Origin of the sequence: Tahibacter soli (assembly GCF_025717065.2) — a bacterium.
Classification (GTDB): Bacteria; Pseudomonadota; Gammaproteobacteria; order Xanthomonadales; family Rhodanobacteraceae; genus Tahibacter; species Tahibacter soli.
The window spans coordinates 399,091-455,973 of the sequence record NZ_JAOVZO020000020.1 but is presented as its reverse complement, the minus strand read 5'-3'; the positions used below and the strand labels follow the sequence as shown (position 1 = coordinate 455,973).

Annotated in this window: 47 protein-coding genes and 10 tRNA genes (2 of these 57 cut by a window edge); 37 read left to right on the top strand and 20 right to left on the bottom strand. The window is 67.5% G+C overall.

Going from position 1 to position 56,883, the window contains the following annotated elements:
- The 4 genes from rplS to OD750_RS22995 all read left to right on the top strand — a co-directional run.
- On the top strand, positions 1-45 hold the final stretch of the coding sequence (rplS, locus tag OD750_RS23010; protein WP_263540597.1) for a 50S ribosomal protein L19. Its footprint begins 324 nt before the window's first position; the window shows 45 of its 369 coding nt (coding positions 325-369); its start codon lies off the left edge, out of view; the stop codon is at positions 43-45.
- A gap of 130 nt (positions 46-175) precedes the next feature.
- On the top strand, positions 176-2,059 hold the full coding sequence (gene htpG, locus OD750_RS23005; protein WP_263540596.1) for a molecular chaperone HtpG: 1,884 nt from the start codon (positions 176-178) through the stop codon (positions 2,057-2,059).
- 69 nt (positions 2,060-2,128) lie between these two features.
- Positions 2,129-2,545 carry an RNA-binding S4 domain-containing protein gene (locus OD750_RS23000; RefSeq protein WP_263540595.1) on the top strand — a complete coding sequence of 139 codons (417 nt, stop codon included), beginning with the start codon at positions 2,129-2,131 and terminating at the stop codon, positions 2,543-2,545.
- Positions 2,545-4,767 carry a tetratricopeptide repeat protein gene (locus tag OD750_RS22995; protein WP_263540594.1) on the top strand — a complete coding sequence of 741 codons (2,223 nt, stop codon included), beginning with the start codon at positions 2,545-2,547 and terminating at the stop codon, positions 4,765-4,767. The genes OD750_RS23000 and OD750_RS22995 overlap by 1 nt, the downstream gene beginning before the upstream one ends.
- Here the strand turns inward: OD750_RS22995 and OD750_RS22990 are convergent.
- The 11 genes from OD750_RS22990 to mutS all read right to left on the bottom strand — a co-directional run bounded on the left by OD750_RS22990 (position 4,757) and on the right by mutS (position 18,274).
- Entirely contained in the window at positions 4,757-5,185 is a 429-nt protein-coding gene (locus tag OD750_RS22990; protein ID WP_263540593.1) for a VOC family protein, read from the bottom strand. The two genes, OD750_RS22995 and OD750_RS22990, sit on opposite strands and share 11 nt — an antisense overlap.
- Before the next feature lie 98 nt (positions 5,186-5,283).
- Positions 5,284-7,200 (bottom strand): caspase family protein, encoded by a 1,917-nt coding sequence (locus tag OD750_RS22985; protein ID WP_263540592.1) that lies wholly within the window; start codon positions 7,198-7,200, stop codon positions 5,284-5,286.
- Between the two features lie 10 nt (positions 7,201-7,210).
- Entirely contained in the window at positions 7,211-10,528 is a 3,318-nt protein-coding gene (locus OD750_RS22980) for an autotransporter domain-containing protein (RefSeq protein WP_263540591.1), read from the bottom strand.
- Between the two features lie 114 nt (positions 10,529-10,642).
- Positions 10,643-11,323, bottom strand: coding sequence for an OmpA family protein (locus OD750_RS22975; protein ID WP_263540590.1), 681 nt, complete (start codon positions 11,321-11,323; stop codon positions 10,643-10,645).
- A gap of 96 nt (positions 11,324-11,419) precedes the next feature.
- Positions 11,420-12,064, bottom strand: coding sequence for a hypothetical protein (locus OD750_RS22970; protein ID WP_263540589.1), 645 nt, complete (start codon positions 12,062-12,064; stop codon positions 11,420-11,422).
- Positions 12,057-12,641: an RNA polymerase sigma factor gene (locus OD750_RS22965; protein ID WP_263540588.1), complete on the bottom strand. Its 585-nt coding sequence runs from the start codon at positions 12,639-12,641 to the stop codon at positions 12,057-12,059. Before OD750_RS22965 ends, OD750_RS22970 begins: the two co-directional genes overlap by 8 nt.
- 122 nt (positions 12,642-12,763) lie before the next feature.
- Positions 12,764-13,084 carry a hypothetical protein gene (locus OD750_RS22960; protein ID WP_263540587.1) on the bottom strand — a complete coding sequence of 107 codons (321 nt, stop codon included), beginning with the start codon at positions 13,082-13,084 and terminating at the stop codon, positions 12,764-12,766.
- Positions 13,085-13,086: 2 nt separating this feature from the next.
- Entirely contained in the window at positions 13,087-14,631 is a 1,545-nt protein-coding gene (locus OD750_RS22955) for a DUF4384 domain-containing protein (protein WP_263540586.1), read from the bottom strand.
- Between the two features lie 5 nt (positions 14,632-14,636).
- A complete protein-coding gene (locus OD750_RS22950) occupies positions 14,637-14,945 on the bottom strand; it encodes a hypothetical protein (RefSeq protein ID WP_263540585.1) in 309 nt (102 codons plus the stop codon).
- 141 nt (positions 14,946-15,086) lie between these two features.
- Positions 15,087-15,560, bottom strand: coding sequence for a hypothetical protein (locus OD750_RS22945; protein WP_263540584.1), 474 nt, complete (start codon positions 15,558-15,560; stop codon positions 15,087-15,089).
- A gap of 173 nt (positions 15,561-15,733) precedes the next feature.
- Entirely contained in the window at positions 15,734-18,274 is a 2,541-nt protein-coding gene (mutS, locus tag OD750_RS22940; RefSeq protein WP_263540734.1) for a DNA mismatch repair protein MutS, read from the bottom strand.
- 569 nt (positions 18,275-18,843) lie between these two features.
- Between mutS and OD750_RS22935 the strand changes: the two genes are divergently transcribed.
- The 3 genes from OD750_RS22935 (at position 18,844) to OD750_RS22925 (ending at position 25,343) form a co-directional block, all read left to right on the top strand.
- Positions 18,844-20,253 carry a trypsin-like serine protease gene (locus OD750_RS22935; protein ID WP_263540583.1) on the top strand — a complete coding sequence of 470 codons (1,410 nt, stop codon included), beginning with the start codon at positions 18,844-18,846 and terminating at the stop codon, positions 20,251-20,253.
- 36 nt (positions 20,254-20,289) lie between these two features.
- The gene (locus OD750_RS22930) at positions 20,290-23,391 is read left to right on the top strand and encodes a CHAT domain-containing protein (protein ID WP_263540582.1); all 3,102 of its coding nucleotides are present in this window, start codon (positions 20,290-20,292) and stop codon (positions 23,389-23,391) included.
- 152 nt (positions 23,392-23,543) lie between these two features.
- Positions 23,544-25,343 (top strand): SLC13 family permease, encoded by a 1,800-nt coding sequence (locus OD750_RS22925; RefSeq protein ID WP_263540581.1) that lies wholly within the window; start codon positions 23,544-23,546, stop codon positions 25,341-25,343.
- A 9-nt stretch (positions 25,344-25,352) separates the two neighbouring features.
- Here OD750_RS22925 and OD750_RS22920 read toward each other — a convergent pair whose 3' ends face one another.
- A complete protein-coding gene (locus OD750_RS22920) occupies positions 25,353-26,177 on the bottom strand; it encodes a hypothetical protein (RefSeq protein WP_263540580.1) in 825 nt (274 codons plus the stop codon).
- Positions 26,178-26,279: 102 nt separating this feature from the next.
- Positions 26,280-26,942 (bottom strand): DUF5329 domain-containing protein, encoded by a 663-nt coding sequence (locus OD750_RS22915; protein ID WP_263540579.1) that lies wholly within the window; start codon positions 26,940-26,942, stop codon positions 26,280-26,282.
- Positions 26,943-27,091: 149 nt separating this feature from the next.
- On the opposite strand from OD750_RS22915, the gene OD750_RS22910 reads away from it, so the two are divergent.
- The 6 genes from OD750_RS22910 (at position 27,092) to OD750_RS22885 (ending at position 32,885) form a co-directional block, all read left to right on the top strand.
- Complete coding sequence (locus OD750_RS22910) at positions 27,092-27,601, top strand: CinA family protein (RefSeq protein ID WP_263540578.1); 510 nt, start codon at positions 27,092-27,094, stop codon at positions 27,599-27,601.
- Positions 27,602-27,755: 154 nt separating this feature from the next.
- Positions 27,756-28,796: a recombinase RecA gene (gene recA / locus OD750_RS22905; RefSeq protein WP_263540577.1), complete on the top strand. Its 1,041-nt coding sequence runs from the start codon at positions 27,756-27,758 to the stop codon at positions 28,794-28,796.
- Positions 28,797-28,813: 17 nt separating this feature from the next.
- On the top strand, positions 28,814-29,320 hold the full coding sequence (locus tag OD750_RS22900) for a regulatory protein RecX (RefSeq protein WP_263540576.1): 507 nt from the start codon (positions 28,814-28,816) through the stop codon (positions 29,318-29,320).
- Positions 29,321-29,394: 74 nt separating this feature from the next.
- Complete coding sequence (alaS, locus tag OD750_RS22895) at positions 29,395-32,028, top strand: alanine--tRNA ligase (protein ID WP_263540575.1); 2,634 nt, start codon at positions 29,395-29,397, stop codon at positions 32,026-32,028.
- 466 nt (positions 32,029-32,494) lie between these two features.
- Positions 32,495-32,695 (top strand): carbon storage regulator CsrA, encoded by a 201-nt coding sequence (gene csrA, locus OD750_RS22890; RefSeq protein ID WP_263540574.1) that lies wholly within the window; start codon positions 32,495-32,497, stop codon positions 32,693-32,695.
- 97 nt (positions 32,696-32,792) lie between these two features.
- Positions 32,793-32,885 (top strand) — tRNA-Ser (locus OD750_RS22885).
- A gap of 318 nt (positions 32,886-33,203) precedes the next feature.
- On the opposite strand, the gene OD750_RS22880 is transcribed toward OD750_RS22885, so the two are convergent.
- The gene (locus tag OD750_RS22880) at positions 33,204-33,713 is read right to left on the bottom strand and encodes a DUF1993 domain-containing protein (protein WP_263540573.1); all 510 of its coding nucleotides are present in this window, start codon (positions 33,711-33,713) and stop codon (positions 33,204-33,206) included.
- 88 nt (positions 33,714-33,801) lie between these two features.
- Positions 33,802-34,134, bottom strand: coding sequence for an SMR family transporter (locus tag OD750_RS22875; RefSeq protein WP_263540572.1), 333 nt, complete (start codon positions 34,132-34,134; stop codon positions 33,802-33,804).
- A gap of 87 nt (positions 34,135-34,221) precedes the next feature.
- On the opposite strand from OD750_RS22875, the gene OD750_RS22870 reads away from it, so the two are divergent.
- From OD750_RS22870 to OD750_RS22800, 15 genes are all read left to right on the top strand, one after another.
- On the top strand, positions 34,222-34,698 hold the full coding sequence (locus tag OD750_RS22870; RefSeq protein WP_263540571.1) for an SRPBCC family protein: 477 nt from the start codon (positions 34,222-34,224) through the stop codon (positions 34,696-34,698).
- Between the two features lie 216 nt (positions 34,699-34,914).
- Positions 34,915-34,991 (top strand) — tRNA-Arg (locus OD750_RS22865).
- Positions 34,992-35,185: 194 nt separating this feature from the next.
- A tRNA-Pro gene (locus tag OD750_RS22860) sits at positions 35,186-35,262 on the top strand.
- A gap of 18 nt (positions 35,263-35,280) precedes the next feature.
- Positions 35,281-35,357 (top strand) — tRNA-Arg (locus tag OD750_RS22855).
- Between the two features lie 19 nt (positions 35,358-35,376).
- A tRNA-His gene (locus OD750_RS22850) sits at positions 35,377-35,453 on the top strand.
- Between the two features lie 10 nt (positions 35,454-35,463).
- A tRNA-Lys gene (locus OD750_RS22845) sits at positions 35,464-35,539 on the top strand.
- A gap of 72 nt (positions 35,540-35,611) precedes the next feature.
- Positions 35,612-35,696 (top strand) — tRNA-Leu (locus OD750_RS22840).
- Between the two features lie 68 nt (positions 35,697-35,764).
- Positions 35,765-37,063, top strand: a complete 1,299-nt coding sequence (tig, locus tag OD750_RS22835; RefSeq protein WP_263540570.1) for a trigger factor — start codon at positions 35,765-35,767, stop codon at positions 37,061-37,063.
- Between the two features lie 129 nt (positions 37,064-37,192).
- The gene (gene clpP, locus OD750_RS22830) at positions 37,193-37,819 is read left to right on the top strand and encodes an ATP-dependent Clp endopeptidase proteolytic subunit ClpP (protein WP_263540569.1); all 627 of its coding nucleotides are present in this window, start codon (positions 37,193-37,195) and stop codon (positions 37,817-37,819) included.
- Between the two features lie 126 nt (positions 37,820-37,945).
- Positions 37,946-39,229, top strand: coding sequence for an ATP-dependent Clp protease ATP-binding subunit ClpX (clpX, locus tag OD750_RS22825; RefSeq protein WP_272842124.1), 1,284 nt, complete (start codon positions 37,946-37,948; stop codon positions 39,227-39,229).
- 160 nt (positions 39,230-39,389) lie between these two features.
- Positions 39,390-41,858: an endopeptidase La gene (gene lon / locus OD750_RS22820; RefSeq protein ID WP_263540567.1), complete on the top strand. Its 2,469-nt coding sequence runs from the start codon at positions 39,390-39,392 to the stop codon at positions 41,856-41,858.
- A 367-nt stretch (positions 41,859-42,225) separates the two neighbouring features.
- Positions 42,226-42,498 (top strand): HU family DNA-binding protein, encoded by a 273-nt coding sequence (locus tag OD750_RS22815; RefSeq protein ID WP_263540566.1) that lies wholly within the window; start codon positions 42,226-42,228, stop codon positions 42,496-42,498.
- A 53-nt stretch (positions 42,499-42,551) separates the two neighbouring features.
- Positions 42,552-42,626: transfer RNA gene (locus OD750_RS22810), tRNA-Val, on the top strand.
- Positions 42,627-42,633: 7 nt separating this feature from the next.
- Positions 42,634-42,710 (top strand) — tRNA-Asp (locus tag OD750_RS22805).
- A gap of 232 nt (positions 42,711-42,942) precedes the next feature.
- Positions 42,943-44,856 carry a SurA N-terminal domain-containing protein gene (locus tag OD750_RS22800; RefSeq protein WP_263540565.1) on the top strand — a complete coding sequence of 638 codons (1,914 nt, stop codon included), beginning with the start codon at positions 42,943-42,945 and terminating at the stop codon, positions 44,854-44,856.
- A gap of 123 nt (positions 44,857-44,979) precedes the next feature.
- Here OD750_RS22800 and OD750_RS22795 read toward each other — a convergent pair whose 3' ends face one another.
- The 3 genes from OD750_RS22795 to gloB all read right to left on the bottom strand — a co-directional run bounded on the left by OD750_RS22795 (position 44,980) and on the right by gloB (position 48,046).
- On the bottom strand, positions 44,980-45,762 hold the full coding sequence (locus tag OD750_RS22795; RefSeq protein ID WP_263544381.1) for an enoyl-ACP reductase FabI: 783 nt from the start codon (positions 45,760-45,762) through the stop codon (positions 44,980-44,982).
- A gap of 89 nt (positions 45,763-45,851) precedes the next feature.
- Positions 45,852-47,270: a transglycosylase SLT domain-containing protein gene (locus OD750_RS22790; protein WP_263544380.1), complete on the bottom strand. Its 1,419-nt coding sequence runs from the start codon at positions 47,268-47,270 to the stop codon at positions 45,852-45,854.
- A complete protein-coding gene (gene gloB / locus OD750_RS22785; protein ID WP_263544379.1) occupies positions 47,264-48,046 on the bottom strand; it encodes a hydroxyacylglutathione hydrolase in 783 nt (260 codons plus the stop codon). Before gloB ends, OD750_RS22790 begins: the two co-directional genes overlap by 7 nt.
- Positions 48,047-48,188: 142 nt before the next feature.
- On the opposite strand from gloB, the gene OD750_RS22780 reads away from it, so the two are divergent.
- The 4 genes from OD750_RS22780 (at position 48,189) to OD750_RS22765 (ending at position 51,521) form a co-directional block, all read left to right on the top strand.
- Positions 48,189-48,899 carry a class I SAM-dependent methyltransferase gene (locus tag OD750_RS22780; protein WP_263544378.1) on the top strand — a complete coding sequence of 237 codons (711 nt, stop codon included), beginning with the start codon at positions 48,189-48,191 and terminating at the stop codon, positions 48,897-48,899.
- On the top strand, positions 48,896-49,363 hold the full coding sequence (rnhA, locus tag OD750_RS22775; RefSeq protein WP_263544377.1) for a ribonuclease HI: 468 nt from the start codon (positions 48,896-48,898) through the stop codon (positions 49,361-49,363). Before OD750_RS22780 ends, rnhA begins: the two co-directional genes overlap by 4 nt.
- The gene (dnaQ, locus tag OD750_RS22770) at positions 49,363-50,091 is read left to right on the top strand and encodes a DNA polymerase III subunit epsilon (protein ID WP_263544376.1); all 729 of its coding nucleotides are present in this window, start codon (positions 49,363-49,365) and stop codon (positions 50,089-50,091) included. Before rnhA ends, dnaQ begins: the two co-directional genes overlap by 1 nt.
- 146 nt (positions 50,092-50,237) lie before the next feature.
- A complete protein-coding gene (locus OD750_RS22765) occupies positions 50,238-51,521 on the top strand; it encodes a cytochrome c family protein (protein WP_263544375.1) in 1,284 nt (427 codons plus the stop codon).
- 153 nt (positions 51,522-51,674) lie between these two features.
- On the opposite strand, the gene OD750_RS22760 is transcribed toward OD750_RS22765, so the two are convergent.
- A complete protein-coding gene (locus OD750_RS22760) occupies positions 51,675-52,376 on the bottom strand; it encodes a PP2C family protein-serine/threonine phosphatase (protein ID WP_263544374.1) in 702 nt (233 codons plus the stop codon).
- Between the two features lie 319 nt (positions 52,377-52,695).
- On the opposite strand from OD750_RS22760, the gene OD750_RS22755 reads away from it, so the two are divergent.
- Positions 52,696-52,785 (top strand) — tRNA-Ser (locus OD750_RS22755).
- Positions 52,786-52,875: 90 nt separating this feature from the next.
- Entirely contained in the window at positions 52,876-53,271 is a 396-nt protein-coding gene (locus OD750_RS22750) for a DUF6165 family protein (protein WP_263544373.1), read from the top strand.
- A gap of 3 nt (positions 53,272-53,274) precedes the next feature.
- On the opposite strand, the gene OD750_RS22745 is transcribed toward OD750_RS22750, so the two are convergent.
- Complete coding sequence (locus OD750_RS22745; RefSeq protein WP_263544372.1) at positions 53,275-54,333, bottom strand: glycosyltransferase family 9 protein; 1,059 nt, start codon at positions 54,331-54,333, stop codon at positions 53,275-53,277.
- A gap of 55 nt (positions 54,334-54,388) precedes the next feature.
- Between OD750_RS22745 and OD750_RS22740 the strand changes: the two genes are divergently transcribed.
- The 3 genes in view from OD750_RS22740 to moaA are tightly spaced (at most 20 nt apart) and all read left to right on the top strand, a layout consistent with a single transcriptional unit that may run on beyond the window.
- Positions 54,389-55,138 carry a 3-deoxy-D-manno-octulosonic acid kinase gene (locus OD750_RS22740; protein ID WP_263544371.1) on the top strand — a complete coding sequence of 250 codons (750 nt, stop codon included), beginning with the start codon at positions 54,389-54,391 and terminating at the stop codon, positions 55,136-55,138.
- A complete protein-coding gene (locus OD750_RS22735) occupies positions 55,135-55,905 on the top strand; it encodes an MBL fold metallo-hydrolase (RefSeq protein ID WP_263544370.1) in 771 nt (256 codons plus the stop codon). Before OD750_RS22740 ends, OD750_RS22735 begins: the two co-directional genes overlap by 4 nt.
- Before the next feature lie 20 nt (positions 55,906-55,925).
- Positions 55,926-56,883: the 5' portion of a GTP 3',8-cyclase MoaA gene (moaA, locus tag OD750_RS22730; RefSeq protein WP_263544393.1), read on the top strand. It continues 65 nt past the right edge of the window; 958 of the gene's 1,023 nt are visible here — the first part of the coding sequence; it begins with the start codon at positions 55,926-55,928; its stop codon lies beyond the right edge, outside the window.

The following is a 56,883-nucleotide window of genomic DNA, read 5'->3' as shown; positions in this document are numbered from 1 at the left end:
CGCATCCAGGAAGATCTGTCGAAGAGCGCCAAGTCGGCCGACTAATCGACTTTTCAGCGTTTTCCAAAACGGCTGCCGCGAGGCGGCCGTTTTGCGTTGCGGACGCCGCGTTGAAAGCGCAACCGGCGGCCCGCATGAACAGGACCGTTCACAACACTTGCCGAGGGCATCGACCATGACCGAAACCGCAGCGCAGACGCGCAAGTTCGAAGCCGAAGTCGCCCAGGTGCTGCACCTGGTGACGCATTCGCTGTACTCGCACAAGGAAATCTTCCTGCGCGAGCTCGTTTCCAACGCCTCCGACGCCTGCGACAAGCTGCGCTTCGAAGCGCTGGCGAATCCATCGCTCGTCGAGGGCGACGCCGAACTGCGCATCGAAATCAGCATCGACGCCGACGCGCGCACGCTCACCCTGCGCGACAACGGCGTCGGCATGAGTCGCGACGAAGTCATCGAGAACATCGGCACGATCGCACGCTCGGGCACGCGCAAGTTTCTCGAAGCGCTGTCCGGCGACGCGCGCAAGGACACGCAGCTGATCGGCCAGTTCGGCGTGGGCTTCTATTCCGCGTTCATCGTCGCCGACAAGGTGACGCTGACGACGCGCCGCGCCGGCTCGGCCGCCGACGCCGGCGTGCGCTGGGAATCGGATGGCACCGGCGAATACACGATCGCCGACGCGGCCGACCTGCCGCGCGGCACCAGCGTCACGCTGCACCTGAAGGAAGAGGAAAGCGAATTCCTGAACGCGTGGCAGCTGCGCTCGCTAATCGGCAAATACTCCGACCACATCGCGTTCCCGATCCGCATGCCGAAGGAAGCGGAAGACGGCAAGCCGGGCGGCGAATGGGAAACCGTCAACCACGCGGCGGCGCTGTGGACGCGGCCGAAGTCGGAACTGAAAGACGACGACTACCAGGGTTTCTACAAATCGCTCGCGCACGACTACAACGACGCGGCGAGCTGGACGCACAATCGCGTCGAAGGCAGCCAGAGCTATACGCTGCTGTTGTTCCTGCCGTCCAAGCCGCCGTTCGACGCGATGTGGAGCGGTCGCGACGAGCGCAAGGGCCTGAAGCTCTACATCCGCCGCGTGTTCATCATGGACGCGAGCGAACAGCTGCTGCCGTCGTACCTGCGCTTCATGCGCGGCGTCGTCGACTCCGACGACCTGCCGTTGAACGTCAGCCGCGAAATTCTGCAGGACAATCGCCTGGTGCAGCAGATCCGTTCGGCCTGCGTCAAGCGCAGCCTCGACCTGCTCGAAAAGCTCGCGAACGACGACAAGGAAAAGTTCCAGGCGTTCGTCGACAACTTCGGCAACGTGCTCAAGGAAGGCATCGCCGAGGACACCGCGAACCGCGAGCGCATCGCCAAGCTCCTGCGCTTCGCGTCGACGAAGTCCGACGGCGCCGGCCGCACGGTGTCGCTCGACGACTACATCGGCCGCATGGCCGTGGGCCAGGACGCCATCTACTACGTCAGCGCCGACGGCTACGCCGCGGCGGCCGGCAGTCCGCAGATCGAAGCGCTGCGCGCGCGCGGCGTCGAAGTGCTGCTGATGTTCGACCGCATCGACGAATGGATGCTCGGCTACCTGCACGAATACGCGGGCAAGAAGCTGCGCAACGCCGCGAAGGGCGAACTCGACCTCGACGCGCTCGGCGGCGCGGCCGACAAGGAAGCGCGCGAAGCGGCGAACAAGGCGGCCGAGCCGCTGGTCGCCAAGCTCAAGGAACTGCTCGGCGAGCGCGTGCGCGACGTGCGCGTGGGCCAGCGCCTGACCGACTCGCCGTCGTGCCTCGTGCTCGACGAATACGACATGGCGCTGCACCTGCAGCGGCTGATGCGCGAGGCGGGGCAGGACGTTCCCGCGTCCAAGCCGATTCTCGAGATCAATCCGCAGCATCCGCTGGTCAGGCGCATCGAGAGCGAAGCCGACGCGGCGCGTGCGGGCGACCTCGGCCTCCTGCTGTTCGAACAGGCGCAGTTGCTCGAAGGCGCGCGCCTGGACGATCCGGCGGCGTTCGTGCGGCGGATGAATGCGCTGGTGGGTTGATTCTCTTTGGCTCGTCATCCCGGCGCAGGCCGGGGTGACGAGCCAAAGCACAAGCGTCATCATTCGCCCATGACCCACGCAGTCCCTGAAAAACCCGCCCTCGACGCAGTTCGCCTCGACGTCTGGCTCTGGGCCGCGCGCTTCTTCAAGACGCGCACGCTCGCCAAGCACGCGATCGACGGCGGCAAGATCGACGTCAACGCGCAGCCGTGCAAACCCGGCAAGGCCGTGCGCGTCGGCGACGTATTGCACATTTCGCGCGGCGAGGAACGTTTCGAAGTCGCCGTGCTGGGTCTCGCCGAACTGCGCGGTCCCGCGCCGGTCGCGCAGGCGCTGTATCGCGAAAGCGACGCGAGCCGGCAGGCGCGCGCGCAGGCCGCCGAGCAGCGCCGTCTCGAAGCGACCGGCTACGCCAGGCCGCCGACGAAGCCGGACAAGCGCGCGCGCCGCCTGATCAAGGCGCTCGGCGACATCGATTCGCTCTGATGTCCGCGAACCCGCAAGCGCTCGCGCTGTTCGCGAAAGGCCAGAAGCATCACCAGGCCGGCGAGCTGGGCCTCGCCGAAAGCCACTACCAGCGCGTGACGAAGCTCGACGCCGCGAACGCCGACGCGTGGCATCTGCTCGGCATCGTCGCGTATCAGCAGGGCAAGGTCGACAAGGCGATACGCCACTATCGCCGCGCCGTCGAACTGCGCCCGCGCGCCGCGGAAATGCTCAACAACCTCGCGCTCGCCCTGCGCGCGCACGGCGAATTCGACGCGGCCGCCGAGGCATTTGCGCAAGCCATTAAAATACGCCCGGAATATTCGACGGCTGCGTACAACCTCGGCCTGCTGCACGAGCAGCGCGGCGACGCCGCGGCGGCCGAGCGCGCGTATCGCCAGGCGCTCGCGACGCAGCCGAACGCCGCGAACACGCTGACGAATCTCGGCAATCTGCTGCGCCGCCTCGGCCGACTCGACGAAGCCGAAAAGTTTCTGTACCGCGCGCATGCGGCGAGTCCACGGGACGCCGCCGCGAACGGCAACCTCGCGATGCTGCGTGTCGACCAGCAGCGCTACGCCGATGCGCGCGCGCTTGCCGAAACCGCGACGCGCGCGGACCCTGACAACGCCGCGTGGTGGGAAACGCTCGGCGCCGCCGCGCGCATGGCGAACGACGCCGACGCGGCTGTCGGCGCGCTGCGACGCGCCTGCGAACTCGCGCCCGACGTCGCCGCGAACCATCTGCAGTTCGGCCTCGCGTGCGACGAGACCGGCGACCGCGCGGCGGCCGCCGACGCGCTGCGCCGCGCGTGCGAACTCGCGCCGGCGTGGACGCGCGCGCGTTGGAACGCGGCGCTCGCCTTGCCGTGGCTGCCGCACGACTACGCCGAAGCGAATGCGGCGGTCGCGCGCGTCGCGGCAAATCTCGATGCGCTGCACGCCGAACTCGATCGCGCCGACGCCGCCGACGCGGCAGGCTGGTTCGAAGCGGCCGAAGCGGTCGGCCTGTTCCAGCTCGCGTACCTGCCCGGCGATCACACGGCGACGCTCGCGCGCTACGGCGATCTCGTCGAGCGCGTCGTGCGCCTGGCGCATCCGACGCTCGCGATGCCGATCGAACCGCGTGTGCGCGAAGGGCGCGTGCGCGTCGGCTTCGTCAGCGCGTATCTGCATGCGCACGTCGTCGAACGGTATTTCGGCGGCTGGATACGCGAACTCGATCCGGCGCGATTCGAACGCCACGTCTGGTACACCGGCGCGACGCCGGACGACAGGCTCGCCGCGATCGTCGCGTCCGCCGATCACAGCGAAGCGCCGCCGGCGGAGCTGCCGGCGCTGGCCGAGCGCATCCGCACCGCGCAGCTCGACGTGCTGATCTATCTCGACGTCGGCATGGACGTGCGCCAAGCGGTGCTCGCGGCGATGCGGCTCGCGCCGGTGCAATGCGCGGCCTACGGCCATCCCGCGACGACCGGGCTCGCGAGCGTCGACTACTACTTGAGCGCCGATGCGCTCGAACCGCCCGGCGGCGAGGCGCACTACCGCGAACGACTCGTGCGATTGCCGGGCCTCGGCTGCGCGCCGCGCGCGCCGGTCGCGCCCGGCGACGGCGCGTGGTTCGACGCGCTGCGCGACGGCGCGCGACCGCTCGTTGCGTGCTTGCAGAATCTCACGAAGCTCCCGCCGGCGTTCGACGCGACGCTCGCGCGCGTGCTCGCCGCGAGCGACGGCAGGCTCGTCGTGTTCCATCGCGGCGAGGCGCTCGCGCGCCGTTTCCGCGCACGCATCGAGCCGGTGCTGCGCGCGCACGGGCTCGATCCCGCACGACATCTGGTCATCGAATCGCCGCGGCCGTACGCCGAGTTTCTCGGCGGCGTCGCGCGCGCCGACCTCGTGCTCGACACGCCGGGCTTTTCCGGCGGCGGCACGAGCCTCGACGCGCTCGCGATGGCGGCGCCGGTCGTCTGCTACGACGGACGCTTTGCGCGCGGCCGGCAGACGGCGGGCATGCTGCGGATGCTCGGTGTCGACGCGACGATCGCGCGCGACGACGATCACTACGTGACGCTCGCCACGACGCTGCTGGCCGACGCGGCGCGGCGCGATGCGTTGCGCGCGACGCTGCGCGAGCGCGCACAGCGGCTGTTCGCGGCGCCCGACGCCGTGAAAGCGCTCGAATCGTTCCTGCTCGAAGCGACGCGAGCGCCGCTCAGAACGTGATGCGCACCGACGGCGCGCTGCGTTTCGCCTCGCCGTGGTACACCGCTTCGATGTTGTTGCCGTCCGGGTCGAGCACGAACGCGGCGTAGTAGCCCGGGTGGTACGCGCGCTCGCCGGGCGAGCCGTTGTCCTCGCCGCCGTTGGCGAGCGCGGCCCGGTGGAACGCGTCGACCGTTGCGCGGTCCTTCGCCTGGAACGCCAGATGGTGCCGGCCGGTCAGCTGGCCCTGGGCGGCTTTGCTGCCGGGCGTCGAGACGAACAACTCGTCGGCCCAGAAGAAGTCGCCGCCCTTGCCGCCGATCGGAATGTCCAGGACTGCAAAAATGGCGGTGTAGAATTTTTGCGAAGCGGGCAGATCGGCGACGACGAGCTGGACGTGATCGATCAGCCGCCCGCGATGCAGTTCGTGCGTTTCCATGTGCGTTTCCTCCGGCGCGTTGCGTGGATCGCAAGCGACTGTAATCGCTCGCGACCCGCGCCCGCCTGAACGCACCGGTCGCGTCCGGTCGCTCGCGCCTACGGCCCGCGCGCACCCTTCGGCACGAACAGAAAATCGCCGCCGACGTGCCCCGCGTGCCGCAGCTGTCCGTATTGCGGCTCCTGCTGCTCGCCGAATCCGCGCGCGGCGTCTTCGACGCGCGGTGCGATTTCGCGGTAGATCTCCTGCGCCTCGAACGGCTCGCCGCGCTTCTCCAGCGCCGCGATGAACGCCGCGGCGAAGATCGAATGCCGCCCCGCGCCGCCGTCGAGCACTTCGCGGATATTGCCCGAGCTCATCACCTTGCGGCTCGTTACCCCCGCGCGCTGCTTGAGCCACTGCGTGCGCGCGTTCGCCGGCGGCCCGGTCAGCGAATCGGCGACCGAGCGCACCATGACGCCCGCGTAGCACGCGTCGGCGACGACGAGCACCTGCGTCGCGCGCATCACGCCGATCTGGTCGGTGATGTCGCTCGACGAGATGTGGTTGGCGATCGAATCCTTTTCGCCGTCCACGGGCACCCAGTACGCCTGCAGGTTCGCCTTGTCCCACGTGCCGTGGCCGGAGTAGTAGACGAGCAGGTTGTCGTTGTCGCCGAGCTTTTCGCGCAACGCGGACAATGCGCGCAGCGTGTCGGCGCGCGTCGCGTCTTTGAGCAGGGTCACGTCGAAACCGTAGCGTTCGCGCAGCACCGTCGCTACGCGCGTGGCGTCCTCGTGCGGCGTCGCCAGAGAGTCCCAGTGCCGGTAGGCGGCGTTGCCGATCACCAGCGCGAAGTAGCGGCCGGGCTTCTTCGCCGCATCGGACGCCTGCGTCGCCTGCGGCAGCGCGTTTTCGCGCAGCACGAGAAACGGCATCCTGCCGTTGCGGCCGTTCTTGTCGACCACGACGATCTCGACGGGCGTCGTCGGCCCGGTCAGCGCGAGATCGAGCCGCACGTAGCCGTCGGCGTCGGCGGCGACGGGCGTCGCGTTGATCGTCGCCGACGCGATCGGCGACGACGCGCGGATGCGCGCGACGATCGTCTGGTGTGCGTCGTCGCCGCGCACGCGAACCGTCATCAGGCCGCGCACCGCGATCGGCGCGGGCTCGACGAGCTCGATGCTCGGCTGCGCGCCTTCGGCAACCGGCGGCGTCGCCGCCGCGAGATTGTCGATGCCGAGCGCGTAGCGTTCGAGCTGCGCCTGATTCGCGGCGAGTTCCTGCGCGCTCGCGTCGCGCTGCGCCGCGTTCGCGTCGAGCGCGGCTTGCGCGGCGGCCACCGCGGCGGCGTCCGAGCGCGCACGCGCGGCGTCGAGCTCGCCCTGCAGCGTCTCGATACGACGATCGAACGAGCGATGCTGCAGCTGCAATCGTTCGCGTTCGCGACGCAACTCGTCGCGCGCCTGTTCGAGTTCGGCGCGCAGCCGCGCGATTTCGCGCTCGCGCCGTTCCACTTCGCTCGCGTAGACCAGCGGCTGCTCGAGTCCGCCCGCCTTGCGATACAGCGCGAGCGCCGCCGCCGGATCGGCCGGTTTCGCGCCGTAGCCGCGTTCGGTCAGCATCGCGAGCGCCGCCTGCGCCGCTTTGTAGTCCTGCGCCGCCGCGCGCTCGTACCAGCTCGCGGCCTTCGCGCCGTCGGGCTGGCGGCCAAGGCCTTTCTCGTAGATCTGCCCGACGAAGAACTGCGCCTGCGCGTCGCCGTCTTCGGCCGGCGGCAGCCACACGCGCAGCGCGGTCTCGTAGTTCGCGCGATTGGCTTCTTCGTAGTAGCCGCCGCGCAACGCGCAGTCGTGCGCGCTCGTGCGCAGCGCGCGCGCGCGGCCGGTGGTTGCGTATTCGCGGCCGATGCGGATGACCGCGCCGGGCAGTTCGCAGTCGACGACGTCGTAGGCGTCGAGCCGTCCGCCGCCGGCCGGCTGCGTCGCGCAGCCGGCCAGGAACACGAGTAACGCGGTCGCGAGAATGCGCATCATGGCGTTTTCTTCAGAAAGGAATTTTTACGCCGAGCGTGTACCGCGTCGCCCGGTAGTCGGCGCGGCCGAAACTGCGCTCGATGCCGATGAAGCTCGAGATCGGCTGTCCGCGCGTGCCGGTGAGCCACTGCAGGTTGAAGCCGACGCTGCCGTAGCGCTCGTCCGCGTCGTCCTCGGGCACGGCGAACGCGCCGGCGTCGCCCGCGAGGAGGCGTGCGACCATTTCTTCCTGGTCGCGGTCTTCGCCGAAGAATTCGACGCGCAGGCTCGGTATCCACACGCCGCTCCGGCCGCTGAACGCGTATTCGAAGTACGCACCGGTGCTCAGCGTGTCGCTCGAAACGCCGGTGTCGCTCAGGTACAGCGCGTCGATACTGTCGCCGCGTTCGCGGATCGCGTCGATGTCGGCGCGCACGATCTCGTAGCGCAGGAACGGCGTGAACTTGAACGCGTTGCGCGCGAACGCGTAGCCGGCCTCGAACTGCAGCGCGCGCTGGCGGCTGTCCGTGTCGCTGAACAATGCCGAGCCGTCGTACAGTCGGCGCTCGATGTCGTAGCTGTTGCGGCCGACGTTGAAAACGCCGTTCAAATACCAACGGTCGGTCGGCAGCCACTGCCCGAACAGCGAGAAGCTCGTGCCGCTGGCGTCCTGCGCGCCGCCGTTGGCGAGATCGGTCGACGCGCGCATCGCGCCGAGCGCCGCGCCCGCGACGAAGGCCGACGAAAAGCGATAGTCGACGCCGGCCGTGATGCCGCGCGTGGTCACCTTGAAGCCGTTGCGCAGGCCGCCGCGCGAGTCGCGTTCGCCGACGTCGACGTCGCCCGCGACGAAGAAGCCGAACGGCTGCGTGTCGGCACCGGCGCCGTCTTCGCCGTCCTTGCTCTGCGCCGATCCCGCGGCCGGCACGCTCGCGCCGCCGACGCGCACGTTCAGGCCGTTGGCAAAACCGTGGCCGTTGCCGGAACGCGACATCGCGAGATGCGAGCGGATTTGGCTCAACTGCACGCGCGCGGTTTCCACGCTCTGTCGCAGCACGGGCGCGACGAGTTCGGCGGCGGGCCGGATCACCGCGAGCGTCGCGCTGCGCACCGGAATGTCGGTGCACAGGTCGGGCCGGCCGCGCACGCAGACCCGCACGCTCGCCGCGGTCGTGCCGTCGCCGAGCACGAGGCTCGCCGATGCATGGCCTTGCGCGTCGGAGGTAGCGGTCGCGCTGATCGTGCCGGCGTTCGCCGGCTGCAGCGCGAACTCGAGCGTCGCGCCGACGATCGGCTGGCCGTTCGTCGCGGCGACCGTCACCGGCACCGGCGTCGCCGTGCCGGGCATCGCGACGATCGCCTGCGCGTCGATGCCCGAACCGAGCGCGTTCGCGTTCGCGTCGGGGCCGCGCAGCACGACGCTCGCCTGCACCGATGGATCTGTCGCCGACGCGATCGTCACGCGCCGCGAGTTCGATGCGCAGCCCGGCACGAATTCGATCAGCGCCTCGCCGTTCGCGTCGGTGACGACGCTGCCCTGCGACGGCGTGTCGGCCGGCGCGCACGCGGCCTTCGCCGCTGCGGCATCGCCGATCGCGAAGGTCAGACGCTCGTTCGCGGCCGGGCCGCCCTGCGCGCTCGTGGCGCGCACGCGCAGCCGCACCGGTTCGCCGGGCACGAAGACGAGGTCGGTGCCGGTCGTCAGCACGGTCAGCGCACCGGCTCGGCGCGTGATCTGGATCGTCACGGCGTCGCCGTCGATGATCGCGCCGGTGCGTTCGATCGCGCGCACGGCAATGCGATACGTGCCCGGCGGCTGGTTCGCGGGCCAGCGGATCGCGTGCGGCGCCGCGCTCGCCGAACCGACCGGCGTGCCGTTCGCGGTGAACTCGACCGACGCGACGCGATCGTCGGGGTCGGTCAGCGTCGCACGCAGTTCGAACGCGTCGGCCTCGTCGTACGTCGCCCCGTCGCGCGGCGCGGTCAGTACGAGTTCGATGTCGCGCGGCCCGCGCAGGCGCACGACGGTGCTGATCGCCGGCGTCGTGCCGGCCGCGGTCGCGACGGTGAGATTGCGCGCGGTCGTGGCGCAGCTCGGCACGAAGCGGATCGCGATTTCGCCGTTCGCGTCGGTGCGCAGGCTGCCGGTGCGCGGCGTGTCGGACGCCGGACAGACGCCGGGCTGCGCGGTCGAGCCGCCGCCGGCGACGGTCCAGTCGAGATCCTGGTTCGCGACCGGACCCAGGCCGCCGCTCGCGCGGATGCGCACTTCGATTTCGCGGCCCGGCGTGAAGCGCAGGTCGGCGTACGGCGTGACGACGTCGAGCCGCTGCACGCGGCGCAAGACCACGACGCGCACCGGCACGCTCTCGCCGGTTGCGCCGGCGTTGTCGGTGGCACGGGCGACGAGCGTGTAAGTACCGGCCGGCTTGTTCGCGGGAAACGCGATCGAATACGGCGGCGCGGCGTCGGTGCCGATCGACGCGCCGTCGAGCAGAAACTGCACCGACGCGATCGTGCCGTCGGTATCGGCCGCGTTCGCCGAGATCGCGAACGACGCCGGTTCGTCGAACGTCTGGTTGTCGGCGGGCGAGGTGATCTGCGCGGTCGGCGCCTGGTTCGTCGCGGTCGTCACCTGCAGCGGCAGCGTGACGGGCGTCGCGGGCACCGGGTTGTTCGTCGCCGGCTGCGTGTCGTTGAAGACGACGGTGCGCGTGATGGAAAAATTCAACGTCGGCGCGATGCGCGCGTTGTAGTTGCCGGGCGTCGTCAGCGTGAACGTCGCGGTCGACGGACCGCCGACGGCCGGCGGCGGCGTGACGCCGGCGCCGGGCGGCAGCGTCCAGTTGTACGCGCCGTTGTCGAGGCGCACGTTCGCGCCGGTCGTGACCGTGCAGTTCGCCGTCGCGTTCACGGCGAGCGGTGCCGGGCCGCTCGTCTGCGGCGCGGTCAGCGTGCAGTTCGCCGTGACGGCGCCGAGGTGGATGATGTTGTTGCCGGCGGTCGGATCGCACGTCGTCGTCGCGGTGTCGTAGCAGAACCGGATGACGCGGACGCCGGGTGCCGCGCCGACGCTGATGCTGTTCTCGAACTGGCCCGCGGTGAGCGGCGCGGTCGGCGATGCGAGCGCGTCGCCGCCGGGCGACGCGACGATGGCCAGGCGCACCAGCGTCGCGTCGGCCGGAAAATTGCGGGCGCCGAACGGATACGTGGTTCCGGTCGTCGTCACTTGTACACCACTATACGTTTGGGCAAAGCCCACAACGGGCAGCGCGGCCAGCAGCGGCAGGACGCAGCCTGCCAGGCGGCGCAGCGCCGCGCTCCAGCGCCGCTTCTCGTCGCGTTTCATGGTCGAATCCTTGTCAGGGCAGGGGCGCATCGCGCGGCGAGGGGCGAGCGTCGCCGCGCGAGCTTTACACTTATCGCGTCGCGAATCGTCAAACCGTGAACGATTCGGCAGGCCTCACCCGAGCCGGAACGCGACGCGGCGATTGCGCGCGGCATTCGGCGGCGTATCCGCGAGCGGCTCGGTCTTGCCCTTGCCGATCGTGGCCAGTCGCAGTTCGGCGATGCCGTGACGCTCGACGAGATAGCGCTTGACCGCCGCCGCGCGCCGGTCCGACAGCGCGAGATTGTAGGCGTCCGGACCGACCGAATCGGTGTGGCCTTCGATCACGACGGCCGCGTCCGCCTTGAGCAGCTTCAGGCCTTCGGCGATCGAATCGAGCTGCGCGCGCGCGGGCGGCGTCAGGTCGGCCGAGCCGAAGGCGAAAGCGACGGCAACCGCGAGCGTGCCGGGCGCAGCAGCCGGCGCGGGAGCCGGCGCGGTCGACGGCGCCGCGGTCGCGGCGACCTTGACGGGTTTCGGCGACGTTGAAGCGACGGGCCTGGTTTCTACGCCGCCGCCGATGCGCTGGGCCGGTGCATCGGATTCGAGCGACAGGCCGCGCTTCTTGACGGCCGGCTGGAAATCGGCGCCGGCGAGCGCGCGTGCGACGTCGATCGGACGCGGCACCTGGTCGGCGTCGACGTAAACGGTGTCCGCCGCCGCGGCGCCGGACAGCGCGGCGAGTACGGCGAACGCGATCGAGTTCAGGGGGAGCGCATGATCGTGATCCTGTGCGGCAGCCCGCGAGCCGGGCACTCATGGATCGCAGGCTTTCCGCCGACGGTTCACGCGAATTTCGAGACGTTCCGCACACTCCGCGATCGCATGGCGGACGCGACGGCGCGCACGGGACTATTGCGGCGCGGGCGCCTGTGTCGTCGTCGCGGCCACGCGCACGAGGCCGCTGGCGCGCAGCGCTTCGAGCGCGGCGTCGGCGTGTTCGGGCGCGACCGAGAGCCAGTATTCGCCGGACTCGCCGGGACCTCCGACGTACCACGCGTTCGCCGCGGCGAGCGCGACGCGCAGCTGGCCTTCGGTCGCCGACGGATCGAACACGACGCGCAGCGTGACGCGCGAGGCGAGCGCGGCGTCGGTCGCCGGCGACACGGGCGGCGCGGCGCCGCGGTATTTCGTGCGTTCGATGCCGACGAGGAGGCCGGACTGTACGACGATCACGGCGAGCGCCGCGGCGAACGCGGGCTTGAGCCACGTGCCGCCGAACCAGCGCTGCCACAGCGACGGTGCCGGCGTGGCCGGACGCGACGCGGCGGCCGGCGCCGACTCGGCGCGGATGCGCGCGAGCGTGCGAGCCAGGCCCACGTCTTCGGCGACGGGCGCCGCGCTCGTGCGCTGCGCCTGCGCGGCCTGTTGCCAGAACGCGAGTGCGCCGCGCAGCGACGCATCGCGCGCGAGTTCGCGTTCGACGCGCTCGCGCTCGGCGGCGGCAAGCGTGCCGTTGACGTACCACGGCAGTAGGCATTCGACATCGTCACGCATGGTCGCCGACTCCTTCGAGATCGCCCTCGCGCTCGAGCAGGCGGCGCAGGCAGTGCTCGATGTTCTTGCGCGCGTGGAACAGGCGCGTCTTGACCGTGTTTTCCGGACAGTGCTGGATGCCGGCGACGTCGGCGAGCGCGAGACCTTCGTAGAACACGAGGTGCATGCATTCGCGATGCGGCGCCGAGAGTTTTTCCATGCACTGCTTCACGCCGGCCTCGCGCTGCACTTCGGCGATCGCCTCGAACGCGCCGGGATCGCCGCTCGCGAGCGTTTCGGCGAGGTCGTCCGACAGCGGTTCGTTCGCGCGCAGTCCGCGCGCGAGCGTCAGCGTCTTGTTGCGCGCGATGCCGAGCACCCAGGTGCTGACGAGGCAGCTGCCGTCGTAGCGCTCGGGATGTTTCCAGACTTCGAACAGCGTGTCGACGACCACTTCCTCGGCGCGCCCTTCGTCGCGCAGGCCGCGCATCGCGAACGCGAACACGCGGCGCGCGAGCGCGCGGTGCAAGGTCGCGAACGCGGCCTCGTCGCGTGCGACGACGCGGCGCAGCAGTTCACGAGCGATGTCGTTGTCCATGGACGCGTCTGCAGGGTCCGTTGCGGTCCCCGGCAGTATAAGCGTGCCGAACTCGACGGAGTACGACGGCCGCCATGCGACGGCGCACGTGTCCGCTTCGGTCGCGCCGCGCGCCGCGCGCGTCATTCGATGAGACATGTGGAATTCCGCAGGTCGTAGAGGCGCATCGCTTCGCGCCCGTCGCCGAGCTGTACCGCGCGCAGGCTTTCGGGCGGCACCGACCGCACCGGGCGTTCGACGATCAGGCGGCCTTCCTGCCAGCAGCGCAGCACGCGCGAGGTCTGCCCGTGCGAGCGCGCCGCGCGGTCGATCTCGTCGGCGTCGCCTTCGCCGGCATCGGCGAGCAGCGCCGGCGGCGGCTCGGCCGGCGTCGTCCGCTCGGCGGCGATCGCGCAGGCGCCGAACGCGGCGAGCGCAAGACCGAGGTATCGCGGCGATGTCATCGTCAGTTCTCCAGGCGGTTGGCGACGAGGCCGGCGCCGCGGCCGTGGAAGTCGATAGCGATGCGCGCGAGCGGCGCGCCGAGCGCGGCGAACCGCGCGTCGAGCGCATCGATGCTGTCCACGCCGCGGATCGGCGTCAGATCGGGCCCGGCGAGCGCGCGCGGCAGCTTGCCGGCGAGCGAGTCGGGGCTCGTGTAGCAGCGCAGCACCTGCGGCGCCTGCGCGTGCGGCGTGATGCGGAACGTGCCGGGCGGCGGCAGGTCGAGCGCCGTGCCGGGCGCGACGGCGGCGTCGCGCTGCCAGCGGTTCGGGTAGACGCGCGCGATGGCGCCGCCCTCGTCGCGCAGGAAGCAGTACAGATGCGTCTTCGCGGTCGGGTCGATGCGAAAGCCGACCTGCTCGCCGCCGTCGCGCGGCACGACGGTGATCGCGAGGCCCAGCTGCGTCGCGGCGAGGCCCTGCATGCGCGCGGCGGCGAGTTCGCCGACCTTCGCCTGGTCGGCGTCGAAATGCGCGCGCAGCACGTCGAGGGAAAATTGTCCGGAATATTCAATTCCGAGCGCTTCGACGTACGCCTGGTAGGCGAGCTTGAAGCGCGCGGGATCGGTCGGCTTGCCGTCGTCGGGAATCAGGCCCAGCGTCGTCAGGTGGCGCACGAAGAACGCGAGTTTCTCCGCGCCGCCCATGCCGTTGTGCCAGTCCTCGATTTCGGCCGCGACGTCGGCCTGTTTCGAATCGATGCCGAGGCAGCGCCAGTACGGCACCTTGTTGAGCTTGCCTATGAGCTCGATCGCCGACAGCTCGACGAGATTGCGCACGGCCACGCTCTTGCCGTCGGACTTGGAGAAGCTCGTCATGAAATTGACGCCGAGCTTCGACACCGCGGCTTCGCCGTCGAGTCCCTTGCCTTCCTGCAGCACGGCCGCGGTATTGCGCGCGTTGACGCCGGGCACGACCGAGAAGTCGCTCGTGCGCAGCGCCGCGAGATCGAGGCCGATGAGGTTCACCGACGAGCTCTTCGACGCGCCGAAGCCGAAAAAATTCTTGCTCGCGATGCCGAGCGTCGCGCCGGCGTCGGCGGTCTTCTTCGCGAGATTGTCGTCGAACTGCGTGATCGAGCCGCGCACCGCGTAGGTCGGAATCAGCTCGGGCTGGAACGCCGCGAGCGAGTTCGACTGCAGCATGTACGACGACAGGTTCTTCGTGTCGTCGCCGAAAGCGACGGTGCGGATCGCACGGCTGCGGCGCGTCATCTGGCTCATCGCCGTGATGAACATGTCGGTCGTGCCGGCCGGCACTTTCTGCGTCTTGTCGTCGATGTTCTCGACGAGGATCGACGCCTGCGCGCCGTAGGTTTCGAGCAGGCCGTCCATGCAGCGCAGCGCGTCGTCGAAGTTCGTGACGGTGCGCTCGACCGGCAGCATCGGGCCGCGCCGCAGGTCCTGGTAGGCGCCGACGACCGGCGCGCGCGTGTTCGCGGTCGAGCAGCCGGCCAGAGCGGTCACGAGGAGGCTCGTGCATAGCGGGATCGCGCGTCGGGCGTTCATGGCGGTCACTGATTGCACAGCTGCACGACGTTGCCGGTGACGACCGTCACCACGCGGCGCGGCGTCGGGCCGTTCGCGCGCGTCGGGCTCTTGGTCGAGCCGATGTCCATATTGCAGCCGCTCTGCTGCTCGTCCTCGCCGCCGGCGCCGTTGTTGCGGCGCCTGCCGCCGTCGTCGTAGCGTTTCATCTTGGACATTTCCTTGACGACGCTGGCGCGGATGTCGTCGTTGAGATCCTTGATGCCCAGGCCGGTGCTGCCGGCGAGCGACGTCGCGGAAAACGCGCACAGGATCAGGGCTGCGGCGATACGCATGGCGTACTCCTCGTGCTGGCATGAGGGCGAGGGTCCCGGTGCGGCGGCGCGCGCTGCATCGCGCTGCGCGAGCGATCCTTGCGTGGATCGTGTCGACCGCTCCCCGGCGCAACCCGCCGGGACCCTCGCGAAGGCGCCGTCTTACTCGGCGTTGCCGAGCTTGACGTTCTGGTCGGACTTCGAACCGAGCACGGCCGCGTTCGTGACGATGATGTTCTTCGCCGTCACCGTCGCCTGGCCGCCGTTCGCCGAGTTGCCGATCTCGAGGTTCTGCTTGGCGCTGGAACCGAGCACCGCGGCGTTCGTTTGAATGAGGTTGTCGAATTTCACCGTCGACGTGCCGCCGCCGGTCGCGTTGCCGACGCGCGTGGACTGTTCGGCGGTCGAGCCGAGCACCGCGGCGTTCGTCACGATCATGTTCTTGCCGGTGACCGACGAGGTGCCGCCGTCTTTCGCGTTGCCGACTTCGATGTTCTGCTTGGCGGTGGAGCCGAGCACGGCGGCGTTGGTGGCGATGACGTTGTCGATCTTGACGTCGGACTTGCTCTTCTGCGCGAACGCGGCGGGCGAGCAGGCGAGGGCGAAAGCGAGCGCGGCGATGATGCGAGCATTCATGGTGGATCTCCTTGGAAGAGGCACTGTCAGGCCCGCATCAGGTCGCGGGCGTTGCCGATGCGCCGCGCGTTCCGTCGTCCGGCAACGCGCCTTGCATTCGTGCCGTCTATCGCGCGGAGGCCGCGAGAGGTTCACTCGATTGTGCGACGGGGTTCACTCTTCGGAACATTGCGTCACAGCAGCGCGCGGATGCGGTACAGCGCCTCGAGCGCGGCCTTGGGCGTCAGCTCGTCGGGATCGATCTCGCGCAGCGCGCGTTCGACCGCCGACGGCGCGGCGAACAGGCCCATCTGCCGCGGCGCCTCGAGCGCGGCCTGCGTCGTCGCCGGGGCAGCGGCGGCCGTTGCCGGCTGCTGTTCGAGCGCGGCGAGATAGCGCCGCGCCGCGCCGATCACGGGCTTGGGCAGACCCGCGAGCGCGGCCACCTGCAGGCCGAAGCTGCGGTTCGCCGGGCCTTCCTTGACCGCGTGCATGAACACGAGGCTGTCGCCGTATTCGATCGCGTCGAGGTGCACGTTGGCGATGCCGGAATACTGCGCGGAGAGTTCGGTCAGCTCGAAGTAGTGCGTCGCGAACAGCGTGTACGCACGGTTCGCGGTCGCGAGCTGCACCGCGCACGCCTTGGCGAGCGCGAGGCCGTCGTAGGTCGACGTGCCGCGGCCGACCTCGTCCATCAGCACGAGGCTGTGCTGCGTCGCATTGTGCAGAATGTTCGCCGTTTCGGACATCTCGACCATGAACGTCGACTGCCCGCGCGACAGGTCGTCGCCCGCGCCGATGCGCGTGAAGATGCGGTCGATCGTGCCGATCGTCGCGGCGTCGGCCGGCACGTAGCTGCCGATGTGCGCGAGCAGCACGATCAGCGCGGCCTGGCGCATGTACGTCGACTTGCCGCCCATGTTCGGCCCGGTGATCACGAGCATGCGGCGCGATTCGTCGAGCGCGAGGTCGTTCGGTTCGAACGGATCGTCGCGCACCTGTTCGACGACCGGATGGCGGCCGCGCACGATGCGGATGCCGGCGCCCGCGTCGAATTCCGGCGCGACCCAGTTCAGCGCGTCGGCGCGTTCGGCGAGCGTCGCCAGCACGTCGAGTTCGGCGATCGCGCCGGCGGCGTCCTTCAGCGCGCGCAGGTTGACGTTGAGATCGTCGAGGATCTGCTCGTACAGCGCGCGTTCGCGCATCAGCGAGCGTTCGCGCGCCGACAGCACCTTGTCCTCGAAGCCCTTGAGTTCTTCGGTGATGTAGCGTTCGGCGCCCTTGATCGTCTGGCGGCGCGTGTAGTGCGTCGGCGCGCGCGCCGCGTTCGCGTGGCTGATTTCGATGTAGTAGCCGTGCACGCGGTTGTAGCCGACCTTGAGCGTCGGAATGCCGCTGGCTTCGCGCTCGCGCGCTTCGAGGTCGATCAGGAACTGGTCGGCGTTCGTCGACAGCGTGCGCAGCTCGTCGAGTTCGGCGTCGAAGCCGGTGCGCATCACGCCGCCGTCGCGCAGCAGGGCCGGCGGCTGGTCGACGAGCGCGGCGGCGAGATATTGCGCCGTGTCGCCGTGTTCGCCGATGCGCGCGAGCAGCGAGGCCAGCAGCGGACTGTCGGCGCCGTCGACGTCGGCACGCAGGCGCGGCAGCTGCGCGAGGCCGTCGCGCAAGGTGGAAAGGTCGCGCGGGCGCGCCGAACGCAGCGCGACGCGCGCGAGGATGCGTTCGAGATCGCCGACGCCGCGCAGCGTCTCGCGCAGCGCTTCGAGGCGGCGCGCTTCGATCAGCGCGGCGATCGCGCGATAGCGCTGGCGCAGCGTGGCGTGGTCGCGCAGCGGGCGATGCAGCCAGCGCTTCAATGCGCGCGCGCCCATCGGCGTCACGCTGCGGTCGATCACGCCGAGCAGCGTGTGCTCGTTGCGGCCGCTCGCGTGGGTGTCGAGCTCGAGATTGCGGCGCGTCGCGGCGTCGAGCGCCACGGTGTCGGCGGCGTTTTCGACCGCGAGGCCGGACAGGTGCGGCAGCGCGCTCTTCTGCGTTTCCTCGACGTAGCCGAGCAGGCCGCCGGCCGCGGCGACGGCGAGCGGCAGGCCTTCGCAGCCGAAGCCGGACAGATCCTTCGTGCCGAAAAAGCGGCAGAGTTGCCTTGTGGCGGTTTCCAGATCGAAATGCCACGGCGCGCGCTTGCGCAGGCCCGGCAGTTCGGTGACGAAGCGCGGCCAGGCGACGTCTTCGCCGACGAGCGTCTCTGCGGGCGCGAGGCGCGCGAGTTCGGACGCGAGCGCTTCGGCGGTCGCCGCTTCGGTCAACAGGAAGCGGCCGCTGGCGAGATCGACCCAGGCGAGGCCGTAGCTCGTCTTGCCGGCGGTGATGGCGAGCAGGAAGTTGTCGCGGCGTTCTTCGAGCAGCGCCTCGTCGGTGACGGTGCCCGGTGTCACGACGCGCACGACCTTGCGTTCGACGATGCCCTTGGCGAGCGCGGGATCGCCGATCTGCTCGCAGATGGCAACCGACTCGCCGAGTTTGATCAGACGCGCCAGATACCCTTCGGCCGAATGATGCGGCACGCCGGCCATCGGAATCGGCGCGCCGGCCGAGTTGCCGCGCTGGGTCAGCGTGATGTCGAGAAGGCGCGCGGCCTTGCGCGCGTCGTCGTAGAACAGCTCGTAGAAATCGCCCATGCGGAAGAACACGAGCGTGTCGGGGTAGTCGGCTTTCGCGGCGAAGTACTGCCGCATGAGCGGGGTGTGTTCCGGGGTAGCCTTGCTGCCATTGGAATCGTTCACATCGTTACCTGGTTTCGCTGAATTCTTGTCGCCGTGCGTCATTCAACGGCCGATGTACGCATCGGGGCACGTCCGTTGCATTCCGGGTTGCAGTCGACCTTCCCCCGACGTTTCCGTTTTCCGGGCCCCGGGGAGGGAATCTCCCGGCGTCGCGCTGCCTCGGACTTTGGATATCGAGCGGCGTGCCGAGTCCCGCAGGACGCAAACGACGCATTGTCCATGTCCGAAGGCTCACCCGCATGCCCGCTTTTTTGACACCATCGCGTCGCACCCACGGGTTCGTCATGGCCGTCGGCGCGAGGGGGAGGATCGGAGCTTGCGACCGACGTCAGCACGATCCGGCACGACGCGTCGCCGGCTTGCCGTGCGAGGACGTTGCCTATCGTGACAGTAGGGTTTTTGCGGCGCGTAGCGCGAAGCCTTCGGCAACCGAGGCATGCAGTCGCCATCCCTTGCCACTGCTGTCCTGGATGGGAAAACGGTCGGACGGTGTTACCTACTGACAACATGGGAGACGGATGATGAGCAGCGAGTCCGAATACTACGCAGAAGGTCTGGTGCCGTCGATCTTGCGGTGGTTCAAGGAAACGGGGGCGGGCAACTGGCCGACGTTTCACATGCAACTGGATGGCGGGCTTCCGGACGAGTATCGGCTTTTGCCGGTAGCCCGGCTCGTCGGTCCGTCCGACATGATGTTGGGTAGCGCCACGGTAATCAACAAAGATTGGGCGCTCGCAGTTTCGCATTGCCTGTCGAGCGACCCGGAGGATCTGCAGCTTTACACTATTTCCGGAAAGCGTGACGACGTGCCGGTCTACAACAGAGTGGACACGGTGCACTGGCAGGACGGTTTTTGCGCTCGCGTCGGCGACAACTGTTGGCATCCGCGCGCGTCCGAGTTCACCGGTCTGCGCGATCAGATCGTGCTTCTGCATCTCGCCGAACCGATGGACGAGTTCAATCTGGACTATGCACAGCTCCCGGGAGAAGCTTGTCCGGAAGCCGACGACCATGTGCTGGTTGCGGGCTACGGTGAAGATCGGGACGGCAACTACCCGACGTATCCTCAGATGGCGTTCGCCCGCTATCTGGAGCCTCGCACGCAATGGAGAGGCGCGATCTACCGGGATCGCCATGTGCTCCTGAACGGCATGGTGCGCAAGTACGACAGCGGCGCACCGTTGTTCCTCCCGGATTTTTCGATCTTGAAGCATTGGACCCGTCTGCTGGGTCTGCATACGACGCGCAGCGACATGAACGCGCGGAGGAGCGGCATGTCCGAGGAAGGCATTGCGACGTTTCTACCATTGTCGCCGGCAGTCCAGGCATGGATCTACAAGGCTTCCGGGATGGCGCCTCCGCCGTTGGACGTCAAGGTCTCTGAAGAATTTGTCCTGCGCAATGCGCACAATTGCCTTCGCGTCCGCAGCGACGATGCATTGTGCAACGAGATCGACTCGCTGGGGCGGCGGGCCGCCTGGGCACTCAACTCGGTGGCCTCGGCGAACGGTATCTTCAAGAAGTGCGAACGGGTCGAAATATACGAAGCGAAAGACAGGTTGCCCTACATGAGGTTCGTAGACCGCAGCGGATTGCGCGGACAGCCTATTCTGCTGAACCGGGATCCGACGGACCACTGGTTCTACGGCATTGATGCCAATCGCACGGAATTTTACGTGTTTGCCAGACCCGATGGCAGCACGTTTCAGGACGTGGTCTGTCGGCGCATTCGAATCGAAGCATTCGTGGCGGGTAGCGAACGTATCCGGCCCGGACCGCACAATATCCAGGATGCGAAAAAACTAAACCTGGATACTCGCGAGAAGGTGATCTGCGATGGGACCTTGTCGCCAGACGGCGCGCCGGTCGCGCGCGGCGCCGAAAATCCGGATCAGGACGACCAGACGAACGGCTATGAAAAGCCACGCTGACCACTGCAGGTTCTCCGTATCGAGGCGATAGATTCGATGGCGACCAGGCCATTCCACCGCGTTGCGTGGGCGCTCTTGTGCGGTTGCTTCGTCGGTGTTGCCGGCGACAGCGCGGTGGCAGCCGGCGTCGTCGATTCGACGCCGCCTGACCGCATATCCTGCAGTGGCGATGTCCGCGAGATGACGCTGCCGCCGGCTCCCGCGAGTCTGGTCTTCGTGCTCGACCCGGCAAGCGACGAACGCCCAGGCGCTGCGCCTGCGCTGCGAATTCTCGTCCTGAAAGAAAACGGTCGCGACCTTGAGTGGTCGTCGGCACCATCCGCTTCCGAATCGGCTTCGTTCACTGGAATGGAGTCTCGCCCGCCGCGGTTGGGAATGGCAGCGCTGGCGGTTGAAAAGGGGCAGCGTATTGAAGTCAGGGCCGTGCACGGCGATGCCGGTGCCCCCCTGTTGCTGCAACTGCATTGCGCGCCGACGAAACAAATTCAGGAACTGCCGGGGTGCATTGCGCGCGCCGAAAAACTTCTCAACGGCGAAAATGTCGAGGTCGACGCCAAAGCGTCGCCATACTGCCAGGCATTGCAGCTGCATGCGGCGGCGACACGCGCTTCGCGCCAGGCCAAGCCGATCGAGTCGTTGGAACTCTATCGCGTCGCACGTACGCGCTGGCTGGAGGCCGGCGACGCCGTTCGCGAAGCGGCCGCCATGCTCGGTGCCGTCGAGCAGCTGACCCGGCTTGGGCAGTTTGCGCAGGCTCGCGATCTTGCGCGCGAGGCGCAGTTGCTCAACCGCAAAGCGGGCAATCGCTATTTCATGGTGCGTGCGCAGATCGAGGGTTGTCTGGCGATGCGCAATCTTGGCCTTGCGCAACCGGCGCACCGATGCCTGGAACCGTTACCCGCAGAACTAGAGAAGTTGGGCGAGTGGAACGATGCTGCGAACAACTATGTCAACTTGGCGCAGTTCGCCCTGGACGACGGCCGGTTCGAGGCAGCACGCGAGGTGTTGCACCGGGCAACACGGATTTCCGGAACGCAGATCACGCCGTTGACGGCCGGGCGCCTCGCGCGACTACGCGCCGCGCTTGCGGCCGGAGAGGGGCGTATCGCCGATGCCCTCACCGCGTCGAACGATGCGCTGTCGGAGTTCGAGCGAGCGAAAGATACGCGCTGGCAGGCCAATGTCTATCTCGATGTGGCGGAACTCTATCGCGCCGTCGGCGCTACGGCCGAGGCCCGCATTTACGTGGACGCTGCTTTGCAGTTCCTTGAAACCGCACAGGCGAAGGCGCGCAGGGCTTCGGCTTTGTGGTTGCGGGCGCGGATAGAACGCGATACCGGAAATACCTTGGCCGCCCTGGTCGATCTGAGAACCGCAAAAGCGTTGTTCGTGGCGCTCGACATGCCGTTGGCGGCCTATGAAGCGGAACTTGACGAGAAAGAATGGGACGACGGCAACGCCACGCCGTTCGCGCTCCCGAACCCGGCTGTTGAATTGCCGGTTCGCCTGCGCTGGCGGCGCGATCTTCTGGCGGCGACACGCGCATTGCATCAAGGCGACTTGCACGCCGTTGATGCGTTCCTTGCGGCGAAGCAGGGAGATGCGAGTCTGGACATGCGACTGGCCGTCGAACTGTTGCAAGCGCGTCGGGATGCGGCGCTGGGACAGGTCGTGCAAGCGCTGTCGCGGCTTGGAGCCAGCGCGGATCGCATCGTCGAGTTGGCATGGCGTGCGCAGGAGCCCGGTCTGCGGCAGATGGCGGCGCAGCGACTGGTCGGCGTACGCCGAACCTTCATTGATATTGCGCTGGGCGCGGCCGACGGAGCGCGGCCGGACATCGAATCGCTGTGGAAAATGCTGGCGCTTACACAACCGCGTTCGCTGCTCGTTTTGCCGGGGCACGCCCGGTCCGGCACCCGATCTGCCGATTTCGAGCGCGCGTTGGCCAGCGAATTGTTGATGCCTCAGGGTTCTTCCAAGGTCACGCCCTTGGCGGCCCAGCGCGCGTTGTTGCGAGTCTGGTCGCGTGCGTCCGGCGAGCCGCGACCCCGATCGCTCGTACCTTTGCTGGCCGATATTCGCCGTCACCTTCCGGACGATGCGCTGGTTCTGATTCCCCTGATCGGCGAGAAGCAAGCGGCCGTTCTCGCGGTGTCGGCGAAGAGTGCGACGCTGGGGCCGGGCGTCGACGCGGCGACGCTACTGAAAACGTCGGCCGATTTGACCCTACTCACGGCCGACCGTACGAGTTCGGTCAACGCGATCAAGACGGCAGGTATCGCGACGGGCCGTTTGTTGCTTCCGGCGGCGGCACAGGCTCCCGCCGAGCTGCTCGTTGTCGAGGATCCGTCGTTGTCCGGCGTGCCCTATGCGGCGGTCGTCTGGCCCACGACAGACGAGCCTTTGGTCACGACAACGAAAACCAGCGTCGTGACGTTGGCACGATGGCGCGATCAGGAAGCGCCTCCCACTGCAGCGAGCGTGTTTGTCGCTTTACCTCGCGTGGAGAGCAGTACGCTTTCGCCCATGGCGTTCGCGCAAGGCGAGGCAGAGATTGTTCGCGCAGCGTTGCCGAGCCAGGCCGCGACGCTCGTCCAAACGCATGAATTGTCCGCGCGCGGGTTGATGGCGGCGCTGGAAAAGAAACACGCCTGGGTGCATGTCGCTGCGCATGGACAAACCCGAGCAGGTTTGCAGGGCTATTCGGGATTGTGGCTGCCGTCGTCGCGAGACGGCGAACCGGATCAGTTTCTGAGTTGGATGAGTCTTGTCTCTCAACCCGTGGGGGCCGACTTGCTGGTCTTGAATGCGTGCGAAACGGCGAGCACCGACCTTGCGCGCACCGGCGTTGCGACGAACTTCGCCGAGGCGTTGTCCGCTGCGGGCGTCGACGACGTCGTGGCGTCGCGCTGGTCTTTGAGCGAGTCCGCAAGCCGGGTCTGGTTGCCGCCGTTCTACGCCGAGATAGGAAAGCACGGTATCGCCGGCACGTCTGCATCGCTTCGAGACGCACAGCTTGCGCTGCGCGAGAGCCGGCATTTCCGGCATCCGTTCTACTGGGCTTCGATTACGCATTTCAGTCGAGGGTTTCCGAAGCACCATCGGCAAAGTCAAGTTGCACCGACTACCGCGCGGTAGCGAGGCGTCAACCGTACCGGCGAATAAGTACTGCTCGGTTGCGCGCGCGTTCCACCGTCCAGGACTCGGTGCGCCTGTACGACGGCGGTTTCGCGGAGCTGGCCCGTGCTGTGCACTCTTGCGACACTGCGAACTCTCGCCAAGGAAGCGCCATGACTCCGCCGCAGATCCTGTGCCTCGCGATACTCGCCCTGACGTTGCTCCTGCTCGTCACCGAGTGGCTGCGTTCGGACATCGTCGCGATGCTCGCCCTCGTCGCGTTCGTCGTCACCGGCGTGCTGCGGCCCGAGGCCGCGCTCAGGGGTTTCGGCAGCGAGCCGGTGATCGCCGTCGTCGGCGCGTTCGTGCTGTCGGCCGCCGTCGTCAATACCGGCCTTGCCGAACAATTCGGTCGGGGCGTGTCGCGCATCGCGGGCACGCGCGTCGTCTGGGCGCTCGCGGTGCTGATGCTCGCCGCGGCGCTGCTGTCGGCGCTGACGCATCACCTGCTCATCACCGCGCTGATGGTGCCGATCGCGACCGGCGTCGCGCAGCGCGGCGAATTTCCGGCGTCGCGCCTCCTGATGCCGGTGTCGCTCGCAGCCTCCATCGGCACCACGCTCACGCTGATCGGCGCGCCGGCGTTTCTCGTCGCCGATCATGTGCTGCAGGAAGCCGGCCGCGAAGGCTACGGCATCTTTTCGCTGACGCCTATCGGCGTCGCGCTCGTCGCGTTCAGTCTCGTCTACATGATGCTGCCGGGCCGCTGGCTGCTGCCCGATCGCACGGCCGGCGGCGGCGCGAACGGCCGTCGCTTCGCGCTCGACGACTACTACACCGAACTCCTGATTCTCGACGGTGCGCCGCAGGCCGGGCTCGCGTATCCCGCGTTCGTCGAGCGCTATCGCGACCGCTTCGAAGTGGTCGACTGGCTGCGCCGCGGCGATCCGATCCGCCACGCGCTCGCGTCGCGCACGCTCGAAGCCGGCGACGTGCTGCTCGTGCGTTCGACGCCGCAGGGCCTCGCCGACATCGCCGACGAAAAGGGCCTTGCGCTGCACGCCGTCGCGAAATACGGCGAGCCCGGCGACGCGAACGCCACCGACCGTTTCGGCGAGGAACGGCTCACGCAGGTCGTGATCGCGCCGCATTCGTGGCTCGTCGGGCGCGCGGTGTCGGCGATCGATTTCCGGCGCCGCTTCGGCGTGATCGTCGTCGGCCTGTGGCGCCGTGACGGCTGGGTGCGCGGTGAACTCGCGAGCGCGCAGCTGCGCGCCGGCGACACGCTGGTGGTGTGGGGCGAACCCGAGCAGATCGCCGCGCTCGGCGCGCAGCGCGAATTTCTGATGGCGCTGCCGTTCGGCGCGCAGCGCCTGCGCCGCTCGCGCGCGTGGTGGGCCCTCGGCGTGCTCGCGGCGAGCGTCGTCGCGGCGGCGACCGAACTCCTGCCGGTGCACATCGCGTTTCTCGCCGGCGCGATCGGTGTCGTGCTCGCGCGCTGCCTGTCGGCCGAAGAGGCGTACGCGGCGCTCGAGCTGCGCGTCGTGGTGTTCATCGCCGGCGCGCTCGCGCTCGGCGCGGCGCTCGAACAGACCGGCCTGACGACGCTCGCGGCCGAAGCATTCGCGCCGCTGCTCGACCAGTTTTCTCCCTTCTGGATTTTAGTACTCGTATTCGGCGCCGGCGCGATCGTGACGCAGGTGCTGTCGGATGCGGCGACCGTCGTGCTGCTCGCGCCGATCGCCGCGCGCATGGCGCAGCCGCTCGGCGTTGCGCCCGAAGCGCTGGTCGCAAGCCTCGCGATCGGCGCGGTCGCGGCGTTCCTGACGCCGCTCGGGCACCACGGCAACCTGCTCGTGTACGGACCGGGCGGCTATCGCTTCGGCGACTTCTTCCGCGTCGGCGCGCCGCTGACGGCCGCCTTCGCGGCGATCACGGCGTTCGTCGCGCTGCGGCTCTGGCCCGGCGCGTAAGCGGCGTGCTCACGGCGTCCACGTGTCGGCGTCGCATTCCGCCGCCGTGCGCTCCTTGCTCGGCGGCACGCCGTCCGGCAGGCGATCGATCAGCGGCTGCACGGCGGCGCGGAACGCGTCCTCGTCTCGCGGATCGGTCGTCCCCTTCCAGGACACCTCGATCAGCGCGCGGTGCGCGCCGCTCGCCGTCGCGAACGTCCACGTTTCGATCTTGAGGTCTTCGCGGCCGTTCGTCTCGTCGTCCGGCCGCGCCGCTTTCCACGGCAGCTTGTAGCGCGTCATCGCGATCGTGCACGGGCGCTTGCCCGACATCGTCGCGAACGGCTCGGGCACGATGTCGACCTTCTTCGGTTTGATCGAACAGCTGATCGATGCGTTGCGCACGGACCGGTCGCGCGCGGCGACGACCGTGACATCGGTTTCCTCCTGCCGGTCGACATTCGCCAGGCCGCTGCCGGGCACCGTCGGAAACGGCGAAGGCAGCGGCGCGGGGCCGCGCACCTTGTACGTCAGCTCGACGTCTTCCTTGCCGTTCTTTTTCTCCACGCGTTCGCGCAGGCTCGCCGCGTAGCCGTCGGGCCACGCGGCCGGCGCCACGTCGTAGTACGCGATCGAGAAATTTTTCGCCGGCGGCAGCGTCGCCGCCGCGGCGTCGTCGCGGCGCAGGCGCGCGATCGTGTCCGCAAGTTCGGCCGCGATGTCGCCGCCGGGCCGCCAGCGCACCGCGTATTCGGCGTCGCCGTGCACGGCGGGCGCGGGCGGCGATTGCGCCGGCCCCGGATGGTTGAGCAGTGCGGGCGACAGCATCGCGCCGAGCAGCGTTGCATGATTCATGGCGGTCCCCTGTCCATGCGTTGCGGCGATACGTTCGAGGTGCCGCGAGCGAACGGTTCCTCTCACATGCGGGTCAGACACCGGCGCTGCGCCGCCCGCGCTTCAGCGCTGTTCGAGCCGCGCCAGTTCGCCGAGCAAAAAGTCGCGTACCGTCGCGGTGCGGCCGTCGGCGTAGCGGATTTCGTACGGCTTGCCGCTCGTCGACGACGTGGACGCGAGCTCGTCGACGAAGCGCCGCGCGTCGTCCGCACGGCCCGCCGCCGCCTTCCACTTGCGCCTGAGGTGCGCGACGGCTTCCTGCGGCGAATGGTCGTTGCCGTTGCGCACGAAGCGCGCATCCGGCAGCGCTTCGATCGCGCCGAGCAGGCGTTCGATCTTCTCGGTTTCCGACAGCGCCGCCGCGGCGGCGACCGTGAACGTCGCGTAGTCCTCGCCGACGAGCGCGTTGTCGAGCGCGACCAGCGTCAGCGTGAGCTTGCGGCCGGCGGCGTCGAATGATGCGCGCTCGCCGGCACGCATGATGCGCGGGCCGAACACGTCGACGCCGTCGGTCGTCGCGACGCGCGTGAGCACTTCGCCGCCGGTGACGTCGCCGATCGACAGCGCGAGCGGCAGGCCCATCGCCGCGAGCGGCGTGGTCGAGCGCTGCGCGACGGTGATCGACTGCGGCAGCCGCGCCTCCGACGCGAGCGGCGGTGCAGCCGCGTGCGACGTCGCGGCGAAACCGACCAGCGCGGCGAACGCCGCGCGCAAGACCCTGCACATATCGAACGTCTCCGCGATCGGACCTGCGTGCAGTCAACACGTCCGCGACGAAGGTCGCAAGCCTCTTGGTTTTCCGGCGGCGGCGCCGATGTCCGCCGGCAGACTGTTGCGCGATATCGTGCTAGAAAGGGAGTTCGATGGAACACGCAATGCACAATCCCCTGGCGCCGGACGACGCGGAACTCGTGCGTCTCGGCGAAATCGTCGCGCAGACCTTGCAGCAGCGCGGCCAGATGATGGTGACCGCCGAATCGTGCACCGGCGGCTGGATCGCCAAGGTGCTGACCGACATTCCGGGCAGCTCGGCATGGTTCGAGGCGGGTCTCGTCGCCTACAGCTACGAGGCGAAGGAGGCGCTGCTCGGCGTCAACCCGCATACGCTCGAACGCACCGGTGCGGTGAGCCAGGAGACCGTCGTCGAGATGGTGTCCGGCGCGCTGGCGCGCTATGGTGCGTCGGTTGCGGTCGCCGTCACCGGCATCGCCGGACCCGGCGGAGCGACGCCGGGCAAGCCGGTCGGCACCGTGTGGATAGGCTGGAAGCGGCGCGGCGGCTACGCGCATGCGCAAATGTTCCATTTTGACGGCGACCGCGAGGCGGTGCGGCGCCAGACCGTTGCCGCCGCGCTCGTCGGCATTCAGAAGATTCTGAGCGTTTGACGCGGCGATTCGCCCATGCGGCGCCAGGGCCGCTATGAAATAATTCGTTTCGTTCCCGCGGCGAACTCCGCCGATTCCCGCCGATCCGTCTCGATCCGTGAGAATCGCGGACGCGATACTTCGCGGCGCTATGCACACAGACGAGGATGCAACAATGGATGAGAACAAGCGCAAGGCGCTCGTTTCGGCACTGAGCCAGATCGAAAAGCAGTTCGGCAAAGGTACCGTGATGCGCATGGGTGATCGCGTCAACGAGCCCGTCGACGTGGTTTCGACCGGTTCCTTCGCGCTTGACATCGCGCTCGGCATCGGCGGCCTGCCGCGCGGGCGCGTCGTCGAAATCTACGGGCCCGAATCGTCCGGCAAGACGACGCTGACCCTTCAGGCGATCGCGAGCTGCCAGCGCGCCGGCGGCACCGCCGCGTTCGTCGACGCCGAGCACGCGCTCGATCCGACCTACGCCGAAAAACTCGGCGTCAACGTCGACGATCTGCTGGTGTCACAGCCCGACACGGGCGAGCAGGCGCTGGAAATCACCGACATGCTCGTGCGTTCGTCCGCGGTCGACATGGTCGTGATCGACTCGGTCGCGGCGTTGACGCCGAAGGCCGAAATCGAAGGCGAAATGGGCGAGATGCAGGTCGGCCTGCAGGCCCGCCTGATGAGCCAGGCGCTGCGCAAGCTCACCGGCACGATCAAGAAGTCCGGCTGCCTCGTGATCTTCATCAACCAGCTGCGCATGAAGATCGGCATGATGATGCCGGGCCAGAATCCGGAAACGACGACCGGCGGCAACGCGCTCAAGTTCTACGCGTCGGTGCGCCTGGACATCCGTCGCATCGGTTCGGTCAAGAAGGGCGACGAGATCATCGGCAACGAGACGAAGATCAAGGTCGTCAAGAACAAGATGGCGCCGCCGTTCAAACAGGTGTTCACCGAAATCCTGTACGGCGAGGGCATCAGCCGCGAGGGCGAGCTGATCGACATGGGCGTCGACGCGAAGCTCGTCGAAAAATCCGGCGCATGGTACAGCTACAACGGCGAGCGCATCGGCCAGGGCAAGGACAATGCGCGCAATTTCCTCAAGGAACACCGCCAGACCGCGGCGCTGCTCGAAGAACAGCTGCGCGCGAAGCTGATTCCCGAGCGCAAGCCGGGCCCGGCGAAGGTCGTCGAAGCCGAAGAAGAGGCGTGATCGCGTAGGACACGGCCATGCGACGCCGTTCCGACGACGACGACTCACCGAAAAAACCGCAGCCCAGCGCCTTCAACAAGGCGCTGGGCCTGCTCGCGCGCCGCGAGCAGTCGGCGAAGGAACTGAAGCGCAAGCTCGACCGGCAGGGCTACGAGTCGGACGAAACCGGCGCGGCGCTCGACCGGCTGCAGGAACTGTCGTTCCAGAACGACGAGCGCTTCGCCGGCAGCCTCGCGCGGACGCGCTACATGCAGGGGCACGGACCCCGGCGCATCCTTGCCGAACTGCGCACGCACGGCCTCGACGACGACGCCTGCCGCGCCGCGCTCGACGAGGTCGATGCCGACTGGACCGGTTCCGCGCGCCGCCAATACCAGCGCCGCTACGGCGCCAAACCCGCGGCCGACCGCCAGGAAACGGCGCGCAGAGCCGCCTTCCTCTTGCGCCGCGGCTTTGATGCCGCCACAGTAAGAGCCATTACCCACGCCGCAGACGTGGACGACTCCGCCGACGATTTCGATTGAGCTTTCCGATCGGATCGGCCGCAGTTCGTCGTCGCGTCGGCGTGTCCGCCGTTTTCGCACCGATGTGACGACTTATGAAGACCAGCGCCGAAATCCGCCAGAGTTTTCTGGACTTCTTCAAGAGCAAGGGCCACGAAATCGTGCCTTCGAGCTCGCTCGTGCCGGGCAACGACCCGACGCTCTTGTTCACCAACGCCGGCATGGTCCAGTTCAAGGACGTGTTTCTCGGCTCGGAGAAGCGCAGCTACACGCGCGCCGTGTCGTCGCAGCGCTGCGTGCGCGCGGGCGGCAAGCACAACGATCTCGACCAGGTGGGCTACACCGCGCGCCACCACACGTTCTTCGAGATGCTCGGCAATTTCAGCTTCGGCGACTATTTCAAGCGCGACGCGATCACCTACGCGTGGGAACTGCTGACCGGCGTGTGGGGACTGCCGAAGGACCGCCTGCTCGTCACGATCTACCACACCGACGACGAAGCGTTCGACATCTGGCATCGCGAGGTGGGGTTGCCGGCCGACCGCATCATCCGCATCGGCGACAACAAGGGCGCGCCGTACGCGTCGGACAATTTCTGGCAGATGGCCGACACCGGCCCGTGCGGTCCCTGTACGGAAATCTTCTACGACCACGGCGCGCACATTCCGGGCGGCCCGCCGGGATCGCCGGACGAAGACGGCGATCGCTTTATTGAAATCTGGAACAATGTATTCATGCAGTTCGACCGCGCGGCCGACGGCACGCTGACGCCGCTGCCCGCGCCGTGCGTCGACACGGGCATGGGCCTTGAGCGCGTCTCGGCCGTGCTGCAGCACGTGCATTCGAACTACGAGATCGACCTGTTCCAGCACCTGATTCGCGCGGCCGGCGCGCTGACGAACACGAGCGACCTCGAAAACAAGTCGCTGCGCGTGATCGCCGACCATATCCGGGCGTGCAGCTTCCTCGTCGTCGACGGCGTGCTGCCGTCGAACGAAGGCCGCGGCTACGTCCTGCGCCGCATCATTCGGCGCGCGCTGCGCCACGGCTACATCCTCGGCGTGCGCGGCGCGTTCTTCCACAAGATGGTCGCCGCGCTGATCGCCGTGATGGGCGATGCGTATCCCGAGCTCGTCGCCAAGCGCGAGCTCGTCGAGCGCGCGCTCGCGACCGAAGAAGAGCGCTTCGGCGAAACGCTCGGCAAGGGCATGAAGCTGTTCGAGGAAGTGGCGGCGAAGAGCACGGCGACGATTCCCGGTGCCGACGCGTTCCGCCTGTACGACACGTACGGCTTCCCGGTCGACCTCACCGCCGACATCGCCCGCGAACGCGGCCTCACCGTCGACATGGACGGCTACGACCGCGCGATGCGCAAGCAGCAGGAAGACGCGCGCGGCGCGAGCCAGTTCGAAACGAAGGCGATGCTGTCGGCCGAGGCGATCCAGCAGCTGCCGGCGACCGCTTTTCTCGGCTACGACTCGCTCGTGGCGGACGATCTCAAGCTCGTCGGCATCGTGCGCGGATCGCGCCTCGTCGACGAACTCGGCGACGGCGAGGAGGCGGGCCTGATTTTCGATCGCACGCCATTCTACGCCGAGTCCGGCGGCCAGGTCGGCGATACCGGCGTGCTGCGCGCGAACGGCGGCACGTTCACGGTGCGCGACACGATCAAGCTCGCGGGCGCGTTCCATTCGCACGTGGGGCGCTGGAACGGCCCGACGCTGCGCGTCGGCGCGACGATGCAGGGCGCGGTCGACGCGGCGCGCCGTCAGGCGACCGTGCTCAATCACTCGGCGACGCACCTCTTGCACGCGGCGCTGCGCAAGGTGCTCGGCGAGCACGTCACGCAGAAGGGCTCGCTCGTCGCGCCCGACCGCCTGCGCTTCGACTTCTCGCATTTCCAGCCGATGACGGCGGACGAATTGCGCACGATCGAGGACATGGTCAATGCCGAGGTTCGTCGCAACGCCGCGGCCGACGTGCGCAACATGGCGTACAAGGACGCGATCGACTTCGGCGCGATGGCGCTGTTCGGCGAGAAATACGGCGAGCACGTGCGCGTTCTGAAGTTCGGCGAGTTCTCGACCGAACTGTGCGGCGGCACGCACGTGTCGCGCACGGGCGACATCGGCCTGTTCAAGATTCTGTCCGAAGGCGGCGTCGCCGCCGGCATCCGCCGTATCGAAGCGACGACCGGCGCCGGTGCGCTCGCGTTCGTGCGCGACGAAGAGCAGCGGCTGGGCGAAGTGGCCGGCCTGTTGTCGGCGAGCGGCGGCGAAGTGACCGACAAGCTGCGTCAACTGTTCGACAAGTACAAAAAGCTCGAACGCGAACTCGAGTCGTACAAGGCGAAGGCGGCCGGCGCCGCGACGGCGGAGCTGGCCGGCACGGCCGACGATGTCGGCGGCGTCAAGCTCGTCGCCGCGCGCATCGACGGACTCGACGCGAAGGGACTGCGCGAAGGCGTGGACCAGATCAAGGCGAAGCTCGCCGACTGCATCGTCCTGCTCGCATCGGGCGCCGAGGGCAAGATCGCGCTCGTCGCCGGCGTACAGGGCGCGGCGCAGGGCAAGGTGAAAGCTGGAGACCTCGTCGGCTACATCGCCAGGCAGATCGGCGGCAAGGGCGGCGGACGTCCGGACATGGCGCAGGGCGGCGGCGAAGACACGCCGGAGTTCCCGCGCATTCTCGCGGGCGTGCGCGGCTGGGTCGAGCAGCAGCTGCATTGACCGGTGGACATCGCAGCCGCGATGCGTCGCGGCTGCGCGTCCGGTCGCTCGTCCCGGGCGCGTCTTTCGATGGCGGCGGACGTTCGCGGGACGAGCGCGTCGCGAGCTGTCTGCCGGAACATGACGATTTCGATACTTTTCGGCGCGATTTCGGATGCGGTGCCGAATCGTTCCGTACTTATCGGTACGGAAGCCCGCGGACAGGGGCTTCGCCCTGCCGAAAGTCATGCGCGGCTTCAATTGCGTGACCCGGAGTGCTCCGTTAGTATCGGGTGCTCATGTCGACCCGACACCTGCGATTACACCGGTGGACATGATGTCGTGCGACGCGATTGCACGATACAAAAAAGAAAACAGGGGAGGGCCGCGAGACCAGCCGTGCGAAGCTGTCCGAAGGTCCGAAAGTTAGCATCCGCTGAAGCGGCTGCCAGGATGTAGGCCGGGACAGAGGCGAAAGGAGAAGAAGATGCTGATTCTGACTCGCCGGGTCGGAGAGACCCTGATGATCGGAGACGAAGTAACGGTCACCGTACTTGGCGTAAAGGGCAACCAAGTGCGTATCGGCATCAACGCGCCGAAAGATGTGGCAGTCCATCGCGAAGAAATCTACCAGCGCATCAAGCGCGAGCAGGAACCCGGCGCCGGTTCGTCGGGCACGGAATCCTGATTCGGGCTTTACCGATCGTCGGCGAGCCGCTATTCTTCCGCGCCTTGCCGACGCCGCCCCCGCTTCAACGCGCGACGGCCGCGCAAGCCAGATACCCGGAGAGATGCCCGAGAGGCCGAAGGGGCTCCCCTGCTAAGGGAGTATAGGGTCAAAAGCTCTATCGAGGGTTCGAATCCCTCTCTCTCCGCCACTGCTGCAGCCCAAAAAAGGACCCGTCGGGTCCTTTTTTGTTTTCGGCTGCAGCAGTGGCGCAGAGAGGGTGGAGAACCGTTCGTTCGGCACGAACGAACGGTTCGACGGATTCGTCGGGAACGAATCCGGACGGCCGAATGGCCGGCCCGGCGTGCTCCGCACGCCGGGTGAAGCCCAGGGATGGGCTTCACAATCCCGGAGTTTCAGGTTGCGTCGAGCGACCGGACCGCGGCTTTCAAACGCGTCAATCCTCGTTGTCCTTTCGGAAGCGAAGCGGATCCTCGACGCTCCGGCTTTTCGAGCGATCCGATACCGCCTACTTCAACCCCATGTAATCCTTCTTCCCAATTTCCACACCGTTGTGGCGCAGCAACGCATACGCCGTCGTAACGTGAAAGAAGAACTGCGGCAGCCCGTAGGTGAGCAGGTAGGCGCTGCCGGTGAAGCGCTTCTCCTTCGGCGTGCCGGGGCGGGTAACGATCTCGCGGGCTTCGCCGCCTTCGAACTGCGCCGGCGCAAGACTGCCGATGAACGCGCGGGTCTGGGCGATCAGCGCCTGCAGTTCTTCGAACGACGTTTCCTTGTCTTCGGTCTTCGGTACGTCGACGCCGGCCAGGCGTGCCGAGACGCCGCGCGCGAAATCGCAGGCGATCTGCACCTGGCGCGTCAGCGCGAACATGTCCGGAAACAGTCGTGCCTGCAGTAACGCCGCCGGTTCGATTTTCTTCTCGGCGGCATGGGCCTGCGATTTGCCGAGCAGGTCGCCGAGGCTGCCGAGCATCTGGTCGAACACGGGGACGCTGGCGGTATAGAGGGATACGGTCACGAGAGTTCCTGACGGTGGTTGTGGAAAGAATGCAGCGACCGCGGCTCGCGATCGCAATGCCGTTGCGTGGCGCCCGAAGCCGGCGATTTCAATGCCCCGCGGCTTTTGAAAACACGTTGATCACCAGTACGCCGGCCACGATCAGCGCCATGCCGGCGATTGCCGCGGCATCGAGCCGCTGTCCGAGAAAGAGCCAGCCGATCGTCGCGATCAGCACGATGCCGGCACCGGACCACACGGCATAGGCGACGCCGACCGGTATCCAGCGCAGCGTCAGCGACAGGAAGTAGAACGCGACGCCGTAGCAGGCAATGACGATCGCCGAGGGCGCCAGCCGAGTGAATCCTTCGCTCGATTTGAGCGCCGCGGTGCCGACGACTTCGGCGACGATCGATACCGCGAGAAACAGCCAGGCCTTCATCGTCGTCTCCACGCACGGCGCAACCGCCGACGACGCGATTGTAGATTTGCGTTCGTTGCATCGCGCATCGCGTGGTAACGTGCGGCGATGCGCACGACCCGCCTCACGCAGCACGTCGACGCGCCCCGCACGGCGGTGTATCGCGCGCTCGTCGACGCGCGCGCCGTCGCGATCTGGATGGTTCCCGACGGCATGACCAGCACCGTGCACGCGTTCGACGCGCGCGAAGGTGGTGTGATTTGCATCTCGCTGACGTACGACGCGGCTGACGCCGCTGGCAAGACGCAGGCGAACACCGACACCTTTCACGGCCGTTTCGTCGCGCTCGTGCCGGGCGAGCGCGTCGTCCAGACGCTCGAATTCGAAACGGACGATCCGGCGATGCGCGGCGAGATGACGGTGGTCTACGCGCTCGCCGACGCGCGCGGCGGCGGCACCGACCTGCACGCCGAGCATCGCGGGCTGCCGCCCGGCGTTTCGCCGGCCGACAACGACGCGGGCTGGCGCATGTCGCTCGGCAAACTCGCGGCGCTGGTCGAAGCGGAGCGGGCCGGGCGGCGGTGAGAATTCACTTGTGAACCTGTAAACAAGAAGCGGCCGGTGGCCGGTCGGCGGCCCGCGTCGACCGCGTCTGACAAAAAAATTTCACGAAACCGTCCCAAACGTATTGACGACCCCGGTCCAAATCCGAATAATTCCGCTTCTCGTCGCGGCGGCAACGCCACGGCGGACGATGCGAGAACGGATGCATCGTTGCGGCAAGGAAGCAAGGTTCAGTGCGCGCCCGTAGCTCAGTTGGATAGAGTACCAGGCTACGAACTTGGTGGTCGGAGGTTCGAATCCTTCCGGGCGCGCCATTTTTTTGAAGCAGATGCTTTTTGCATCATCCGATGTTGTGGCGAGATTTACGGTCTTAGCATCGCGTTGGGTCTGCTGCTGTTTTGCCGCGTGTCGTGTCGGATTGACGGGTCACCGATTGACGATCCCCGAGCGCACTCGTAACATCCCCCGTTCTTTGGGAATGCCGCGAGTGGTCGAGGTCCGAAACGAGCGGGGTATAGCTCAGCCTGGTAGAGCGCCAGCTTTGGGAGCTGGATGTCGAGAGTTCGAATCCCTCTACCCCGACCAGCGTGCAAGCCAGTGACTGCGCCTGTAGCTCAACCGGATAGAGCATCGGCCTTCTAAGCCGACGGTTGCAGGTTCGAGTCCTGTCGGGCGCGCCAATGCGATCGTTAGTTTGTGGTGGATGTAGCTCAGCCGGTTAGAGCATCGGATTGTGATTCCGAGGGTCGCGGGTTCGAATCCCGTCTTCCACCCCAGTTTCAGTGTGGGCCGTTAGCTCAATTGGTAGAGCAGCGGACTCTTAATCCGTAGGTTCGGGGTTCGAGTCCCTGACGGCCCACCACTCTTCGATCCTCACCTCACGTGGCCTTCCGCAAAGCAGACGAAACCGGGTTCGGTAGGATCATGGTTACGGGCGAATGTGGCGGAATTGGTAGACGCGCTGGATTTAGGTTCCAGTGGGGCAACCCGTGAGAGTTCGAGTCTCTCCTTTCGCACCAGACGATTTCTCGACCGCGTAGCCGCCGTAAGGGCCGGTGCGTGGTCTATCGCCGTTCGAGGAGCAAGCATGCAAGTTTCCGTAGAAAACGTCAGCAAACTCGAGCGCAAGCTCACCGTGAAGTTTCCGGCCGAGCAGCTGGACACCCAGGTGCGTTCGCGTATCGCCGAGATGGGCCGCAGCGTCCGCCTGAACGGCTTCCGTCCGGGCAAGGTGCCGAGCAAGGTGATCGAGCAGCGCTTCGGCGCGCAGATTCGCGGCGAGGCGCTGTCGGAGATCATCCGCGCGACGCTGTCCGACGCGCTCGACAGCCAGAAGCTGCGTCCGGCGATGGCGCCGTCGGTCGATACGACCGGCGTGCCGAGCAACGGCGAGATCGAATACACCGCGACGTTCGAAGTGATGCCGGACATCGGCAAGATCGACGTCTCGGCGCTGAACGTCACGCGCGCGACGGCCTCGGTCGCCGACGCCGACGTCGACCACATGATCGAAACGCTGCGCCAGCAGCGCCGCACCTGGCAGCCGGTCGAGCGCGAAGCGGCCGCCGGCGACATGGCGCTGTTCGAATACTCCGCGCAGACCGACGGCTATCGCTTCCCCGAGGAAGGCGTCGACCGCGTCGGCACCGTGATCGGGTCGGGCGCGCTGTTCAAGGAACTCGAAGACAACCTCGTCGGCATGAAGACCGGCGACGAGAAGACGGTCAAGGTCACGTTCCCGGCCGATTTCCGTAACGAAAAGCTGGCCGGCCAGGCCGCCGACGTCGCGCTCAAGATCGTGCGCGTGCAGGCGCCGGAACTGCCGCCGCTCGACGAAACCTTCTACGCGAGCTTCGGCATCGGCGACGGCGGCCTCGACAAGTTCCGCGCCGACGTCAAGGCGAACCTCGAGCGCGAGCTCAAGGGCACGCTGCTGGCGCGTCTGAAGAACGAAGTCGTCGAAAAGCTCGTCGCCGCCTACGCCGACATCGAACTGCCGCGCGGCATGGTCGACGGCGAAGCCGGTGCGCTGGCGCGTCAGGCCGAAGCGCAGGCCCGCCAGCAGGGCCAGAGCGTCAACATCGCGCCGGAAGCCTACGTCGAAATCGCCCGCCGCCGCGTCGCCGCCGGCGTGCTGCTCGGCGAGATCGCGCGCCAGAACGACCTGCGCCTCGATTCGCGCCGCGTTGCCGAAACGCTGAGCACGATCGCCTCGACCTACGAGGAGCCGGAGCAGGTGGTTGAACTGTACAACCGCGATCCCCAGTTGATGAGCGCGCTGCAGAGCCGTGTCATCGAAGACCAGGTCGCGGAGTGGATCGCGTCGAACGCGAAGGTCACCGAGCAGAACCTGTCGTTCAACGAAGTGATGCGGCCGGTCGCCTGATCGATCGCGCGGCGAGAGCGGCTCGATGCCGCTCCCGCCGCTACGCTTTCCGGACAGGCGCGGGCTAAGCTCGGCAGCCGGCCGTTATCTCGCCCCCGGCCGGGGCAAAGGCGCCCTTCGGAGTCAGTCATGCCGCACGAACCGATCCGCAATCTGAACCTCGTACCGATGGTGGTCGAACAGACCTCCCGCGGCGAACGCGCCTACGACATTTACTCGCGTCTCCTGAAGGAACGCGTCGTGTTCATGGTCGGTCCGGTCGACGACTACATGGCCAATGTCGTCGTCGCGCAGCTCTTGTTCCTCGAGTCCGAAAACCCGGACAAGGACATCAATCTTTACATCAACAGCCCGGGCGGCTCGGTCACGGCCGGCATGGCGATCTACGACACCATGCAGTTCCTGAAGCCCGACGTCAGCACCATGTGCATCGGCCAGGCCGCGAGCATGGGCGCGCTGCTCCTGACCGCCGGCACGAAGGGCAAGCGCTTCGCGCTGCCGAATTCGCGCGTCATGATCCACCAGCCGCTCGGCGGCTTCTCGGGCCAGGCGTCGGATATCGACATCCACGCGCGCGAAATCCTGACGATCCGCCAGCGCCTGAACGAAATCATGGCCAAGCACACCGGCCAGCCGATCGAAAACGTCGCTCGCGACACCGATCGCGACAATTTCATGAGCGCCGTGGACGCGCAGAAATACGGCCTGATCGACGCCGTGCTGGAAAAGCGTCCGGTCGAGAGCATCAAGGGCTGACCGCGTCGCAGCGTACTTTCGCACGATTCAAGGAACCCGTTCACGTCCGTTTGCTTGCGCAGCGGGCGTCGCGGGTTCTATTCTCCATTACGAATATGTTATCCCGGGTTTTTGAGGCACAGCAGCATGACTGAGGACCGGCAAGGCCGTTCGGGCGACAGTGGCAAGATTCTCTACTGTTCGTTCTGCGGCAAGAGTCAGCATGAGGTCCGCAAGCTTATCGCCGGTCCGTCGGTGTTCATTTGCGACGAGTGCGTAGAGCTGTGCAACGACATCATCCGCGAAGAGCTTGAGGAAAAGGCCGCCAGCGCGCGCAGCCGCCTGCCCAAGCCGCGCGAGATCATGGACGTGCTCGACCAGTACGTGATCGGCCAGACGCGCGCGAAAAAGACGCTCGCGGTCGCCGTGTACAACCACTACAAGCGCCTGGAAACGCGGCAGAAGAGCGACGAGGTCGAACTGGCCAAGTCGAACATCCTGCTGGTCGGTCCGACCGGCTCGGGCAAGACGCTGCTGGCCGAAACGCTGGCGCGCCTTCTCAACGTGCCGTTCACGATCGCCGATGCGACGACGCTGACCGAAGCCGGCTACGTCGGCGAAGACGTCGAGAACATCATCCAGAAGCTCTTGCAGAAGTGCGACTACGACGTCGAAAAGGCGCAGACGGGCATCGTCTACATCGATGAAATCGACAAGATTTCGCGCAAGAGCGAAAACCCGTCGATCACCCGCGACGTATCCGGCGAAGGCGTGCAGCAGGCGCTGCTCAAGCTGATCGAAGGCACGGTCGCGTCGGTGCCGCCGCAGGGCGGTCGCAAGCATCCGCAGCAGGAATTCCTGCAGGTCGACACGAAAAACATCCTTTTCATCTGCGGCGGCGCGTTCGCGGGCCTGGAAAAGATCATCCAGCAGCGCGGCGAATCGACCGGCATCGGCTTCTCGGCCGACGTGCGCAGCAAGAAGTCGACGAATTCGGTCGGCAAGGTGCTCGCCGACGTCGAGCCGGAAGACCTGGTCAAGTTCGGCCTGATTCCGGAGTTCGTCGGCCGCCTGCCTGTGTTCGCGACGCTCGAGGAGCTCGACGAAGCCGCGCTGGTCAAGATCCTGACCGAGCCGAAGAACGCCATCGTCAAGCAGTTCAAGAAGCTGTTCGAGATGGAAGGCGCGGAACTCGAATTCCGCCCCGAAGCGCTCACCGCGGTTTCGCGCAAGGCGCTCAAGCGCAAAACCGGCGCGCGCGGCCTGCGCACGATCCTCGAGCAGGTGCTGCTCGACACGATGTACGAGCTGCCGTCGCTCGAGCACGTCAGCAAGGTCGTCGTCGACGAGGCCGTCATCAACGGCCAGGCCGAGCCGTATCTGATCTACCGCGGCAATCTGCAATCGCGCGCCGCCGGCGCCGCCGAGTAACTCTCCTGCGCGTCTGAAGACAACGGCGTGTGCGTCCCGACCGGGACGCGCACGTCTCTTGCATTCGTTCACCTCGGCCGCACTTGACGTTGCCATGGCCTGACTTCAGGCTGCCTACACTCCCTCGGCCCGCGCAGGGCCGTAGCCAGGAAGCCGCTTCATGGAAAAATCCGACAAGCCCTCCGTCGCCGACATCGCCGCATTGCCGGTACTGCCGCTGCGCGACGTCGTGGTCTACCCGCACATGGTCATTCCGTTGTTCGTGGGCCGCGAGAAATCGATACGCGCGCTCGACGTGGCGATGGAAGGCGACAAGCAGATCCTGCTCGTCGCCCAGCGCAGCCCGGACGTGGACGACCCGCGCGACGCCGACCTGTATTCGGTCGGCACGGTCGCCTCGGTGCTGCAACTGCTCAAACTGCCCGACGGCACGATCAAGGTGCTGGTCGAGGGCGCCGCGCGCGCCGAAATCATCAAGTTCGGCGAACGCGACGAGGTGATGGTCGGCCACGTGCGCCAGCTGGATGCCGCGTATACGCGCACCGAGCGTGAAATCGAGGTCGTGTCGCGCTCGCTCGTGCAGACCTTCGAGCAGTTCGTCAAGCTCAACCGCAAGGTGCCGCCGGAGCTCCTGACGACGCTTGCCGGCATCGACGATCCGAGCCGCCTGGCCGACACCGTCGCCGCGCACCTGTCCATCCGTCTCGCCGACAAGCAGCGCCTGCTCGAAACGACCGACGTCGGCGACCGCTTCGAGGCGCTGATGGGCTTCGTCGACGGCGAAATCGACGTGCAGCAGATCGAAAAGCGCATCCGCGGCCGCGTCAAGTCGCAGATGGAGAAGAGCCAGCGCGAGTACTACCTCAACGAACAGATGAAGGCGATCCAGAAGGAGCTCGGCGATCTCGAAGACGCGCCGAACGAGCTGGAAGACCTCGCGCGCAAGATCGCCGACGCGGGCATGCCCAAGCCGGTCGAGACCAAGGCGCGCACCGAACTGAACAAGCTCAAGCAGATGTCGCCGATGTCCGCCGAGGCGACCGTCGTGCGCAACTACATCGACGTGCTGGTCGGCGCGCCGTGGAAGAAGCGCACGAAGGTGCGCAAGGACCTCAAGGGTGCGCAGGACGTGCTCGACGCCGACCACTTCGGCCTCGAGAAGGTGAAGGAACGCATCCTCGAATACCTTGCCGTGCAGCAGCGCGTGAACAAGATGAAGGGGCCGATCCTGTGCCTCGTCGGGCCGCCGGGCGTGGGCAAGACGTCGCTCGGCCAGTCGATCGCGAAGGCGACGAACCGCAAGTTCGTGCGCATGTCGCTCGGCGGCGTGCGCGACGAAGCCGAGATTCGCGGCCATCGCCGCACGTACATCGGTTCGATGCCGGGCCGCATCATCCAGAACATGACCAAGGCCGGCACGCGCAATCCGCTGTTCGTGCTCGACGAGATCGACAAGATGTCGATGGACTTCCGCGGCGATCCGTCGTCGGCGCTGCTCGAAGTGCTCGATCCGGAGCAGAATTCGGCGTTCAACGACCACTACCTCGAAGTCGACTTCGACCTGTCCGAGGTGATGTGGATCGCGACGGCGAACTCGCTGAACATTCCGGCGCCGCTGCTCGATCGCATGGAAGTGATCCGCATCCCGGGTTACACCGAGGAAGAAAAGATCAACATCGCCGAGCGCTATCTGCTGCCCAAGCAGATCAAGGCGAACGGCCTGAAACCCGAGGAAGTCTCGGTCGACGAATCGGCCGTGCGCGACATGATCCGCTACTACACGCGCGAATCGGGCGTGCGCAATCTCGAGCGCGAAATCTCGAAGGTCTGCCGCAAGGTCGTCAAGGAGCTCTCGTTGAAGGAGAGCGAGAAGGCGCCGGCGAAGGCCAAGGCGGCCAAGCGCAAGCCGGCGCCGGCCGTCGTGAACGCCGAGAACCTCGACCAGTATCTGGGCGTGCAGAAGTTCACTTTCGGGCGCGCCGAGCAGCAGAACGAAGTCGGCCTCGTGACCGGGCTCGCCTGGACGCAGGTCGGCGGCGATCTGCTGTCGATCGAAGGCACGGTGGTGCCGGGCAAGGGCAAGCTGATTCACACCGGCCAGCTCGGCGACGTGATGCAGGAGTCGATCCACGCCGCGCTGTCGGTCGTGCGCGCGCGGGCCGATCGCCTCGGCGTCGATCCTGAGTTCCACCAGAAGTTCGACATACACGTGCACGTGCCGGAAGGCGCGACGCCCAAGGACGGCCCGAGCGCGGGCATCGCCATGTGCACGGCGCTGGTGTCGGCGCTGACGAAGGTGCCGGTGCGTTCGGACGTCGCCATGACCGGCGAAATCACGTTGCGCGGCCGCGTGCTGCCGATCGGCGGTCTCAAGGAAAAACTGCTCGCGGCGCATCGCGGCGGCATCACGACGGTGATCATCCCGGAAGAAAACAAGAAAGATCTTGTGGACATTCCGAAAAATGTCACTTCTTCGCTCGAAATACACGCCGTGCGCTGGATCGACGAGGTGCTCGACATCGCGCTCGAACGGCCGCTAGGCCCCGCGCGCAAGGAAGACGAGCCGGTTGCCGCCGGCGAGGTCAAGCGCGACGAGAAGCCCGATCCGTCGCCGGCCCGGCCGCACTGACCGGCGTCTGCGGCGCGGGGCAGCCTCGGCGCCGCAAGCCCTGCAAACCGTCGAAAATACGAAAAGCGCCGCAGCGATGCGGCGCTTTTTTGATGCAAGTTTGCAGCGTGGTGTCAAGGTTCGGCGCCGCATTCGGACAGCTCCGTCACAACGTGTAAATCCCCGGAAAAGCGCGCCACGCCTTATATTGCGTGGCCCAAAGGCCGCTGGTATAAAGGCTGCGACGTGGTCCGAGTGACTGCACAGGTCCGGGCGATCACGGGGTTCGCGAAGCGCGCTTTCCCGGTGGAACCCGGTGTTCCAGGGACAGAGTCGTTTCGCCGAAGAACGCGCGTTGCGGGTCGCAGTTTCCGAGAGGGATTAATAAATGAATAAAGCAGAATTCGTGGGTGCGGTTGCCGATGCCGCCGAGCTGACCAAGGTCGATGCTGCCAAGGCCGTCGAAGCCGTGGTCGAGGTGATCAAGAAAGCGCTGAAGAAGGGCGACACCGTTTCGCTCGTCGGCTTCGGCACCTTCGCCGTGCGCAAGCGCGCCGCGCGCACGGGCCGCAATCCGCGCACCGGCCAGACGATCAAGATCAAGGCCTCCAAGAACCCGTCGTTCAAGGCTGGCAAAGCCCTGAAGGATGCCCTAAACTAATCGGCTCGCGCTGAGACGTTCCTTCCGAGTATCCGGCAGGGATGCTCAGCAAGGGGTGCTTAGCTCAGCGGTAGAGCGTCGCCCTTACAAGGCGAGGGTCGGGGGTTCGAAACCCTCAGCACCCACCAACGCCGTGGAGTGGTAGTTCAGTCGGTTAGAATATCGGCCTGTCACGCCGAGGGTCGCGGGTTCGAGTCCCGTCCACTCCGCCAGTTTTTCCAAGGGCGCCCGCGTAGGCGCCCTTGTTTTTTGTGGTAATGGAGCGCCCGCGTAGGCGCCCTTGTTTTTTGTGGTGAGGGAACGTCGTGCAGGCGTTCCGAAGTATTGCGGTTACAGCGCGCCGCGTAGGCGTCCCGTTCGTGGTGACGCAGTCTCACGCCGGCGCCGGGTGCAGCGAACGATTGATCGCGCTGCGGGTCCACGTTTCGAGTTCAGGCAAGCATCATGCTGCAAGCATTGCGAGAAAAGACGTCCGGATTGATCGCGAAGATCGTGCTCGGCGCGCTGATCTTCGTGTTCTCGTTCTTCGGCATCGAATCGTATTTCCAGGCGCAGAACCAGACCTGGCTTGCGAAGGTGGGCAAGAACGAGATCACGCAGGAGGCGTTCACCGAGCGTCTCAATCGCGAACGTCAGAACATGCTTAGCCGCATGGGCGGCCAGGGCGACGTGTCGATCTTCGAGCGGCCCGAGACGAAGCGCGCGATTCTGCGTCAGATGATCGACGAAGAACTCTGGGTGGTCGCGAACGAGAAGTACGGCATCAACGTCACGGACAAGCAGCTGCGCGACACGATCGCCGCGGTGCCGCAGTTCCAGACCGACGGCAAGTTCGACCCCGCGGTGTACAAGTCGCTCCTCATCGCGATCCGCAAGACGGCCGACCAGTACGAATCCGAAACGCGCCGCGACATGGCCTGGCGCGTGTTGCCGATCCAGCTCAATTCGCTCGGCACGGTGACGCCGCGCGACATCGACGCGTTCATCAAGCTGCGCGACCAGACGCGCGACCTGCGCCAGCTGACGCTGGCCAAGCCGGCGGCCGAGAGCGTCAAGATCGAAGACGCCGCGATCGAGACGTACTACAAGCAGAACAGCGCGCAGTACATGACGCCCGAACTCGTGTCGCTCGACTACGTCGAGATCGACGGCGCGGCGCTCAAGCTCGACGTCGCGCCGGACGAAGCGACGCTGCGTGCGCGCTACGAGAAGGAAAAAGCGCGGTTCGTCACGCCGGAACAGCGTCTGGCCTCGCACATTCTCGTGCAGGCTAAGGGTTCGGACGCCGACGCGCAGAAGAAGGCGCTGGCCAAGGCGCAGGAGCTCGCGGCGCAGATCAAGGGCGGCAAGGCGTTCGCCGACGTCGCCAAGCAGAATTCGGAAGACCTCGGCTCCAAGGCGCAGGGCGGCGATCTCGGCTGGCTCGAAAAGGGCGTGACCGATCCCGCGTTCGAACAGGTGCTGTTCTCGCTGAAAAAAGGCGATATTTCCGATCCTATACTTTCCGGCGAAGGCTACCACCTGGTCGAGCTGCGCGACGTGCGCGAGCAGAAGGAAAAGTCGTTCGACGAGGTCAAGGAAGAACTCGGCAAGGACCTGCTCGAATCCGAGCGCGAGCGCCGCGTCAGCGAAGAAACCGGCAAGGCGATCGACGCCGCGCAGTCCGATCTGACGTCGCTCGAACCCGCCGCGAAGGCGATCGGTTCGACGGTCAAGAAGACCGAACTGTTCTCTCGCCAGGGCGGCGCCGGCATCGCCGCGAACCCGGACGTGCTCAAGGCCGCGTTCTCCGACTCGGTGCGCGTCGAAGGCGCCAATTCCGACGCGATCGACATCGGCGGCGACAAGAAGGTGCTGATCCGTCTCGCCGAGCACAAGCCGTCGGAAGCCCGGCCGCTCGACAGCGTGCGCGAGGAAATTCGCGCGAAGCTCGTCGCCGAAAGCCTTGCCAAGCAGGCGAAGGAGCAGGCCGACGCGCTGCTCGATCGTCTGAACAAGGGCGAGACGCTCGATGCGATCGCGACCGAACTCAAGCTCAAGGCGAGCGAATCGAAGGGCACCGGCCGCCGTGCGGCAAACCTCGATTCGGCGCTCGTCACGGCCGCGTTCAAGCTGCCGCGTCCGGCCGAAGGCAAGCCGGCGTACGCCTCGGTCGCGCTGGCCGACGGTGCGTACGCGCTCGTCGCGGTCGACGCGGTGCACGAGGGCGACGTGTCGAAGGTCGACGAGGCGGGCCGCACCGCGGTGCTCTCGCAACTGCAGAACGAGGCGGGTCTGTCCGGCGTGCTGCAGTTCCTTGAATCGATGCGCCAGGAAATCCGCGTCGAAATCGCCGACGAGCGCCTGACGAGTCAGTAAGCCCGGTCGATGCGAACACGAAAACCCCGCGGCGAGCGACGCTTGCCGCGGGGTTTTTCTTTGTCGGCGACGAGAAAAAAGCGATCGCTCGCGGGGTTTCCCGGCAGCGATCGCAGCCTTGCGTCAGATGCCGGTCATGCCGAGCGTGTTGTAACCCGCGTCGACGTAGGTGATTTCGCCGGTGACGCCCGAGGCGAGATCGGAGCACAGGAACGCGGCGACGTTGCCGACTTCGTCGATCGTCACGCTGCGGCGCAGCGGCGCGTGTTCTTCGACGTGATCGAGCATCTTGCGGAAGTTGGCGATGCCGGCCGCCGCCAGCGTCTTGATCGGGCCGGCCGAAATCGCGTTGACGCGCGTGCCTTCCGGACCGAGGTTGAACGCGAGATAGCGCACGCACGCTTCGAGGCTCGCCTTGGCAAGACCCATGACGTTGTAGCTCGTCAGCGCGCGCTCGGCGCCGAGATAGCTCAGCGTCAGCACCGAACCGCCGCGGCCCTGCATCATCGGCCGGCCGGCCTTGGCGAGCGCGGCGAGGCTGTAGCTCGAGATATCGTGCGCGATCGCGAAGTTCTCGCGCGTGAGTCCGTCGAGAAAGCCGCCCTGCAGCGCCTCGCGCGGCGCGAAGCCGACCGAGTGGACGAGTACGTCGAAGCCGTCCCAGTGCCTGGCGAGGTCGACGAACAGGTTGTCGATCTGCTCGTCGTCGGCGACGTCGCACGGCAGCACGATATTGCTGCCGAACGTCGCGGCGGCTTCGTCGACGCGGTCGCGCAGCCGTTCGTTCTGATAGGTGAACGCGAGCTGCGCGCCTTCGCGATGCATCGCGTTCGCGATGCCCCAGGCGATCGACCGTTGACTGGCGATGCCGACGATCAGCGCGCGTTTGCCGTGCAGAAATCCCATTGCAAAACCTCCGGTGGAAACCCCAGCAAAGGCGGGAGTCTAGCGATTCGTCCGGCGACGCATCCCAACGCACGTTCGTTTCGGCGGCGCTATTGCACGCCCGTCGAGCGCAGCTTCAGGCGCTGCCCCGGCTTGAGCGGCGACTTGTCGGTGAGGCCGTTCAGCCGCTTGAGCTCGGCGATGCTGACGCTGTGGCGCTTGGACAGCGACCACAGGCTGTCGCCGCTCTTGACGGTGATGGTCGTCGCAGCCGCGTCGGACGTCTTCTCGACGGCGCCCGGCATGATCGGCACCGGCGGCGGCGTGCCGATCGAGCGGCCGAGCGCTGACGGCAGGAACACCGTCGCGCCGGCCGAAAACTCGCGATCGTTGGCGACGCCGTTCGCGGCGCCGACGAGGTCGATCGGCACCGCGGCGCTGCCGGCGAGATCGGAGACGCCGCGCCGTTCGCGCAGCTTCACCGCTTCCCAGGTGCTCCACTGCGACGGCGCGAGCTGCGCGTAGCGTTCGCGAAACAGCGCCACCGCGGTGCGCGGCAGCATCAGGTGCAGCGGTGCGTCGCTGGCCATGCGCGTCTGGCGGTGGCCCGCGTTGTAGCGTTTGACCGTTTCTTCCGGCACGTCGGCGAGGCGCGCGGCGACGCGGATGTCGAGCGGCGCGGTCAGCGGCACGCGCTCGAGGTAGTCGTTCGCGTCGGGCTCGGGCAGCGTGACGCCGAAGCGCGCCGGATCGTCGATGACGCAGCCGAGCGCGAGCAGCTTGGCCAGATGCTCGTGCGTGATCGGCGACAGCTTGAGCTTGGCGAGATCGGCAGGGCTCAGCGCGCCGCGCGTCTGGCGCAGCAGCTGTTTGACGCGGTACTCGCCGGCGTTGAACGCCATGTTGACGAGGCGCCAGTCGCCGAATTCGTCCTGGTAGCGCTTGAGCATGCCGACGGCCGCGGTGCTCGACTCCCAGGCATCGAGGCGGCCGTCGTAACCGGCGGACACGGGAATGCCGAGGTGGCGCGCGGTGTCGGGCATGATCTGCCACATGCCGGCGGGCGCGTTGCCGCGGCTCGGTACGGGTTCGTAGTGGCTTTCAAGGTACGGCAGCAGCGCGAACTCGCCAGGCAGGTCCTTGCGCTCGAGCTCGTCGAGCACGAGCAGCAGAAACGGCAGCGAGCGCTTGAGCGTCGCGGCGAAGCGGTCGGGGCCTTGCGTGTACGTACGCGCCCAGCGCTGCACCTGCGGGCTGTATTCGCAGCCCGGCATCGCAAAGCGCGTGCGCAGGCGATCCCACGGCGACGCGACGGGCGCCGCGATGGCCGCCGGCGGTGCGAGATCGGGCACCGGCGCGAGCGGAATCTGGACGGCCTCGTGCGGCGTGGGCGCGAGATCGATCGGCAGCGACGGCGTCGCGTCGGCCGCGCGATCGCGCGGCGGCGTGCTCGCGCAGGCGCCGAGCAGCAGCGCCAGAGTGCCGGCGAGCGCGGTGCGTGCACATCTCGCGTGACGGCGGCCTACCATGACGCCGGCGTCCGGAACTGATCCTTGCCGCTGCGCAGCGCCGCGAATCGCGCGACGCGGTCGGCGGCTGCGATGCCGTGCGTGCGCATGCCCCAGTCGACGACGTCGGGTGCGTCGACGCGCAGAAACGGATTCGTTGCGGCTTCCAGCGCCAGCGTGCTCGGCAGGCTTGGCCGCACCTGCGCCCGCAGCGTGCGCACATTGGCGATGCGCTGCCTCAGCGCGGCATTGCCCGGTTCGATCGTGTCGGCGTACGCGCAGTTGGACAGCGTGTATTCGTGCGCGCAGCACACGGCCGTTTCCGGCGGCAGCGCCGCGAGGCGTTCGAGCGAGGCGAGCATCTGACCCGGCGTGCCTTCGAACAGACGGCCGCAGCCCACGCTGAACAGCGTATCGCCGCAGAACAGCGCGCCGTCGCCGACGTACGAAACGTGGCTGCGCGTATGGCCCGGCGTCGCGATGACGTCGAACGACGCGGCGAAGCCGTCGATGCCGACCCGGTCGCCGTCGTGTACGCGCGCGGTCGCGAGCGCGATGCGCTCGTCGTCGGGTGCGTACACCGGTACGCGATGGCGCGCGACGATGTCGGCGACGCCGCCGATGTGGTCGTTGTGGTGATGCGTCACGAGGATCGCGCGCAGCGTCAGCGCATGGGCGTCGAGCGCGGCCAGCACGGGTTCGGCGGCGCCCGGATCGACGGCCACGGCGGCGCCGTCGCCGTCGACGGCGAGCCACAGATAATTGTCGTCGAACGCGGGTACGGGGATCAGTCGCACGGCGCGGCACCGGCTGGGGAGCGGAGCGGGACTATACTGACCGGCTCGCCGACCGTCGTTAACCGGACTTAACGAACGGCCGGCGCGGACAAGCGCCGGGGTTTTGGCGCAAAATCGCAAGATCACCGCAGCCGGTTCGCGCATGTCGAACAATGCTCCCAATCTGTTTGCCGCCGACGCCGTGCGGCGCCTGCTCGGCGACGAGCTGCGTTCGCTCGCGCCGGAACTCGCCGGCGTCTTCGGCCGCCAGGGGCTCGTCGTGCGCGCGCACGCCGCGGCCCCGGAAGCGCCTTCGGCTCCGATGCTCGGCGGGCTCGTTCGGTTGCACGTCGCGGCGCCGTCGCGGCTGGCCGGCGACGTCGACTGCGAGCCGTCGAGCCTGCCGTTCGTCGATGCGAGCTTCCGCCTCGTGCTGGCGCAGCACGCGGCCGAGGCGGTCGCCGAGCCCGAGGCGTTCCGCAGCGAAATCGCACGCGTCGTGGAACCCGGCGGCATCCTCATGGTGCTCGGCTTCCAGCCGTTCGGCGCATGGCGGCCGTGGATCGCCTGGCAGCAGTTTCGCGGCGCCGCGGCGCTCAAGTCCGATCCCGCCTGGATCTGGCGCGAAGCGCTCGCCGACGCCGGCGTCGACACCTACGCGTGCCGGCGTCTGGGCCCTTTGTGGCCGCGTGTGGACGCGAGCGGTCGCGTGCCGCCGCCGCTCGTGAAGAAGGCGCTGGCGCCGCTGCGGCCGAGCTGGTTGCTGCTCGCGCGCAAGCGCTCGCTCGGGCCGACGTTGATCGCGCGCAAGGCCGCGCAGCGCGCGCGCGCCGTCGGCGCGCTCGCGTCGGGCACGCAAAGAACGTCCGCATGAGCGAGCGGCAGACGGTCGACGTATTCACCGACGGCGCGTGCCTGGGCAATCCCGGTCCCGGCGGCTGGGCGGCGCTGCTGCGTTACGGAAAAATCGAAAAACTGATTTCCGGCGCCGACGCCGACACGACGAACAACCGCATGGAGCTCATGGGCGCGATCGCCGCGCTCGAGGCGCTGACGCGGCCGTGCCTCGTGCGCATCACCACCGATTCGCAGTACGTCAAGCAGGGCATCCAGCAATGGGTCGCGCGCTGGCAGGCGAACGGCTGGCGCACGTCGGACAAGAAACCGGTCAAGAACCAGGACCTGTGGGAACGGCTGATCCGGGCGACCGCGCCGCATCAGGTGGAATGGTTCTGGACGCGCGGCCACTCCGGTCACGAAGACAACGAACGCGTCGACGAAGCGGCCCGCATCGCGGCCGCCACGCAGACCGGTGTAACCCAGACAGGAAACGCATAGTGCGGCAGATCATCCTCGACACCGAAACCACCGGCCTGGACGCCGTGCGCGGCCACCGCCTGATCGAACTCGGCTGCGTCGAACTGCTGTCGCGCCGCGTCAGCGGCGGGCAGTTTCATCGCTATCTCAATCCCGATCGCGAGATCGACGCCGGCGCGCAGGCGGTGCACGGCATCAGCGCGGAGTTCCTGGCCGACAAGCCGCGCTTCGCCGACGTCGTCGACGAGTTCATCGAATTCGTCCGCGGCGCGGAACTCATTATCCACAATGCCGCATTCGATCTCGGCTTTCTGAACGCCGAGCTCGCGCGGCTGGGGCCGCAGTACGGCCGCATCACCGACTACGTGACCGTGCTCGACACGCTCGCGCTGGCGCGCGAGATGTTCCCCGGCCAGCGCAACAGCCTCGACGCGCTGTGCAAGCGCCTGGACATCGACAACAGCCATCGCGAGCTGCACGGCGCGCTGCTCGACGCGCAGATCCTCGCCGACGTCTATCTCGCGATGACGGCCGGGCAGGGCGCGCTCGACTTCGCGTCCGAGCCGGTCGCGGTCGAGACGCGCAGCGACGTCGTCGGCCTGCGTCCGGCGCAGCGCCCGGCGCTGGCCGTTCGCTGCGCGAATGCCGACGAACTCGCCGCGCACGACGCGCGCATCGCCGCGATCGACAAGGCGAGCAAGGGCGCCGCGGTGTGGCGCCGGCTCGAACCGCGCAGCGACGCGGCGTAGTCGCGCGCGGCCGGCGCGTCGATCGTCAAGCCGGTTGCATCGATTTCCAGTAGCATAAGGGGGCCGCACGCCTAGCCGCCGCCGGGCGTTCGCCGAACTGGGGAGATTTGGCGATGAGACTGCGTACCTGGATCGTTGCAGTATTCATGCTTTGCTGGTCCGCGTTTGCCGCCGCCACGGCGGTCGACGCGATCTATGCGCACAAGCACCTGGGCGTCGCGAGCTGTTCCAACAGCGTCTGCCACGGTGCATCGCAGGTATTTCGCGACTCGCACGTGCAGCAGAACGAGTTTGCGATCTGGCAGGAAACCGATCCGCACGCGAAGGCCTACGCGACGCTGTCGAACGCGGCGTCGAAGGACATCGCGCGCAAACTCGGCATCGGCGAGGCGACGCAGGCGAAGGTCTGCCTCGACTGCCACGCCGACAACATCGCGGCCGACCGACGGGGCGAGCGGTTCCAGCTCAGCGACGGCGTCGGCTGCGAGGCGTGCCACGGCGGCGCCGAGAACTGGCTCAACTCGCACGCGGACAAGTCGGTCAAGCACGCCGACAGCGTCGACAAGGGGCTGTACCCGACCGAAGATCCGGTCAGGCGCGCCGAACTGTGCCTGTCGTGCCACATGGGCACGCGCGACCGGATGATCACGCACCGGATCATGGGCGCGGGGCATCCGCGGCTCGCGTTCGAACTCGACACGTTCACCTGGCTCGGTCGCCCGCACTACGCGATCGACAAGGACTGGATCGAGCGCAAGGGCGAATGGAACGGCGTGCGCGACTGGGCGGTCGGTCAGGGCGTCGCCGCGACCAACCTGATCGACCAGCTGACCGATCCCAAGGCCGGCTGGCAGGGGATTTTTCCCGAACTGGTATTGTTCAATTGTTATGCCTGCCACAAGCGCATGTCGGACAAGAGCTGGGGGCCGCGCCAGGGTACCGGCCTGGGACCCGGCGTGGTGCGCCTGTACGACGCGAATCTCGTGATGTTCCGCCACGTGCTGGCCGCGGTCGACAAGACGGCGGCCAAACGCGTGCTCGACGAAACGCGCGCGCTGCACCGGGCCACCACGGAAAGCCGCGACGCGACGCTCGCGGCCGCGCGCCGCCTGCGTGCGACGCTGGACGAACTCGTGCCTCGCGTCGCCGCGGCATCGTTCGACGCGGCGAGCCTGACGACGATCCTCGCCGACATCGAAGCGGACGCCGCACGCGGCGAATACCGCGACTACGACGCGGCCGAGCAGGCGGTGATGGCGGCGCAGTCGGTGGTCGTCGCCTACGAGAATTCCGGCGCGATCGACAAGGGCAAGGCCGATGCGCTCAAGGCGAAGCTCGACGCGGCGTACGCGACGCTCAAGAACGAGAACAGCTATTCCATGGCGAGCTTCCAGAGCGCGCTCAAGGCGGTGAGGGCCGCGGCGCCGTAGCGCTTTGCACCCTCTCCCCCAAGCTTGCTTGGGGGAGAGGGCTGGGGTGAGGGGGGCGACGTATCGTGCTTCGTTTAGATCGAGGCAGCACTCGGCGTCGCCCCCTCACCCAACCCTCTCCCCCGACGGGGTCGGGAGAGAGGGCTCGAGCCGCTATCGCCGCCGGATCAGAATCACCGTGACGTTGTCCGACCCGCCGCCGTCGAGCGCCGCGAGTATCAGGTGATCGACGCATTCCTGCGCCGACAGGTCGGCGCGTGCCAGCACCTTGTCGATTCTCGCGTCTTCCACTTCTTCGGTCAGGCCGTCGCTGCACAAGAGAATCTGCATGCCGGGCTTCAACGTGCCCTTGATCGTTTCGACGCGCAGGCTTTGCGGATCGGTCACGCCCAGCGCCTGCGTCACGACATTGCGATGCGGATGCGTGCGCGCCTGCTCGGCCGTGATCGCGCCCTGTTCGATCAGTTCCTGCACGTACGAGTGATCCTGCGACAGCTGGCGCAGTTCGCCGTTCCACACGTATACGCGGCTGTCGCCGACCCAGGCCATGTCGAAGTCGTCGCCGTGCATGCGCACCGCCGCGACCGTCGTGCCCATCGGCAGCGCTTCGGCGCGCCGGCTCGAATGGCGGATGATTTCCTCGTCCGCGAGCTGGATCGCGCGGCCGATCGGCGTGCCTTTGCGCACCTCGTCGACGAGCGTGTCGCGCGCGATCGCGCTGGCGACCTCGCCGTGTTCGTGTCCGCCCATGCCGTCGGCCACCAGCCACAGGCCGAGTTCCGGATCGGCGTAGTAGGTGTCTTCGTTGTGCTCGCGCCGGAGGCCGACGTGCGAGCTGTGTCCGAATTCGATCATGCGCGAAGCCTGTCCAGGTCCTTAGGTGGCCATCGCCAACGCATCGCGAAGGCGTCAATGTGAACGCCGGCGCATGCGAAAAACGAACCTGACCATAGGATGCCGCCGCGCGCGGTCGCAAGGCAAGCCGCAACGCGGACTTGCCGCACGTTCTTCTCGCGGCGGCTCGCAAGTACGGGGCCGCGGATACGTTCGTTGCATCGATTCGCCCGGACCCGTTGTATCCGGACGCGGCTACCCGTATTATTCGCGGCCCTCGCCGACGACCCGGCGAGACGAATCCGACGCAGCGGCTTTACCGCCGTTGCGGCAACGGTTCGGAGAGGTGTCAGAGTGGTCGAATGAGCCAGACTCGAAATCTGGTGTAGGCGTAAGTCTACCGTGGGTTCGAATCCCACCCTCTCCGCCAGCAGTACCGGACGCCCCCGCCAGACGGGGGCGTTCGTTTTTCCGCGTCCCGCGCTCGGCTACACTGCGCGCCCGTCACGACGAGGCCGTCATGTCCCTCATCACCACACCGATCTCTCACGGCGAACTGATCGACAAGATCACGATCCTGGAGATCAAGTCCGAACGGATCGCCGACCCCGCCAAGCTCGCGAACGTGCGCAAGGAGCTCGATCTCCTCAACGCGATCTGGGCCGCCGACCCGATCTGCGCCGTCGACATCGCCGACGAGCGCGCGCGCTTGAAGCACGTCAACCAGACGCTGTGGGACATCGAAGACCGCATCCGTCTCAAGGAAAAAGCACAGGCGTTCGACGCCGAATTCATCGAACTGGCGCGCGCGGTGTATTTCCAGAACGACGACCGCGCCGCGGTCAAGCGCGAGATCAACGTCAAGCTCGGCTCGCAGCTGATCGAAGAGAAGTCGTATCAGAACTACAAGGCCTGACGGCTACCGCAACTGAGCGGCGAACGCGTCCAGCCGCTCGACGACGTCGTCGAGCGCGACGAGATCCATCACGCCGTCGTGTTCGATCTTCGTGCCCCAGGGCAGTTCCGCGGCCGGCTTGCCGCGGAACTTGCGTGCCGCGTCGTCGTAGCGGTCGACGCACCAGCGCCGGTCCGAATACGGTCCCGAGCGCGCGGGATTGCTCGCCGCATGCAGGCCGAGCACCGGCGTGCCGACCGCGTTGGCGATGTGCATCGGACCCGAATCGGGCGTCAGCACCAGGCTCGCGCGGCGCAGCAGCGCGAGCAGCTGCTTGAGCGTGTCCTTGCCGATCAGATCGATCGGCGCGCATTGCTTCACGCGCGCGAGGATCTCGTCGCCGAACTGCCGCTCGTAGGCGCTCGGCCCGCCGCACAGTGCGATGCGCATGCCGTGCCGCGTCGCCGCGTGATCCATCGCGGCGGCGTAGCGCTCCGGTCGCCAGTTGCGCAGGCGATGGCTCGAACACGGACTCACGAGCAGCGTCGGCGTATCGCCCGGCAGGTGCGTCTGCGCGAATTCGTGCGCGGCCGGCGGTATCGGAATGTCCCAGCGCACGTCGGTCTGTTTCAGTCCCAGCGGTTCGACGAAGCTGCCGATCGCGTCGAGCACGTGTTCGCCGCCGCGCGCCGGAATGCGCCGGTTGACGAACAGGCCGTGCAGGTCCTTCGCGCGCGCGGCGTCGTAGCCGATGCGGACGGGCGCACGTACGAGCGCGCTGACGAGGTTCGATCGCAGCGCGACCTGCATGTGCAGCAGCGCGTCGAAGCGCCGGCCGGCGAGACGGCGGCGCAGTTCGGCATAGCCGGCGAAGCCTTTGGCCTTGTCGAAAATCACGAATTCGACGCCTTCGAGGTCGCCCACGAGCCGCGCCTCGAGCTTGCCGACGATCCAGGTGACGCGCGTTTGCGGCCACGCGCGCGCGATCGTGCGCACGAGCGGCACGACGTGCGTGACGTCGCCCAGCGCGGACGTACGCAGCAGGCACAGGGATTCGGGCGCGGGCGGTGCCGGTGGGGACATGACGAATGCCTGGAATTCGGTTGAAATGCGCGCTGTGGACGCGATGTAAGACCCGATGAGCAAGGCGCAACGACAAATCACGGCGCAAGGCGCGATTCTCTTCGACGCGTCGCTGGCCGCACAAGCGCAGGAAGGCTGGTTCGAGCCGTCCTGGTGGCGTGCCGGCGGCGACACGTCGACGCCCGCGGGCGGTCGCGGCTCGGCGTTCATCGTCAGCGCGCCGTTCGGCGAATGCGTACTGCGCCACTATCGCCGCGGCGGCCTCGTCGCGCGCGCGCTCGGCGACCGATACCTGTGGACCGGCGAGGCGCGCACGCGCGCGTTTGCCGAGTTCGCGCTGCTGCAGACGCTCGCCGAGCGCGGACTGCCGGTGCCGGTGCCGGTTGCCGCGCGCTACGTGCGCAGCGGGCCGTTCTATCGCGCCGATCTGCTGATGCGGCGTATTCCACAAAGCGAAACGCTCGCGCAGCGGCTCGCCGCCGAGCGCGCCGACGCCGCGGCCTTCGGGCGCGTCGGTACGGCGATCGCGCAGTTTCACACGGCCGGCGCGTATCATGCCGACCTCAATGCGCACAACATCATGCTGACCGACGAGCGCGTGTATCTGATCGACTTCGATCGCGGCGAGCTGCGCGCGCCCGAACGCGGCTGGCAGCGCGAAAACCTCGAGCGCCTGAAGCGTTCGCTCGCCAAGATCGGCACGCGCGATCTCGACGCGCGTTGGAGTGCGCTCGAACGCGGCTACGGCGAGCGCATGGGCCGCGCCGACGCCGCAAGGGCGCCGGAGCGGGGTGTGCGCACATGAACCTCGCGCTGCGCTTTCTCGGTGTCGGCTCGTCGCAGGCGGTCGAGCTCGGCTCGTCCGGCGCCGTGATCGAGCGCGACGGCGAACCGATGCTCCTCATCGACTGCGGCCCTGAGACGTTGAGCCGCTATCTCGACGCGTACGGCCTGCCGCCCGCGGCGATCTACGTGACGCATACGCATCTGGATCACGTCGGCGGCTTCGAGCGGCTGTTCACCAAACTGTATTTCGATACCGTACGGCGCGGCGCCACCCGCGTGTTCGCGCACGCGGCGCTCGTGCCGCTGCTCCACGCGCGCGTCGCGGACTATCCGAACGTGCTCGCCGAAGGCGGCGCGAATTTCTGGGACGCGTTCCGGCTTGTGCCGGTGTCGCGCGGCTTCTGGCTCGACGATCTGTGGTTCGACGTGTTCGCGGCGCGCCACCACGCGCCCGACACCGCGTTCGCGCTCGCGCTGCGCGGCAGCTTCGTGTGGACCGGCGATACGCGGCCGATACCGGAAATGCTCAGCCGCTACGCCGCCGCCGGCGAACTCGTCGCGCACGACTGCGGCCTCGTCGGCAATCCGTCGCACAGCGGGCTCGACGATATCGAGCGCGAGTATCCGCTCGACCTGCGCTCGCGGCTCGTGCTGTATCACTACGGCAGCGCCGCCGACGGCGCGACGATGGCCGGTCGCGGCTATCGCGTCGCGAAGCCCGGCGAGCGCGTTGCGCTCAAGCGCGCGAGCGAGCCGATGCCGGCCGATGCGGCGCGCACGCCGTGAGTCGCGCGATTCCGCTGCAGATGGTCGATGCGCCGCCGCGCGACGCGTTCGGTCGTGTGCTGACCGATCTGCGCATTTCGGTCGTCGACCGCTGCAATTTCCGCTGTCCGTACTGCCTGCCCGAAGACCAGTATCCCGAGCACCATCCGTTTCTCGACAAGCGCGAACGCCTGTCGTTCGAGGAAATCGTGCGTCTCACCGGCATCTTCGCGGGCCTCGGCGTGACCAAGCTGCGCCTGACCGGCGGCGAGCCGCTGCTGCGCCGGGAGCTGCCGAAGCTCGTGTCGTGGCTCGCCAACGTGCCGGGCATCGCCGACATCGCGATGACGACGAACGGCACCTTGCTGCCGCGCAGCGTCGAGGCGTTGCGCGAGGCCGGTTTGTCGCGCATCACGTTGAGCCTCGACAGCCTGGATCCGGCGATCTACCGGCAGCTGTCGGGCCGCCGCGGCGAGGTCGATGAGGCGCTCGCGGCGATCGATGCCGCCGAACGCGCGGGCTACGCGTCGCTCAAGATCAACTGCGTCGTCATGCGCGGCATCAACGACGACGGCGTGCTCGATCTCGTCGCGCGCTTTCGCGGCACGCCGCACGTCGTGCGCTTCATCGAATACATGGACGTCGGCACGCTCAACGGCTGGGAGCGCGGCAAGGTCGTGCCGAGCGCCGAACTCGTCGCGCGCATCGGCGAACGCTGGCCGCTGCACGCGATCGACCGCGCGCAGCGCCACGACGTGGCCGAGCGCTACGCGTTCGACGACGGCGCCGGCGAAGTCGGTTTCATCAGTTCCGTGACGGCGCCGTTCTGCGGCGACTGCACGCGCGCGCGCCTGTCGGCCGACGGAAAACTGTATACCTGCCTGTTCGCGAACGAAGGCTTCGATTTGCGCGCGCTGTTGCGCGACGGCGCCGGCGACGACGCGATCGGCGCGGCCGTCGCGGGTCTGTGGGCCGCGCGCGACGACCGCTATAGCGAGC

What these genes read in the sequence shown, in the direction of transcription:
- htpG (WP_263540596.1), top strand. Translation starts at nt 176, where the DNA reads ATGACCGAAACCGCAGCGCAGACGCGCAAGTTCGAAGCCGAAGTCGCC.
- OD750_RS23000 (WP_263540595.1), top strand. Translation starts at nt 2,129, where the DNA reads ATGACCCACGCAGTCCCTGAAAAACCCGCCCTCGACGCAGTTCGCCTC.
- OD750_RS22995 (WP_263540594.1), top strand. Translation starts at nt 2,545, where the DNA reads ATGTCCGCGAACCCGCAAGCGCTCGCGCTGTTCGCGAAAGGCCAGAAG.
- OD750_RS22990 (WP_263540593.1), bottom strand. Translation starts at nt 5,185, where the DNA reads ATGGAAACGCACGAACTGCATCGCGGGCGGCTGATCGATCACGTCCAG.
- OD750_RS22985 (WP_263540592.1), bottom strand. Translation starts at nt 7,200, where the DNA reads ATGATGCGCATTCTCGCGACCGCGTTACTCGTGTTCCTGGCCGGCTGC.
- OD750_RS22980 (WP_263540591.1), bottom strand. Translation starts at nt 10,528, where the DNA reads ATGAAACGCGACGAGAAGCGGCGCTGGAGCGCGGCGCTGCGCCGCCTG.
- OD750_RS22970 (WP_263540589.1), bottom strand. Translation starts at nt 12,064, where the DNA reads ATGCGTGACGATGTCGAATGCCTACTGCCGTGGTACGTCAACGGCACG.
- OD750_RS22965 (WP_263540588.1), bottom strand. Translation starts at nt 12,641, where the DNA reads ATGGACAACGACATCGCTCGTGAACTGCTGCGCCGCGTCGTCGCACGC.
- OD750_RS22960 (WP_263540587.1), bottom strand. Translation starts at nt 13,084, where the DNA reads ATGACATCGCCGCGATACCTCGGTCTTGCGCTCGCCGCGTTCGGCGCC.
- OD750_RS22955 (WP_263540586.1), bottom strand. Translation starts at nt 14,631, where the DNA reads ATGAACGCCCGACGCGCGATCCCGCTATGCACGAGCCTCCTCGTGACC.
- OD750_RS22950 (WP_263540585.1), bottom strand. Translation starts at nt 14,945, where the DNA reads ATGCGTATCGCCGCAGCCCTGATCCTGTGCGCGTTTTCCGCGACGTCG.
- OD750_RS22945 (WP_263540584.1), bottom strand. Translation starts at nt 15,560, where the DNA reads ATGAATGCTCGCATCATCGCCGCGCTCGCTTTCGCCCTCGCCTGCTCG.
- mutS (WP_263540734.1), bottom strand. Translation starts at nt 18,274, where the DNA reads ATGCGGCAGTACTTCGCCGCGAAAGCCGACTACCCCGACACGCTCGTG.
- OD750_RS22935 (WP_263540583.1), top strand. Translation starts at nt 18,844, where the DNA reads ATGAGCAGCGAGTCCGAATACTACGCAGAAGGTCTGGTGCCGTCGATC.
- OD750_RS22930 (WP_263540582.1), top strand. Translation starts at nt 20,290, where the DNA reads ATGGCGACCAGGCCATTCCACCGCGTTGCGTGGGCGCTCTTGTGCGGT.
- OD750_RS22925 (WP_263540581.1), top strand. Translation starts at nt 23,544, where the DNA reads ATGACTCCGCCGCAGATCCTGTGCCTCGCGATACTCGCCCTGACGTTG.
- OD750_RS22920 (WP_263540580.1), bottom strand. Translation starts at nt 26,177, where the DNA reads ATGAATCATGCAACGCTGCTCGGCGCGATGCTGTCGCCCGCACTGCTC.
- OD750_RS22915 (WP_263540579.1), bottom strand. Translation starts at nt 26,942, where the DNA reads ATGTGCAGGGTCTTGCGCGCGGCGTTCGCCGCGCTGGTCGGTTTCGCC.
- OD750_RS22910 (WP_263540578.1), top strand. Translation starts at nt 27,092, where the DNA reads ATGCACAATCCCCTGGCGCCGGACGACGCGGAACTCGTGCGTCTCGGC.
- recA (WP_263540577.1), top strand. Translation starts at nt 27,756, where the DNA reads ATGGATGAGAACAAGCGCAAGGCGCTCGTTTCGGCACTGAGCCAGATC.
- OD750_RS22900 (WP_263540576.1), top strand. Translation starts at nt 28,814, where the DNA reads ATGCGACGCCGTTCCGACGACGACGACTCACCGAAAAAACCGCAGCCC.
- alaS (WP_263540575.1), top strand. Translation starts at nt 29,395, where the DNA reads ATGAAGACCAGCGCCGAAATCCGCCAGAGTTTTCTGGACTTCTTCAAG.
- csrA (WP_263540574.1), top strand. Translation starts at nt 32,495, where the DNA reads ATGCTGATTCTGACTCGCCGGGTCGGAGAGACCCTGATGATCGGAGAC.
- OD750_RS22875 (WP_263540572.1), bottom strand. Translation starts at nt 34,134, where the DNA reads ATGAAGGCCTGGCTGTTTCTCGCGGTATCGATCGTCGCCGAAGTCGTC.
- OD750_RS22870 (WP_263540571.1), top strand. Translation starts at nt 34,222, where the DNA reads ATGCGCACGACCCGCCTCACGCAGCACGTCGACGCGCCCCGCACGGCG.
- tig (WP_263540570.1), top strand. Translation starts at nt 35,765, where the DNA reads ATGCAAGTTTCCGTAGAAAACGTCAGCAAACTCGAGCGCAAGCTCACC.
- clpP (WP_263540569.1), top strand. Translation starts at nt 37,193, where the DNA reads ATGCCGCACGAACCGATCCGCAATCTGAACCTCGTACCGATGGTGGTC.
- clpX (WP_272842124.1), top strand. Translation starts at nt 37,946, where the DNA reads ATGACTGAGGACCGGCAAGGCCGTTCGGGCGACAGTGGCAAGATTCTC.
- lon (WP_263540567.1), top strand. Translation starts at nt 39,390, where the DNA reads ATGGAAAAATCCGACAAGCCCTCCGTCGCCGACATCGCCGCATTGCCG.
- OD750_RS22815 (WP_263540566.1), top strand. Translation starts at nt 42,226, where the DNA reads ATGAATAAAGCAGAATTCGTGGGTGCGGTTGCCGATGCCGCCGAGCTG.
- OD750_RS22800 (WP_263540565.1), top strand. Translation starts at nt 42,943, where the DNA reads ATGCTGCAAGCATTGCGAGAAAAGACGTCCGGATTGATCGCGAAGATC.
- OD750_RS22795 (WP_263544381.1), bottom strand. Translation starts at nt 45,762, where the DNA reads ATGGGATTTCTGCACGGCAAACGCGCGCTGATCGTCGGCATCGCCAGT.
- OD750_RS22790 (WP_263544380.1), bottom strand. Translation starts at nt 47,270, where the DNA reads ATGGTAGGCCGCCGTCACGCGAGATGTGCACGCACCGCGCTCGCCGGC.
- OD750_RS22780 (WP_263544378.1), top strand. Translation starts at nt 48,189, where the DNA reads ATGTCGAACAATGCTCCCAATCTGTTTGCCGCCGACGCCGTGCGGCGC.
- rnhA (WP_263544377.1), top strand. Translation starts at nt 48,896, where the DNA reads ATGAGCGAGCGGCAGACGGTCGACGTATTCACCGACGGCGCGTGCCTG.
- OD750_RS22765 (WP_263544375.1), top strand. Translation starts at nt 50,238, where the DNA reads ATGCTTTGCTGGTCCGCGTTTGCCGCCGCCACGGCGGTCGACGCGATC.
- OD750_RS22760 (WP_263544374.1), bottom strand. Translation starts at nt 52,376, where the DNA reads ATGATCGAATTCGGACACAGCTCGCACGTCGGCCTCCGGCGCGAGCAC.
- OD750_RS22750 (WP_263544373.1), top strand. Translation starts at nt 52,876, where the DNA reads ATGTCCCTCATCACCACACCGATCTCTCACGGCGAACTGATCGACAAG.
- OD750_RS22745 (WP_263544372.1), bottom strand. Translation starts at nt 54,333, where the DNA reads ATGTCCCCACCGGCACCGCCCGCGCCCGAATCCCTGTGCCTGCTGCGT.
- OD750_RS22740 (WP_263544371.1), top strand. Translation starts at nt 54,389, where the DNA reads ATGAGCAAGGCGCAACGACAAATCACGGCGCAAGGCGCGATTCTCTTC.
- OD750_RS22735 (WP_263544370.1), top strand. Translation starts at nt 55,135, where the DNA reads ATGAACCTCGCGCTGCGCTTTCTCGGTGTCGGCTCGTCGCAGGCGGTC.